Annotated in this window: 50 protein-coding genes and 6 tRNA genes (2 of these 56 cut by a window edge); 42 read left to right on the top strand and 14 right to left on the bottom strand. The window is 70.9% G+C overall.

Translation table 11 applies throughout. The features are described from left to right. The 6 genes from QQX09_RS01585 to QQX09_RS01560 form a co-directional block, all read right to left on the bottom strand. Window positions 1-1,018, bottom strand: the 5' portion of a protein-coding gene (locus QQX09_RS01585; RefSeq protein ID WP_301130943.1) for a DUF2252 domain-containing protein. Its footprint begins 380 nt before the window's first position; the window shows 1,018 of its 1,398 coding nt (coding positions 1-1,018); its start codon is at window positions 1,016-1,018; its stop codon lies beyond the left edge, outside the window. Window positions 1,019-1,103: 85 nt separating this feature from the next. After that, window positions 1,104-1,178 (bottom strand) — tRNA-Val (locus QQX09_RS01580). Between the two features lie 54 nt (window positions 1,179-1,232). Further along, window positions 1,233-1,308, bottom strand: a tRNA-Gly gene (locus tag QQX09_RS01575). Between the two features lie 50 nt (window positions 1,309-1,358). Beyond that, window positions 1,359-1,433, bottom strand: a tRNA-Val gene (locus QQX09_RS01570). Window position 1,434: 1 nt separating this feature from the next. Beyond that, window positions 1,435-1,505, bottom strand: a tRNA-Cys gene (locus QQX09_RS01565). Window positions 1,506-1,537: 32 nt separating this feature from the next. Continuing rightward, window positions 1,538-1,610 (bottom strand) — tRNA-Gly (locus tag QQX09_RS01560). A 139-nt stretch (window positions 1,611-1,749) separates the two neighbouring features. On the opposite strand from QQX09_RS01560, the gene QQX09_RS01555 reads away from it, so the two are divergent. The 3 genes from QQX09_RS01555 (at window position 1,750) to QQX09_RS01545 (ending at window position 3,815) form a co-directional block, all read left to right on the top strand. Further along, window positions 1,750-2,847, top strand: a complete 1,098-nt coding sequence (locus QQX09_RS01555) for a chorismate-binding protein (protein ID WP_301130942.1) — start codon at window positions 1,750-1,752, stop codon at window positions 2,845-2,847. Then, window positions 2,844-3,713, top strand: coding sequence for an aminotransferase class IV (locus tag QQX09_RS01550; RefSeq protein ID WP_301130941.1), 870 nt, complete (start codon window positions 2,844-2,846; stop codon window positions 3,711-3,713). The genes QQX09_RS01555 and QQX09_RS01550 overlap by 4 nt, the downstream gene beginning before the upstream one ends. A gap of 27 nt (window positions 3,714-3,740) precedes the next feature. After that, a tRNA-Val gene (locus QQX09_RS01545) sits at window positions 3,741-3,815 on the top strand. Between the two features lie 81 nt (window positions 3,816-3,896). Here the strand turns inward: QQX09_RS01545 and QQX09_RS01540 are convergent. Beyond that, window positions 3,897-5,135, bottom strand: a complete 1,239-nt coding sequence (locus tag QQX09_RS01540) for a wax ester/triacylglycerol synthase domain-containing protein (RefSeq protein WP_301130940.1) — start codon at window positions 5,133-5,135, stop codon at window positions 3,897-3,899. 119 nt (window positions 5,136-5,254) lie between these two features. On the opposite strand from QQX09_RS01540, the gene QQX09_RS01535 reads away from it, so the two are divergent. From QQX09_RS01535 to QQX09_RS01455, 17 genes are all read left to right on the top strand, one after another. Continuing rightward, window positions 5,255-5,809 (top strand): 2'-5' RNA ligase family protein, encoded by a 555-nt coding sequence (locus QQX09_RS01535; RefSeq protein WP_301130939.1) that lies wholly within the window; start codon window positions 5,255-5,257, stop codon window positions 5,807-5,809. 58 nt (window positions 5,810-5,867) lie between these two features. Continuing rightward, window positions 5,868-7,442, top strand: coding sequence for a deoxyguanosinetriphosphate triphosphohydrolase family protein (locus QQX09_RS01530; RefSeq protein WP_301130938.1), 1,575 nt, complete (start codon window positions 5,868-5,870; stop codon window positions 7,440-7,442). Window positions 7,443-7,540: 98 nt separating this feature from the next. Beyond that, entirely contained in the window at window positions 7,541-9,514 is a 1,974-nt protein-coding gene (gene thrS / locus QQX09_RS01525) for a threonine--tRNA ligase (protein WP_301131153.1), read from the top strand. A 4-nt stretch (window positions 9,515-9,518) separates the two neighbouring features. Continuing rightward, on the top strand, window positions 9,519-10,061 hold the full coding sequence (locus QQX09_RS01520; RefSeq protein WP_436969032.1) for an HIT family protein: 543 nt from the start codon (window positions 9,519-9,521) through the stop codon (window positions 10,059-10,061). Then, window positions 10,062-10,721, top strand: a complete 660-nt coding sequence (gene pgsA, locus QQX09_RS01515) for a phosphatidylinositol phosphate synthase (protein WP_301130937.1) — start codon at window positions 10,062-10,064, stop codon at window positions 10,719-10,721. Between the two features lie 5 nt (window positions 10,722-10,726). Then, on the top strand, window positions 10,727-11,614 hold the full coding sequence (locus tag QQX09_RS01510; RefSeq protein ID WP_301130936.1) for a phosphatidylinositol mannoside acyltransferase: 888 nt from the start codon (window positions 10,727-10,729) through the stop codon (window positions 11,612-11,614). After that, window positions 11,611-12,765 (top strand): glycosyltransferase family 4 protein, encoded by a 1,155-nt coding sequence (locus QQX09_RS01505; RefSeq protein WP_301130935.1) that lies wholly within the window; start codon window positions 11,611-11,613, stop codon window positions 12,763-12,765. The genes QQX09_RS01510 and QQX09_RS01505 overlap by 4 nt, the downstream gene beginning before the upstream one ends. Beyond that, window positions 12,762-13,670: a pyridoxal 5'-phosphate synthase lyase subunit PdxS gene (pdxS, locus tag QQX09_RS01500; protein WP_062295511.1), complete on the top strand. Its 909-nt coding sequence runs from the start codon at window positions 12,762-12,764 to the stop codon at window positions 13,668-13,670. Before QQX09_RS01505 ends, pdxS begins: the two co-directional genes overlap by 4 nt. A 69-nt stretch (window positions 13,671-13,739) precedes the next feature. Further along, a complete protein-coding gene (locus QQX09_RS01495; RefSeq protein ID WP_436969031.1) occupies window positions 13,740-14,216 on the top strand; it encodes an NUDIX hydrolase in 477 nt (158 codons plus the stop codon). Next, on the top strand, window positions 14,213-14,812 hold the full coding sequence (gene pdxT / locus QQX09_RS01490; protein ID WP_301130933.1) for a pyridoxal 5'-phosphate synthase glutaminase subunit PdxT: 600 nt from the start codon (window positions 14,213-14,215) through the stop codon (window positions 14,810-14,812). Before QQX09_RS01495 ends, pdxT begins: the two co-directional genes overlap by 4 nt. A 241-nt stretch (window positions 14,813-15,053) precedes the next feature. Then, the gene (locus tag QQX09_RS01485; protein WP_301130932.1) at window positions 15,054-15,809 is read left to right on the top strand and encodes a YebC/PmpR family DNA-binding transcriptional regulator; all 756 of its coding nucleotides are present in this window, start codon (window positions 15,054-15,056) and stop codon (window positions 15,807-15,809) included. Between the two features lie 20 nt (window positions 15,810-15,829). Continuing rightward, the gene (gene ruvC / locus QQX09_RS01480) at window positions 15,830-16,384 is read left to right on the top strand and encodes a crossover junction endodeoxyribonuclease RuvC (RefSeq protein WP_301130931.1); all 555 of its coding nucleotides are present in this window, start codon (window positions 15,830-15,832) and stop codon (window positions 16,382-16,384) included. A 60-nt stretch (window positions 16,385-16,444) separates the two neighbouring features. Beyond that, the gene (gene ruvA, locus QQX09_RS01475) at window positions 16,445-17,035 is read left to right on the top strand and encodes a Holliday junction branch migration protein RuvA (RefSeq protein WP_301130930.1); all 591 of its coding nucleotides are present in this window, start codon (window positions 16,445-16,447) and stop codon (window positions 17,033-17,035) included. After that, the gene (gene ruvB / locus QQX09_RS01470; RefSeq protein ID WP_301130929.1) at window positions 17,028-18,071 is read left to right on the top strand and encodes a Holliday junction branch migration DNA helicase RuvB; all 1,044 of its coding nucleotides are present in this window, start codon (window positions 17,028-17,030) and stop codon (window positions 18,069-18,071) included. The genes ruvA and ruvB overlap by 8 nt, the downstream gene beginning before the upstream one ends. A gap of 83 nt (window positions 18,072-18,154) precedes the next feature. Continuing rightward, entirely contained in the window at window positions 18,155-19,945 is a 1,791-nt protein-coding gene (gene secD, locus QQX09_RS01465) for a protein translocase subunit SecD (RefSeq protein ID WP_301130928.1), read from the top strand. Continuing rightward, on the top strand, window positions 19,945-21,033 hold the full coding sequence (gene secF, locus QQX09_RS01460) for a protein translocase subunit SecF (RefSeq protein ID WP_301130927.1): 1,089 nt from the start codon (window positions 19,945-19,947) through the stop codon (window positions 21,031-21,033). Before secD ends, secF begins: the two co-directional genes overlap by 1 nt. A gap of 126 nt (window positions 21,034-21,159) precedes the next feature. After that, complete coding sequence (locus QQX09_RS01455; protein WP_301130926.1) at window positions 21,160-23,412, top strand: RelA/SpoT family protein; 2,253 nt, start codon at window positions 21,160-21,162, stop codon at window positions 23,410-23,412. Here QQX09_RS01455 and QQX09_RS01450 read toward each other — a convergent pair. The 3 genes from QQX09_RS01450 to QQX09_RS01440 form a co-directional block, all read right to left on the bottom strand. After that, window positions 23,390-23,932, bottom strand: a complete 543-nt coding sequence (locus QQX09_RS01450) for a hypothetical protein (protein WP_301130925.1) — start codon at window positions 23,930-23,932, stop codon at window positions 23,390-23,392. The two genes, QQX09_RS01455 and QQX09_RS01450, sit on opposite strands and share 23 nt — an antisense overlap. Before the next feature lie 235 nt (window positions 23,933-24,167). Then, window positions 24,168-25,709: a DUF349 domain-containing protein gene (locus QQX09_RS01445; RefSeq protein ID WP_301130924.1), complete on the bottom strand. Its 1,542-nt coding sequence runs from the start codon at window positions 25,707-25,709 to the stop codon at window positions 24,168-24,170. Further along, a complete protein-coding gene (locus tag QQX09_RS01440) occupies window positions 25,706-26,497 on the bottom strand; it encodes a peptidylprolyl isomerase (protein ID WP_301130923.1) in 792 nt (263 codons plus the stop codon). The genes QQX09_RS01445 and QQX09_RS01440 overlap by 4 nt, the downstream gene beginning before the upstream one ends. Window positions 26,498-26,564: 67 nt before the next feature. Here QQX09_RS01440 and hisS point away from each other — a divergent pair, with 67 nt between their 5' ends. Both hisS and aspS read left to right on the top strand, forming a co-directional pair. Next, window positions 26,565-27,926, top strand: a complete 1,362-nt coding sequence (hisS, locus tag QQX09_RS01435; RefSeq protein WP_301130922.1) for a histidine--tRNA ligase — start codon at window positions 26,565-26,567, stop codon at window positions 27,924-27,926. Window positions 27,927-27,982: 56 nt separating this feature from the next. Further along, window positions 27,983-29,761: an aspartate--tRNA ligase gene (gene aspS / locus QQX09_RS01430; protein ID WP_301130921.1), complete on the top strand. Its 1,779-nt coding sequence runs from the start codon at window positions 27,983-27,985 to the stop codon at window positions 29,759-29,761. Between the two features lie 138 nt (window positions 29,762-29,899). Here the strand turns inward: aspS and QQX09_RS01425 are convergent, their stop codons facing one another. Next, complete coding sequence (locus QQX09_RS01425) at window positions 29,900-30,826, bottom strand: EamA family transporter (protein ID WP_301130920.1); 927 nt, start codon at window positions 30,824-30,826, stop codon at window positions 29,900-29,902. A 71-nt stretch (window positions 30,827-30,897) separates the two neighbouring features. Between QQX09_RS01425 and QQX09_RS01420 the strand changes: the two genes are divergently transcribed. Next, complete coding sequence (locus QQX09_RS01420; protein WP_301130919.1) at window positions 30,898-31,791, top strand: LysR family transcriptional regulator; 894 nt, start codon at window positions 30,898-30,900, stop codon at window positions 31,789-31,791. Here the strand turns inward: QQX09_RS01420 and QQX09_RS01415 are convergent. Together QQX09_RS01415 and QQX09_RS01410 are read right to left on the bottom strand one after the other, a co-directional pair. Continuing rightward, window positions 31,784-33,031, bottom strand: coding sequence for an MFS transporter (locus QQX09_RS01415; protein WP_301130918.1), 1,248 nt, complete (start codon window positions 33,029-33,031; stop codon window positions 31,784-31,786). The two genes, QQX09_RS01420 and QQX09_RS01415, sit on opposite strands and share 8 nt — an antisense overlap. 6 nt (window positions 33,032-33,037) lie before the next feature. Then, window positions 33,038-35,329, bottom strand: coding sequence for an MMPL family transporter (locus tag QQX09_RS01410; protein WP_301130917.1), 2,292 nt, complete (start codon window positions 35,327-35,329; stop codon window positions 33,038-33,040). Between the two features lie 202 nt (window positions 35,330-35,531). On the opposite strand from QQX09_RS01410, the gene QQX09_RS01405 reads away from it, so the two are divergent. Beyond that, the gene (locus QQX09_RS01405; protein ID WP_301130916.1) at window positions 35,532-36,581 is read left to right on the top strand and encodes an SH3 domain-containing protein; all 1,050 of its coding nucleotides are present in this window, start codon (window positions 35,532-35,534) and stop codon (window positions 36,579-36,581) included. Between the two features lie 168 nt (window positions 36,582-36,749). Continuing rightward, window positions 36,750-38,072 (top strand): replication-associated recombination protein A, encoded by a 1,323-nt coding sequence (locus QQX09_RS01400; RefSeq protein ID WP_301130915.1) that lies wholly within the window; start codon window positions 36,750-36,752, stop codon window positions 38,070-38,072. A gap of 12 nt (window positions 38,073-38,084) precedes the next feature. Here QQX09_RS01400 and QQX09_RS01395 read toward each other — a convergent pair whose 3' ends face one another. Next, a complete protein-coding gene (locus QQX09_RS01395) occupies window positions 38,085-38,378 on the bottom strand; it encodes a DUF4287 domain-containing protein (protein ID WP_301130914.1) in 294 nt (97 codons plus the stop codon). Window positions 38,379-38,586: 208 nt separating this feature from the next. Between QQX09_RS01395 and rpsD the strand changes: the two genes are divergently transcribed. From rpsD to aroC, 17 genes are all read left to right on the top strand, one after another. Then, window positions 38,587-39,213 (top strand): 30S ribosomal protein S4, encoded by a 627-nt coding sequence (rpsD, locus tag QQX09_RS01390; RefSeq protein WP_062311662.1) that lies wholly within the window; start codon window positions 38,587-38,589, stop codon window positions 39,211-39,213. A 156-nt stretch (window positions 39,214-39,369) separates the two neighbouring features. Beyond that, complete coding sequence (gene alaS, locus QQX09_RS01385) at window positions 39,370-42,042, top strand: alanine--tRNA ligase (RefSeq protein WP_301130913.1); 2,673 nt, start codon at window positions 39,370-39,372, stop codon at window positions 42,040-42,042. A 43-nt stretch (window positions 42,043-42,085) separates the two neighbouring features. After that, window positions 42,086-42,502, top strand: coding sequence for a Holliday junction resolvase RuvX (ruvX, locus tag QQX09_RS01380; RefSeq protein WP_436969030.1), 417 nt, complete (start codon window positions 42,086-42,088; stop codon window positions 42,500-42,502). Continuing rightward, window positions 42,495-43,628, top strand: a complete 1,134-nt coding sequence (gene mltG / locus QQX09_RS01375) for an endolytic transglycosylase MltG (RefSeq protein ID WP_301130911.1) — start codon at window positions 42,495-42,497, stop codon at window positions 43,626-43,628. The genes ruvX and mltG overlap by 8 nt, the downstream gene beginning before the upstream one ends. A gap of 1 nt (window position 43,629) precedes the next feature. Beyond that, window positions 43,630-44,472: a shikimate dehydrogenase gene (locus QQX09_RS01370; protein WP_301130910.1), complete on the top strand. Its 843-nt coding sequence runs from the start codon at window positions 43,630-43,632 to the stop codon at window positions 44,470-44,472. A gap of 76 nt (window positions 44,473-44,548) precedes the next feature. After that, window positions 44,549-46,207, top strand: coding sequence for a GspE/PulE family protein (locus QQX09_RS01365; protein WP_301130909.1), 1,659 nt, complete (start codon window positions 44,549-44,551; stop codon window positions 46,205-46,207). Between the two features lie 290 nt (window positions 46,208-46,497). Then, window positions 46,498-47,982 (top strand): type IV pilus twitching motility protein PilT, encoded by a 1,485-nt coding sequence (locus tag QQX09_RS01360; RefSeq protein WP_301130908.1) that lies wholly within the window; start codon window positions 46,498-46,500, stop codon window positions 47,980-47,982. Continuing rightward, the gene (locus tag QQX09_RS01355; RefSeq protein ID WP_301130907.1) at window positions 47,982-49,217 is read left to right on the top strand and encodes a type II secretion system F family protein; all 1,236 of its coding nucleotides are present in this window, start codon (window positions 47,982-47,984) and stop codon (window positions 49,215-49,217) included. The genes QQX09_RS01360 and QQX09_RS01355 overlap by 1 nt, the downstream gene beginning before the upstream one ends. Window positions 49,218-49,314: 97 nt before the next feature. Next, the gene (locus tag QQX09_RS01350) at window positions 49,315-49,746 is read left to right on the top strand and encodes a type II secretion system protein (protein WP_301130906.1); all 432 of its coding nucleotides are present in this window, start codon (window positions 49,315-49,317) and stop codon (window positions 49,744-49,746) included. Window positions 49,747-49,841: 95 nt separating this feature from the next. Next, window positions 49,842-51,674, top strand: a complete 1,833-nt coding sequence (locus QQX09_RS01345; RefSeq protein ID WP_301130905.1) for a prepilin-type N-terminal cleavage/methylation domain-containing protein — start codon at window positions 49,842-49,844, stop codon at window positions 51,672-51,674. Beyond that, window positions 51,667-52,341 carry a PulJ/GspJ family protein gene (locus QQX09_RS01340; protein ID WP_301130904.1) on the top strand — a complete coding sequence of 225 codons (675 nt, stop codon included), beginning with the start codon at window positions 51,667-51,669 and terminating at the stop codon, window positions 52,339-52,341. Before QQX09_RS01345 ends, QQX09_RS01340 begins: the two co-directional genes overlap by 8 nt. 10 nt (window positions 52,342-52,351) lie before the next feature. After that, on the top strand, window positions 52,352-53,899 hold the full coding sequence (locus tag QQX09_RS01335; RefSeq protein WP_301130903.1) for a hypothetical protein: 1,548 nt from the start codon (window positions 52,352-52,354) through the stop codon (window positions 53,897-53,899). Further along, window positions 53,900-54,682 carry a prepilin peptidase gene (locus QQX09_RS01330; protein ID WP_301130902.1) on the top strand — a complete coding sequence of 261 codons (783 nt, stop codon included), beginning with the start codon at window positions 53,900-53,902 and terminating at the stop codon, window positions 54,680-54,682. Between the two features lie 47 nt (window positions 54,683-54,729). After that, window positions 54,730-55,818 (top strand): type IV pilus assembly protein PilM, encoded by a 1,089-nt coding sequence (gene pilM, locus QQX09_RS01325; RefSeq protein WP_082101588.1) that lies wholly within the window; start codon window positions 54,730-54,732, stop codon window positions 55,816-55,818. Window positions 55,819-55,823: 5 nt separating this feature from the next. Continuing rightward, window positions 55,824-56,603 carry a PilN domain-containing protein gene (locus QQX09_RS01320; protein WP_301130901.1) on the top strand — a complete coding sequence of 260 codons (780 nt, stop codon included), beginning with the start codon at window positions 55,824-55,826 and terminating at the stop codon, window positions 56,601-56,603. Further along, complete coding sequence (locus tag QQX09_RS01315) at window positions 56,603-57,478, top strand: hypothetical protein (protein ID WP_301130900.1); 876 nt, start codon at window positions 56,603-56,605, stop codon at window positions 57,476-57,478. Before QQX09_RS01320 ends, QQX09_RS01315 begins: the two co-directional genes overlap by 1 nt. Window positions 57,479-57,602: 124 nt before the next feature. Continuing rightward, window positions 57,603-57,671: the 5' portion of a chorismate synthase gene (gene aroC, locus QQX09_RS01310; RefSeq protein ID WP_301130899.1), read on the top strand. Its footprint extends 1,116 nt past the window's final position; the window shows 69 of its 1,185 coding nt (coding positions 1-69); the start codon lies at window positions 57,603-57,605; its stop codon lies beyond the right edge, outside the window.

Raw genomic sequence — 57,671 nt, 5'->3', positions numbered from 1 at the left:
GGCCGACCGGGGGCTGGGGCTCGCGCCCCGGGCGCCCGAGGGGCATGCCGCCCTGGCTCACGAGCACCGACGGGCGTGCCTCCTTCGCCTGCAGGAAGAGGGGCTCGCCCGACGGTCCGACGAGCAGGGCGATGTGCGCGCGCAGCCCCACCGAGCCGACGCCGACCGCACGGAACGCGCCGTCGACCACCGTGAACTGCTCGAGCAGCGTGACCACGTCGGGCGCGGCGGTGTCGCGGTACACCTTCAAGAGCCGCAGCGTCGACTCGGGGGTGATGAGCCCGAGGTGCCGCAGGATGGGCGGATCGTCGACGATGCGCAGGTCGCCGCCCGAGCCCTCGGTCGTGATCGACCGCAGCACCCGGGTCGAGGTGCGCTTGCGCGCCTTCCTCTCCGCCGCCCGCATGAGGCGGCGCGCGGCGGAGCCCCGCGTCGACTCCTCGACCCGGTCCGCCTCCACCCGGTAGTAGAAGCGTTCGAGCGCGGTCATCGCGAACAGCTTCTCGAGCCCGACGCGGTACGCGCGCACTGCCTCGGACACCGCCTCGGCGCAGGCCTTCTCGGAGGCGCCGATGTCGCGGCCCGCCAGCACGATGCTCGCGCCGAGCCGCTTGACGTCCCACTCCCACGGGGCGACGTCGACCTCGTCGAAGTCGTTGAGGTCGAACATCAGCCGGCGCTCGGGCGACGCGTACAGCCCGAAGTTCGCGAGGTGCGCGTCGCCGCACGCCACGACGCGGACATCCGTGCGCGGGGCGTCGCGCAGGTCGTGGGCCATCTGCGCGGCGGTGCCCCGATAGAACGCGAAAGGCGACTGCATCATGCGCCCGACCCGGATCGGCACCATCTCGGGCATGCGGGTCGCGTTCTGCTCCTCGAGAAGGCCGATGACATCTCGATCGGGCAGCGAGAGGGCGGCATGGCCGCGGCGCTTCAGCGTGCGGCGCAGCGCGCGGCCGCGCGCGAGCTGCTCCTCGAGCCGTGGGCGGGGCGCGCTCGGATCCAGCGCATCGGTCATGCCTCCATCATCGAGCGGCGTGCCGCAGCGCGCGCGGGCTGGAGACGACAGAAGGCCCCCGGGACGAACCGGTGGCCTTCGTGCGTGGTGGGCGATACTGGGATCGAACCAGTGACCTCTTCCGTGTCAGGGAAGCGCGCTACCGCTGCGCCAATCGCCCGTCTTCTCCAGACGGAGCGACCGCCGGCTTCCCCTGGGGGAGACCGGCGGTCCTTGGAGCGGACGACGGGACTCGAACCCGCGACCCTCACCTTGGCAAGGTGATGCTCTACCAACTGAGCCACGTCCGCGTTGCCGGGGCAGAAGCCTCGGACTTCATGAGGATCCCGAAGGAACCTCGTGGTGGGCGATACTGGGATCGAACCAGTGACCTCTTCCGTGTCAGGGAAGCGCGCTACCGCTGCGCCAATCGCCCGAGGTGGAGATGGGATTCGAACCCACGTATACGGCTTTGCAGGCCGCTGCCTCGCCTCTCGGCCACTCCACCGTAGTGCCGCAACCTAGGGCTGCGACGCTCCGAGCGGACGACGGGACTCGAACCCGCGACCCTCACCTTGGCAAGGTGATGCTCTACCAACTGAGCCACGTCCGCATGTCTGGGCTGTTGCCCTGACGAGAGATAGACCTTAGCGGATATCGGCGCGCGAAACCAAATCGGCGAGGCGCTGAGCGTGTCGCCCCGTTCGGCTCCCGTTCGGCCCCTGTTCACCGCCACCGCTAGCGTGGGCGCCATGCAGTGGGAGGACGATCCGCGCCGGTCCGGCAGCGCCGCGTTCCGGGGAGTTCGCGCGTCCCGCCCGGTCGAGCACATCGACCTCGCGCGTGACGGCGCGCGGATCGCGGAAGGCGGCTTCTGGGTCGTCGTGGCGACCTTCGAGGGTCGCCTCGACGCGTGGCGCATGGCCGACGTCGCGAGGGACGATGCGGCGCCCGAGCCCGCGCCCGGGCGCGGGTGGGACGGGCCGTTGCCCGAGACGTGGCGCACGTCCCTCGACCGCGACGCGTACGTCGCCGGCGTCGACGCCATCCGCGACGACATCCGCGACGGCGAGGTGTACCAGGTCAACCTCTGCCGCATGCTCGAGGCCCCCCTGCCGGCGCCCGAGCCGGGCCCCGACGCGGTGGCCCTCGCGCATCGTCTCGCCACGGGCAACCCCGCCCGCTTCGCCTCCCGCATCGTCATCCCGCGCACGGCGGCGTGGCCGGGCGCCTGGGTGGTGTCCGCCTCGCCCGAGCTGTACCTGCGCGTCGACGGCGCCCGCATCGCCTCGAGCCCGATCAAGGGCACGTGCGCGCCGGGGGAGGCCATGCTCCCCAAGGACGAGGCGGAGAACGTGATGATCACCGACCTCATCCGCAACGACGTCTCGCACGTCGCGCTCCCCGGCTCGGTCACCGTGCCCGAGTTCCTGGGGCTGCACGCGCACCCCGGGCTCGTGCATCTGCAGTCCACGGTCGAGGCCCGGCTCGCGCCCGCGTACCACTGGACGCCCGCCCTGTGGCCCGCGCTGCTGGACGGCACCTTCCCGCCGGGTTCCGTGTCGGGCGCGCCCAAGTCGTCGGCGCTGCGCATCATCGCCCGTGAGGAGACGGCGCCCCGCGGCGCGTACTGCGGCGGCATCGGGTGGATCGACGCCGACTCCCGGACCGCCGAGCTCGCGGTGGGCATCCGCACCTTCACATGGTCGCCTGACCAGGGAGGACGCCTCCGGTTCGGCACCGGCGCGGGCATTACGTGGGGGTCTGACCCCTATGGGGAGTGGGAGGAGACCGAGCTCAAGGCGCGTCGGTTGATCGGCCTGGCCTCGGGCACCACAATGACGCCATGACAACGCTGGTGTGGGCTGGGGGGCTCCTGCGTGCCGAGGACGAGCCGATCGTCCGGGCAGGGGACCACGGGTGGACCGTCGGGGACGGCGTCTTCGAGACGATGGAGGTGGTCGGCGGCCGCGCGTTCGCGCTGCGCCGCCACCTCAAGCGGCTGGCGTACTCGGCCGCGCGCATGGGCATGCCGCCGATCGACGAGGACGCCGTGCGCGAGGCGATCGGCGAGGTGCTCGCCGCCGGGACCGGGCTGACGCGCCTGCGCGTCACGGTCTCCTCGGGCCCGGGGCCCATGTCCTCGGCGCGCGGGGGCGGGCCCCACACGATCGTGGTGACCGCCAACGACGGGCCCGCCCTGACCGAGTGCCGCGCGGTGCGCGTGCCGTGGCGCCGCAACGAGCGCTCTCCCATCGCGGGCGTGAAGAGCACCTCGTACGCCGAGAACGTCGTGATGATGGAGTTCGCGCGCTCGCGGGGCGCCGACGAGGCGCTCATGGCCAACACCCACGGCCACCTGTGCGAGGGCACCGCGAGCAACATCCTCATCGAGCGCGGCGACGAGATCGTCACGCCGCCGCTCGCGTCCGGCTGCCTGCCCGGCATCGTCCGGGGCCTCGCGCTCGAATGGGGCTCCGACGCAGCCATCCCCATCCGCGCCGCCGCGCCCGGCGAGCTCGACATGGCCGTGCTCGACGAGGTGATCGCGGGCGACGCCTTCGCCGCCGTCACGTCCTCGACGCGCCGTGTCCAGCCCCTCACGGCGCTCGACGGGGCCCTCGTCGGCAGGGGCCCGCTGCTGGAGCGGCTCGCGCAGGTCTTCGACGATCGGGCCGCGCTCGACGCCGATCCTGCACCGAGGCACTCCAAATAGCCGCTATAGTTGTCGTCGCACCGCAAGGGGCGATTGGCGCAGGGGTAGCGCGCTTCCTTCACACGGAAGAGGTCACTGGTTCGATCCCAGTATCGCCCACCACGCCGAGAGGCCGTCCGGATCATCCGGACGGCCTCTCGGCCTTTCCAGGGACGATGCGGCGTGCCGACAAGGTTCGCGGCGTCACCCAGGTGCGGCGAACGCTGCCAACGAGTCCTCGAACCGGCGTGCCAGGGCCGCACCCGCATCTGCGATGGCCTCGCTCCACAGGACGCACACCGACAGCCTGCCGGCGTAGGACACGGCGGCGACCCCGACGCGGACCGTGCCCGCGAGCACGGGCAGGGCCCAGACACGTTCGACCGGCGCACCGCACAGGCGGCGCGGCCGGTCCGGCCCGCGCACGTTGGTGGTGAGCACCGCGATCACGCGCTGCCGCGCCACGAAGCGGCGCATGACGCGTGCGCCGGCGGGCGTGCCGACGCACCATGGCAGCGCGCGATCGCGCACCTCGGACGCCCCCGCGCGTGTGGCGGGCGCCAGGGCGCGCGCCCGTGCCGCCACGCCGACGTCCCCGAGCGGGACGCGCGCCGTGAACGCCGCCACCTGGTTCGTCCGGTGCGCCCCGCCGGGAAGCAGGACGGGGACCTGCACGGGAAGCGTGTCCGGGATGCGCTCCTCGAGCACGGTCAGGGCGGCGCGCGCGCCGTCCCCGATCGCCGCGAGGACGGCGTCGTTGACCGTCGCGCCGAGCGCGTGGGAGGCACCCGCGACGCCGGGAAGGTCCACGTCGACGACGTGGAGCCGGCGTCCCGTGCCGCTCGGGCCGATCAGCGCCGTGCGCCGCATCGGCCGCAGGACCGTGCCGAGCTGCCGCCAGGCGGGGCCGTGACGCCGGTGCGCGGTGACAGCGGCCGCGGGGGAGGGCGCCGGTGCTCCAGGCGCGGACGGATCCGGGTCGAAGAGCGCATCGAACAGCCGCACGGCGGCGCCGCCGTCGGCGAGCGCGTGGTGGATGCGGAACACCCATGCGACCCCGTCCGCGTGCGCCCCCGGCACGATGAGCAGCTCCCACAGGGGCCTGTCCGACGGCAGCCTCCTCGTCGACAGCGCGGCGCACCACCGGTGCAGCCCGTCCAACCCGTCGACCGGCTCGACGGCACGCACGTGGTCCTCGATCCGCAGGCCGCGGTCGACCAGACGGCGACGGCCCGCGTCGCCCACGACGGAACGGGTGAGGCGCGGCAGCCCCGCGACACGCCCCGCCAGCGTGGCGCGGAGCGCGTCGATGTCGACGTCGCGCGGTCCGCGCACGAAGCCGCCGGCACCCGCCAGCCCCACGATGGTGAGCACGTAGACGCCGACGCCGTCGAGGGTCAGGTTCGCCTCGTCGGCCGGGGTCAGGCGATCGGGGTCGCGCACGCCGCACCTACCGCCGGCCACGTCGTCGTGCCATGACTCCAGGCTACGAGCGCGGCCGCTCCCGCGTGGCGGCGGCGCCCTCGTCGTGTCGGCGCCCGCGCCCGGTCCTACGCTGAGGTGTGCGGCTCTTCGTGGGGATCATGACGCCCGACGCCGTGGACGACGCTCTCGATGCCGTCCTCGACGCCGCGGTGGTGTTCCGCGCGCGGGAGGCCGGCGTCGACCGCTGGACGCCGCGAGACGAGCGCCATGTCACCCTGCGCTTCGTCGGCGAGACCGATGCCCGCGCCGACGTCGAGGCGGCGGCCGCGCTCGCGGCCGCAGCTTCTGCGCCCCCGCGCCTGCTCATCGGGCCCCTCGCGGTCGCGCTCACCGCGCGCGTGGTCGCGCTTCCGGTCGAGGGCGCCGACCGTGCCGCCGCGAGCCTCGACGCGGCGCTCGCGGAGGCGGGGATCGCGGACCGCGACCGGCCCTTCACCGGGCACCTCACGGTCGGCAGGTCGCGTCATCGGGTCCGGGGGGCCGCCGCGCACGACGCCCTGCGACACGCCCCGCTGGCGATCCCGTGGCAGCCCACCGCGCTCCACGTGGTCGCGAGCGAGCCCGGCCCGGGCGCGCGCTACCGGGTCCTCTCGACCCACCCCTTCGCCGGACCGGGTGCGGCCGCCGCATGACGCTTGCCCGCATCGTCCCGTCTCGCTAGCGTCCCGGTAGGGACGGACGGAGGCACGGATGACAGGCAGCCCGGCGCGGGACCACGCTGCGGACGCCCCCGCGGCCACCGACCCCCGCGTGGCGCGCTCCGTGCCCGAGGGCCTCGACGAGTTCCAGCTGGTCGAGTACCGGCCCGAGTACCGCGTCGACCTCGAGCGGATCCGCTTCTCGCCGTACTTCTCGCGGCTGTCGGCCGTCACCCAGGTGATCTCGCAGTCGGGCGCCGGGCTCGCGGTGCACAACCGCCTCACGCACTCCGTCAAGGTGACCGCGGTCGCGCGCGCCATCGCGGTGTCGCTCGCGGGGGACTGGGGCGAGCGGGGCGCGCTCGTGCGCGACCTCGGCGGCTGCGATGCGGTCGTCGTCCAGGCCGCGGCGAGCGCCCACGACCTGGGCCACCCGCCGTTCGGCCACCTGGGCGAGCAGACCCTGGACCGCCTGGCCCGCGAGCGCTTCGGGCTCGAGGAGGGCTTCGAGGGGAACGCGCAGACCTTCCGCATCCTCACGCGCCTCGACGAGTACGACCGCGCCGGCACGGGCCTCAACCTCACGGCCGCGGTGCGCGCCGCGGTGCTCAAGTACCCGTGGCTGCGCGTGGAGGGCGACGGCTGGTCGCCTGGCCCGTACACCCCGCGCGGCCTCGCGCCGCGCCGCCCGGGGGAGGGCGCGCGGAAGTTCTCCGCCTACACGCTCGACCTCGACGACATGGAGGCCTCCCGCGCCGCGTTCCCCGCGATCGAGCCGCTCCAGCAGACCGTCGAGTGCTCGGTCATGGACATCGCGGACGACATCGCGTACTCGCTGCACGACCTCGACGACTTCTACCGCGCCGACCTGCTCAACCAGGCCGCCGTCTCGGCCGAGTTCCGCACGTGGATCCGCGACCGCGCCGCGCTCGCGAGGATCCCGCGCGAGGACCTCGTGCGCGCGCGCCGCACGCCCGGGCACGGTCTCGAGCTGCTGCGCCGGCGCATGGTGAGCCACGACCCGTGGATCGCGGGGGACGATGCGTTCGGCGAGTCCGTCGCACGGGTCGCCGACGAGGTCGTGGACGGCCTGCTGTCGGTCCCGTACGACGGCTCGCTCGCCGCGGACCGCACGCTGGCGGTGTTCATGGCGGGGTGGATCGCGCGCCTCCAGCACTCGATCCAGGTGACGCGCGACCCGGACGTGCGCTCGGGCCACGTGAGCCTCGACGCCGCGGCCTTCCACGACGTGGCCGTGCTCAAGTTCCTCCAGGAGCGCTTCGTGCTCCACCGTCCCGACCTCGCGGTGTACCAGCGCGGCCAGGCGAGCGTGATCGAGCGCCTCGTCACCAGCTTCGCCGCGTGGCTCGACGACGACGACGAGGTGCGACGCGCCCCGCGCCGCCTCCTCGACCTGGTCGAGCTCGCCGCCGAGGACTACCTCAAGGTGCGCGACACCCGCCCCGAGCTGCTGCCCACCACGGATGCCGCCACGCTCCGGCGCTACGCCACCGGTCGCGGCATCATCGACTACGTCGCGTCCCTCACGGACGCGCAGGCGATGTCGGTCGCCAACCTCGTCTCGGGAGCCTCCGAGCGGCTGTGGGACGGGGGACAGGGGTTGTAGCCGCCACCGGGCCGCGGCGACCGCGACGCCCGCGGCTCGGTAGCATCGTCCCGTACAACCGAACGTCCAAGGAGTGACCTGTGCCCAGCGTGAATGCGATGATCGACGGCGTCGAGCGAGAGCTCGAGGCGGGCACGACGGGCACCGACCTGTTCGGCGACCGCAAGGACGTCGTGGTGATGCGCGTGGACGGCGTCCTGTGGGACCTCGCGCGCGAGGTCCCGGCCGACGCCTCCGTCGAGGCCGTCACCACCTCGGACCCCGACGGGCTCATGGTGCTGCGCCACTCGACCGCGCACGTGCTGGCGCAGGCCGTGCAGCAGGTCAACCCCGACGCGAAGCTCGGCGTGGGCCCGCCCATCGAGAACGGCTTCTACTACGACTTCGATGTCGAGACCCCCTTCACCCCCGAGGACCTCAAGGCGCTCGAGAAGGCGATGCAGCGCATCGTCAAGGAGGGCCAGGCCTTCGTGCGCCGCGAGGTGACCCGCGAGGAGGCGCTCGCCGAGCTCGCCCACGAGCCGTTCAAGTGCGAGCTCCTCACGCACGACACCGAGGGCGCCGAGGGTGCGTCGGTGGAGATCGGCGAGGGCGACATCACCATCTACGACAACGTCCGCCGGGGCGGCGAGCGCGCGTGGGGCGACCTGTGCCGCGGCCCGCACGTGCCCACCACTCGCGTCCTCCAGAACGGCTGGTCGCTCATGCGCTCCGCCGCCGCGTACTGGAAGGGCTCGGAGAAGAACCCCCAGCTCCAGCGTGTCTACGGCACCGCGTGGCCCTCGAAGGAGGAGCTCGTCGCGTACAAGGAGCGCCTGGCCGAGGCCGAGCGCCGCGACCACCGCAAGCTCGGCGCGGAGATGGACCTGTTCTCGTTCCCGGACGAGATCGGCTCCGGCCTCGCGGTCTTCCACCCCAAGGGCGGCGTGATCCGCATGGAGATGGAGGAGTACTCGCGCCGGCGTCACGTCGAGGAAGGCTACGAGTTCGTCTACACGCCCCACGCGACCAAGGGCCAGCTGTTCGAGGTCTCGGGCCACCTGGACTGGTACCGCGACGGCATGTACCCCCCGATGCACCTCGACGAGGAGCGCGACGCGGACGGCAACGTCACCAAGCAGGGCCAGGACTACTACCTCAAGCCCATGAACTGCCCGATGCACAACCTCGTGTTCGACTCGCGCGGCCGCTCGTACCGCGAGCTCCCGCTCCGCCTGTTCGAGTTCGGCACCGTGTACCGCTACGAGAAGTCGGGCGTGGTGCACGGCATGACCCGCGCGCGCGGCTTCACGCAGGACGACGCCCACATCTACTGCACCCGCGAGCAGATGAAGGACGAGCTCACCAAGACGCTCGAGTTCGTGCTCGGCCTCCTCAAGGACTACGGCCTCGAGGACTTCTACCTCGAGCTGTCGACCAAGAACCCCGAGAAGTCCGTCGGCTCCGACGAGGTGTGGGACGAGGCCACCGAGACGCTGCGCGAGGTCGCGGTCGCCTCCGGCCTCGAGCTGGTCCCGGATCCGGGCGGCGCCGCCTTCTACGGCCCGAAGATCTCGGTCCAGACCCGTGACGCGATCGGCCGCACCTGGCAGATGTCGACCATCCAGCTCGACTTCAACCTGCCCGAGCGCTTCGAGCTCGAGTACACGTCGCCCGACGGCTCGCGCCAGCGTCCCGTGATGATCCACCGCGCGCTGTTCGGCTCGATCGAGCGCTTCTTCGCGATCCTCACCGAGCACTACGCGGGCGCCTTCCCCGTGTGGCTCGCCCCCGTCCAGGTGCGCGCGATCCCGGTCGCCGAGCCCTTCAACGACTACCTCGGCGAGGTGGTGGCGCGGCTGCGCGCCGAGGGCATCCGTGCCGAGCTCGACGCCTCCGACGAGCGCTTCCCCAAGAAGATCCGCACCGCGTCGAAGGAGAAGATCCCCTTCACGCTCATCGCGGGCGGCGACGACGCGGACGCGAACGCCGTGTCGTTCCGCTACCGCGACGGCAGCCAGGACAACCAGGTGCCGGTCGACGAGGCCGTCCGCCGCATCGTCGAGGCCGTGCGCACGAAGGCGCAGGTCTGACGACGTGACGGAGGCCTTCGACGCGGAGACGATGGGAGGGGTCCCGGACGGCTTCGAGCGTCTGTGGACCCCGCATCGGCTCGCGTACGTCGAGGGCGAGCGGCCCGACGACGGCCCGAAGGCCTGCCCCCTGTGCCGCAAGGCGGAGGAGGGCGACCGTGAGAGCCTCGTGGTGCATCGGGGCGAGCACTGCTACGTGGTGCTCAACCTGTACCCCTACAACCCCGGCCACCTGATGGTGTGCCCGTACCGTCACATCGCCTGGTACACCGAGTGCACGGACGCCGAGCGCGACGAGATGAGCGCGCTCACGCAGCAGGCCATGCGTGTCCTCACCAGGGTGAGCGGCCCGCAGGGGTACAACATCGGCATGAACCAGGGGAGCGTGGGCGGCGCCGGCATCTCGGGCCACCTGCACCAGCACGTGGTGCCGCGCTGGGAGGGCGACACGAACTTCCTGCCGATCATCGCGCAGACCAAGGCGGTGCCCCAGCTGCTCGACGACACGTGGCGCCGCGTGAGCGACGCCTGGAGAGAGGACGACTGAATGCTCGGCAGGCTCCGGCCCTACATGGCCGCCCTGTGGCAGGCGCCCGCGCGCTTCCTGCTCGCCCGGGGGATCCACCCCAACGTCATGACGGTGATCGGCACGGTCGGCGTCGTGCTGGGCGCGCTGCTGTTCTTCCCGCACGGCGGCATCTGGCTGTTCTGGGGCACGCTGTTCATCACGTTCTTCGTGGTGACGGACATGCTCGACGGCACCATGGCCCGCCTCGGCGGCAAGAGCTCGCGGCTGGGCGCGTTCCTCGACTCGACGCTCGACCGCGTGGCCGACGCGGCGATCTTCGGCACGCTCGCGTGGGTGTTCATCGACATCGACCGTCCCACCGCGCTCGGCGCGCTGCTGTGCCTCGCGATCGGGTCGCTCGTGCCGTATGCGCGCGCCAAGGCCGAGGGCATGGGCGTCGCCGCGAACTTCGGGCTCGCCGAGCGCTCGGACCGCCTCGTGATCTCCCTGGTCGCGGTCGGCTTCTACGGGCTGGGCCTGTTCCCGCTGTGGGTGCTCACGGCGGCCCTGTGGATCCTCACGGTGCTCGCGACGATCACGGTCGGCCAGCGCATCTGGGCGGTGGTGCGCCAGGCGCGCCGGCACCCCGAGTGGAACGCGCGCCTCGACGGCCAGCCCCAGCCGTACCCGCACGAATGAACGGCATGCTCCTCGCGTTCCGCGCCTCGCGGTACGCGCCCCGCTCGCTCACCCGCGCCCTGCTGTGGGCGGGCTTCGATGCGCAGTGGCGCCGTCGTGCCAAGCCCGCGCGCCGGCTGGAGGACAACCTCCACCGGGTGACCGGGCTCGAGGGTGCGGAGCTGCGCGCGCTGTCTCGCCGTGGCATGGCCTCCGCCGCGCGCTACTACGCCGAGACGTTCGAGCTCGGGCGCATGACGCCCGCGGTCGTGGACGCGCGCGTGCGCCTCGACGACCCGCACGACGCCCTGTCGCGGATCAAGGCCGACGGCCGCGCGGTGCTCGCGCTGTCGCACTCGGGCAACTGGGACCTCGTGGGCGCGTTCGCGTGCCGCCACATCCTGCCCGTGGTGTCCGTGGCGGAGGTGCTCAAGCCGCGCGAGGTCTTCGACGAGTTCGTCGCCCTGCGGGAGAAGGTGGGCATGCGCATCCTCGGCCACGAGGGCGGCTCCACCTTCCGCGAGCTCATCCGCATCGCGCGCACCGACAACGTCCTGGTGTGCCTGCTCGCGGACCGCGACCTGTCCGGCTCGGGCATCGAGGTCGACATGTGGGGCCACGGCGTCAAGGTCGCGCCCGGCCCCGCCGCGCTGGCAGCGGCGACCGGCGCTCCGCTGTTCCCCGTGCACGTGCACTACGAGCGCCTGCGCGGCCGCGCCCGCCTGCGCGCCCGCTCGCGGTGGGGGACCGTGCTGCGCTTCGGACCCGTGATCGAGCCCGCCGACGCGCCCGCCGACGACCGGGTCGGGCACCTCACGCGCGCGTGGGTACAGTTCATGAGCGAGGCCATCGGGGAGCACCCCGAGGACTGGCACATGCTGCAGCGATTCGGATGGACGGAGACCAACGGGTGAGGATCGGCATCGTCTGCCCCTACTCGCTCGACCGGCCCGGCGGCGTCCAGCTCCACGTGCTCGACCTCGCCAAGGCGCTCATGGAGCGCGGGCACGAGGTCTCCGTGCTGGCACCCGCGGCGAAGGACACGGCCGTGCCCGCCTACGTCTCGAGCGCGGGACGGTCGGTGCCGATCCGCTACAACGGCTCCACCGCGCGTCTCACCTTCGGGCTGATGGCCGCGAGCCGTGTGCGCGAGTGGCTCAAGCTCGGCCACTTCGACGTGGTGCACCTCCACGAGCCCGGCGCGCCCTCGCTCAGCGTGATCGCGATGTGGGCGCGCGTGGGGCCCACCGTCGCGACGTTCCACTCGTCGCAGTCCGAGTCGCTGGCGATGCGGCTCGGCAAGCCCTGGATCAAGCCGGGCTACGAGGAGCTCGACGCCCGCATCGCGGTCTCGCCGTCCGCGGCGGCCACCATCCGCGACCACCTGCGCGTCCAGGCGACCCACATCATCCCCAACGGCGTCGACACCTCCCGCTACGTGCGGGCCCGTGCCGACACCCGCTGGGAGGGCACCCGCGAGGCGCCGACGATCGGCATCCTCGGGCGCCTCGACGAGCCCCGCAAGGGACTCGAGGACCTGCTCGCCGCCATCCCGGCGGTCCGCGCGCGTCACCCGCACGCGCGGTTCCTCGTCGCCGGGCGGTTCTCCGACCGCATCGCCGCGAAGGCGGCCCGCGCGGGTGCCGAGGTGGTGGGGGAGCTCGACGAGGACCAGAAGGCGCGCTTCATGGCCTCGGTCGACATCTACTGCGCCCCCAACACGGGCGGCGAGAGCTTCGGCATCGTCCTGGTCGAGGCGATGGCGGCGGGCGCCGCCGTCGTCGCCTCCGACCTCACGGCCTTCATGGACGTGTCGACGATCGCCGACGGCGGCCACGCGGCCGCCCATCACGCGGTGGGCGACCCGGCGTCGCTCGCCGCACGCATCAACGAGCTGCTCGACGACCCCGCGGGTCGCGAGGAGCTGGCCGAGCGCGGACGCGAATGCGCGGCCGCCTTCGACTGGTCCAATGTCGCGCCTCGCGTCGAGGAGACGTACCGCGACGCCATTAGGATGGACGCCGAGTTCCATCCCCATCCGACGAAGGACGTCAGCACCCCATGACCACCACCGATGAGACCACGAAGCCCCAGGTAGGAACCGACCTTGTGAAGCGCGGCATGGCCGAGATGCTCAAGGGCGGCGTCATCATGGACGTGGTCACCCCCGAGCAGGCGAAGATCGCGGAGGACGCCGGCGCCGTCGCCGTCATGGCGCTCGAGCGCGTCCCCGCCGACATCCGCGCCCAGGGCGGCGTCTCGCGCATGAGCGACCCGGACATGATCCAGGGCATCATCGACGCCGTCTCGATCCCCGTCATGGCGAAGGCCCGCATCGGCCACTTCGTCGAGGCGCAGGTCCTCGAGAGCCTCGGCGTCGACTACATCGACGAGTCCGAGGTGCTCACCCCCGCGGACTACACGCACCACATCGACAAGTGGAACTACACCGTGCCGTTCGTGTGCGGCGCCACCAACCTGGGCGAGGCGCTGCGCCGCATCTCCGAGGGAGCGGCCATGATCCGCTCTAAGGGCGAGGCCGGCACGGGCGACGTGTCGAACGCCACCACCCACATGCGCAAGATCCGCGCCGAGATCAAGGCCCTCACCGCGCTGCCGGAGGACGAGCTCTACGTGGCCGCCAAGGAGCTCCAGGCGCCGCTGCCGCTGGTCCAGGAGATCGCGAAGACCGGCAAGCTGCCCGTCGTGCTGTTCACCGCGGGCGGCATCGCCACCCCGGCCGACGCCGCGATGATGATGCAGCTGGGCGCCGAGGGCGTGTTCGTCGGCTCCGGCATATTCAAGTCGGGCGACCCGGCGACCCGCGCGAAGGCGATCGTCAAGGCGACCACGTTCTTCGACGACCCGGCGGTCATCGCCGACGTGTCGCGGGGCCTGGGCGAGGCCATGGTCGGCATCAACGTGGACGAGATCCCGGAGCCGCACCGCCTCGCCGAGCGCGGCTGGTAGGCACCGGCCGGTAGACGGAGACGTATGGGCGCCGCGTCGGGGGATCGCATCCACCGTCGCGGCGCCCGCGTGCTCCTCGTCTCCCACTCCGCCGGGGAGCCCCGGCTCCTCATGGTGCGGGGCCACGACCCGCACGACCCCGACCGCTACTTCTGGTTCACCCCCGGAGGCGGGCTCGAGGAGGGGGAGACGATGCGCGCCGCCGCGGTCCGCGAGCTCGCCGAGGAGACGGGGCACGTCCTGCTCGACGAGGAGCTCGTCGGGCCGGTGTGGCGCCGCACCGCGGTGTTCGACTTCGCGTCGCGGCCATACACGCAGTTCGAGGAGATCTACGTCGGGCTGCATTCCCACGCCGTCGCCCGCGCGCAGACCGAGGCGGCGTGGACCGAGATCGAGCTGGAGACCATCGACGAGGTGGCCTGGCTGAGCGAGAGCGAGCTGCGGGAGTCGCCCATCGAGGTGTTCCCCGCGCAGCTGCGCGAGACGTGGGCGTGGTTCCTCGAATGGGACGGCGTCACCCGAGACCTGGGAGAGGTGGACGAATGAGCACCGTGGGCGTGCTGGCCCTGCAGGGCGACGTGCGGGAGCACCTGGCCGCGGCGACGCGCGTGGGCGCGACCGCGATCGGCGTGCGCCGCCTGGCCGAGCTCGAGTCCGTCGACGCGCTCATCATCCCCGGCGGCGAGTCGACGACGATCGACAAGCTGCTGCGTGCCTTCGACCTCTTCGAGCCGTTGAAGGAGCGCATCCACGCCGGGATGCCGGTGATGGGGTCGTGCGCCGGCATGATCATGCTCGCCACCGACCTCGTGGGCGGCATCGAGGGCCAGCAGTCGCTCGCCGCGATCCCCATGACCGTGCGCCGCAACGCCTTCGGCCGCCAGGTCGACTCCGCCGAGACCGAGCTCGTGTGGGAGCCCGACGGCTCCGCCATGCACGCCACCTTCATCCGCGCGCCGTGGGTCGAGGCGTGCTCGCCGGAGGTGGAGATCCTCGCCACCGCGGCCGGTCCCGACGGCACCCGCCACCCGGTGGCCGTGCGCCACGGCTCGGCGATCGCGACGAGCTTCCACCCCGAGATCGCCGCGCCGGGCGCCGTCCACGACGACCGCGTCCACCGGCTGCTGCTCGACCTGATCTGAGCCGCGCCGCCGCCCTCCGCGGCCCGACCGGGGTCGCATCGTCCGTCCGCCCCGCCGGCGGACCGCTCTCCACCCGTCCGCTTTGGTACCAAGCGTGACGACGTCGGCCCGGGTCGTAGCGGTTGGTACCAATCCGACAGGCGGTGCGCCGCGATCCAGCCCCGCCCGGGCGCCGCATCGTCCCTCCGCGCGGGCACTACACTGGACGGGATTCCAGACCGACATTCGACGAGGAGCACACGTGTCCGGGCATTCCAAGTGGGCGACGACCAAGCACAAGAAGGCCGCGATCGACGCCAAGCGCGGCAAGCTGTTCGCCAAGCTCATCAAGAACATCGAGGTCGCGGCGCGTGTGGGCGGCGGCGACCCGGCCGGCAACCCGACGCTGTTCGACGCGATCCAGAAGGCCAAGAAGTCCTCGGTCCCGAACGACAACATCGACCGCGCGGTCAAGCGCGGCTCGGGCGAGGACGCTGACGGCGTCAACTACGAGACGATCATGTACGAGGGCTACGGCCCCGGCGGCGTGGCCGTGCTGATCGAGTGCCTCACCGACAACCGCAACCGCGCGGCCACCGAGGTCCGCGTCGGCCTCACCCGCAACAACGGCACGCTCGCGGACCCGGGCTCGGTGTCCTACCTGTTCTCGCGCAAGGGCCAGGTGATCGTCTCCAAGGAGGGCGACGTCTCCGAGGACGACCTCATGGAGGCCACCCTCGAGGCCGGTGCCGAGGAGATCAACGACCTGGGCGACGTCTTCGAGATCATCTCCGAGGCCACCGACTTCGTGGCCGTGCGCACCGCGCTGCAGGAGGCGGGCATCGACTACGAGAGCGCGGAGGCCACCTTCATGCCCTCGATGAAGGTCGAGCTCGACGTGGACGGCGCCCGCAAGATGCTGCGCCTCATCGACGCCCTCGAGGACTCGGACGACGTGCAGAACGTCTACGCGAACTTCGACACGTCGGACGAGGTGCTCGAGGCCGCGCAGGCCTAGCGGCACGCGGCAGGGGGACGATGCGCATCCTCGGGGTCGACCCCGGCCTCACCCGGTGCGGCCTCGGCGTGGTCGAGTCCGGCGCGGCGCGCCGCGTCACGATGCTCGACGTGCGCGTCGCCACGTCCCCCTCGACGCACGAGACGCCCGCGCGTCTCGCCCAGATCGCGACGGTCCTCGAGGCCATGCTCGATGAGCACCAGCCCGAGGCCGTCGCGATGGAGCGCATCTTCGCGCGCTCCGACGTCTCCACCATCATGGGCACCGCGCAGGTGTCCGGCGTCATCATGCTCGCCGCCGAGCGGCGCGGGCTGCCGCTCACGCTCTACACGCCGTCCGAGGTCAAGGCCGCCGTCACCGGCAACGGCCGCGCCGACAAGGCCCAGGTCACGACCATGGTGACGCGCCTGCTGGGGCTCGCGGAGGCCCCGCGCCCGGCCGATGCGGCGGACGCCCTCGCGATCGCCATCGCCCACGCGTGGCGCGGCGGCGCCGCCCCGGTGGGCTCGGGCGCGACCACGGCGGCGCAGCGGCAGTGGGCCGAGGCCGAGAAGGCGGCGCGCCGCCGGCGATAGTGCGGCGCTGTCCCTCCCATCCGCTAGCCTGTTCGCACAGGTGTTCGAAAGGGGAGCCGGGTGATCGCGCAGCTGTCGGGAACCGTGGCGCATGCGGGGGCCGCCTCGCTCGTGCTGGACGTGCAGGGCGTGGGCTACCGCGTGCTGTCGACGCCGGCCACGCTCGCGGAGCTCCGCTCCGGGCTGGACGCCACGCTCCACACGCAGCTGGTGGTCCGTGAGGACTCGATGACGCTGTTCGGCTTCCTCACGTCGGGGGAGCGGGACATGTTCGAGCAGCTCCAGGGCGTGTCCGGGGTGGGCGCCAAGCTCGCCCTCGCGATGCTCGCGGTGCACTCGCCCGAGGCCCTCGCCGGCGCCGTCGCCGCCGGCGACCAGAAGGCGCTCACCAAGGTGCCGGGCATCGGCCCCAAGGTCGCGGCGCGCCTGCTGCTCGAGCTCGGCGGCAAGCTGGTGCTGCCGGACGATGCGCCGGGCGCCCCGGCCGCGGACGCCCGCGGCGAGGTCGTGGAGGCCCTCGTGGGGCTCGGCTACCCGGCCAAGCAGGCCCAGGCCGCGGTCGACGCGGTCGCCGAGGAGCCCCTCGCGCCGGGGGAGACCGCCGGCGCCCTGAGGGCCGCGCTCAAGCACCTGGGAGGCACGCGTGGATGACGAGACCCGGGTGGTGAGCCCCGACGCGGACGCGATCGAGCGCTCCAACGAGGCCGCGCTGCGGCCCGTCAACCTCGACGAGTTCGTCGGCCAGCGCGTCGTGCGCGAGCAGCTCGGCCTCGTGCTGAGCGCCGCCACCGGCCGCGGCGCCCCGCCGGACCATGTGCTGCTGTCCGGCCCGCCGGGCCTGGGCAAGACCACGCTCGCGATGATCATCGCGGCGGAGCTCGGTTCGACCCTGCGCGTCACCTCGGGCCCCGCGATCCAGCACGCCGGCGACCTCGCCGCGATCCTGTCCTCGCTCGACGAGGGCGACGTGCTGTTCCTCGACGAGATCCACCGCCTGGCGCGCCCCGCCGAGGAGATGCTCTACCTCGCGATGGAGGACTTCCGTGTGGACGTGGTGGTCGGCAAGGGCGCGGGCGCGACGTCGATCCCGCTGAGCCTGCCCCCGTTCACCGTGGTGGGCGCCACCACCCGCGCCGGCCTGCTGCCCGCGCCGCTGCGCGACCGCTTCGGCTTCACCGGCCACCTCGACTTCTACGAGGACGACGAGCTCAAGGCGATCGTGGTGCGCTCGGCGGGCCGGCTCGGCCTGTCGATCACCCACGACGCGGCCCACGAGATCGCGTCCCGCTCGCGCGGCACCCCGCGCATCGCGAACCGGCTGCTGCGCCGCGTGCGCGACTGGGCCGAGGTGCACGGCACCGGCCGCGGCACGCTCGACGCCGCCCGCGAGGCCCTCACGGTGTACGAGGTCGACGAGCGCGGCCTCGACCGGCTGGACCGCGCGGTGCTCAAGGCGCTGTGCACGCGCTTCGCGGGCGGGCCCGTGGGCCTGTCGACGCTCGCCGTCACGGTGGGCGAGGAGACGGAGACCGTCGAGACCGTCGCGGAGCCGTTCCTCGTGCGCGAGGGCCTCATGAGCCGCACCCCGCGCGGCCGCATCGCGACCGCCGACGCGTGGCATCACCTCGGTCTGAAGCCGCCCGCGGACGCGATCGGCGGCGAGTCCGGGGGCCGGCTCTTCGACTGAGCCCGGCCGGGCGGCACCCGGTGCACGCTCAGGCTGGCTAGAATCGCTCGGGGCTCAAGCGAGCCGAGACCGTGAGGATTCCTGTGGCACGAGTGAAGAACGAGGCGCGTCGAGCGCTCACCTGGCTGGGCGCGATCGTCGTCGGCCTCTATGCGGCATTGGCGATCGGCGTCGTGACCGGGGGTGCGTCGTGGACGCCGGCCCTCGCGCTCGACCTGGCCGGCGGACGCGAGATCGTGCTCGCGCCCACGCTGGCCGAGGGCAGCGACCAGCAGATCGACCAGGCCGACCTGGACCAGGCCGTCGACATCATCCGTCGCCGCATCGACGCGTCCGGCGTCGCCGAGGCGGAGATCAGCACGCAGGGCCAGAACATCGTCGTGGCGCTCCCGGGCAACCCGTCCGAGGAGACCGTCGACCTCGTGCGCCAGAGCGCGCAGCTGCAGTTCCGCCCCGTGCTCGTGTCGGGCTCGCCCGCCGCGACCACCACGGACGAGTCCAGCGCGGACGCCTCCGCGTCGGCCGAGCCGAGCGCCTCGGCCTCCGCCGAGGCCGGCACCGACGCCAGCGAGTCCGCGGAGCCCACCGACGAGGCCACGGCCGAGCCCAGCGCCTCCGCCTCCGCGGACGCCGACGCGACCGCCTCCGCGGACGCCTCGACTGAGCCCGCCGAGGGCACCGACGCATCGTCCCTCGACTGGGTGACCGACGAGGTCCAGGCGAAGTACGACGCCCTCGACTGCACCGACCCGGAGAACCTCTCCGGCGTCACGCCCGGCGACCCGACCAAGGCCGACGTCGCGTGCGACCAGGACGGCTTCGCGAAGTACATCCTCGGCCCGGTGGAGATGGACGGCACCGACGTCGACACCGCCACCTCCGGCCCCGAGTACAACTCGACCGGCACGCTCACCGGCCGCTACGAGGTGCGCCTCGAGCTCACCAACGACGGCGGCAAGAAGTTCGCCGACATCACCGGCCGCATCAAGGACCTCGAGTCGCCGCGCAACCAGTTCGCGATGGTGCTCGACGGCGTGGTGATCTCCGCGCCGAGCGTCTCGACCTCCATCACCGGCGGCCAGGCGTCCATCACAGGCTCGTTCACGCAGGAGAGCGCGCAGCAGCTGGCCAACCAGCTGAAGTTCGGTGCCCTGCCCCTCACGCTCGAGGTGCAGTCGGAGCAGCAGATCTCCGCGACGCTCGGCGCCGACCAGCTCCAGAAGGGCCTCATCGCCGGCGCGATCGGCCTCATCCTGGTGGTCGTCTACTCGCTCATCCAGTACCGCGCGCTCGGCCTCGTCACGGTCGGTTCGCTCGCGATCGCCGGTGCGATCACCTACGTGCTCATCGCGCTGCTGTCGTGGACCATCGGGTACCGCCTGTCGCTCGCCGGTGTCGCGGGTCTGATCGTCGCGATCGGTGTGACGGCGGACTCGTTCATCGTCTACTTCGAACGTGTCAGGGACGAGCTGCGCGAGGGCCGCTCGCTGCAGGCCGCGATCGACCACGGCTGGCGTCGCGCCCGCCGCACGATCCTGGCCTCGGACGCGATCAACATCCTCGCCGCGGTGGTGCTGTACATGCTCGCCGTCGGCGGCGTGCGCGGCTTCGCGTTCACGCTGGGTCTCACCACGCTGGTCGACATCCTCGTGGTGTTCCTGTTCACCCACCCGATCCTCATGCTGCTGAGCAAGCGCCCGTTCTTCGCACGCGGCCACCGGTGGTCGGGCCTCGACCCGCGCCAGCTCGGACGCGACACGATGTACAAGGGCCGCGGCCGCATCGTCACCGGCCAGCCCACCCTCGCCGAGCGCAAGGCGGCGGCCGCCGCTGCCGCCGCCGGCGACGCCCGCCCCGAGGGGGAGGAGAACTGATGAAGCTCAACCTGGCCCAGTGGGGCAACAAGCTGCACTCGGGGGAGAAGACCTACCCGATCGTCCAGCAGCGCAAGCGCTGGTTCATCGTGTCCGGCGTGCTCGTCGCGCTGTCGCTGCTGCTGCTCTTCACCAAGGGGCTCAACCCGGGCATCGACTTCGTCGGCGGCACCGAGTTCCGCGTCACCGACACCGCGATCACCGAGCCCGCCGAGGCACAGGACGTGGTGGCCGAGCTCGCGCCCGAGGCGACCGCTCGTGTCACCATCCTCGGCGACAGCGACGTGCGCATCCAGATCGGCGTCGTCGACACCGAGACGGCGCGCGACATCACCACGGCCCTCGCGGACGCGTACGACGTCCCCGAGGAGCAGGTGAGCTTCACGCAGATCGGCCCCACGTGGGGCGCGTCGGTCGGCAAGGCGGCGGTCACCAGCCTCATCGTGTTCCTCGTCCTCGTGACGATCGTGATGTCGCTGTACTTCCGTGCCTGGCGCATGGCCGTCGCGGCGCTCGTCGCGCTGGCGCACGACCTCATCATCACCGCCGGCGTGTACGCGCTCGTGGGCTTCGAGGTCACGCCGGCGTCGGTGATCGGCTTCCTCACGATCCTCGGCTACTCGCTGTACGACACGGTCGTGGTGTTCGACAAGATCCGCGAGAACACCGCAAACCTCACCGCGCAGCATCGCTACACGTACGACGAGCTCGCGAACCTGGGCCTCAACCAGACCCTCGTGCGCTCGATCAACACGTCGGTGGTGGCCCTGCTGCCCGTGAGCGCGATCCTCTTCATCGGCTCGTTCCTCCTGGGCGCGGGCACGCTCAAGGACATCTCTCTCGCGCTTTTCGTCGGCATGGCGGTCGGCACGTACTCGTCGATCTTCGTGGCCACGCCGGTCGAGGTGCAGCTGCGCGACAACGAGCAGCGCATCAAGGACCACACCGCCAAGGTGCTCGAGCTGCGCGCCGCCGGCCAGACCGACGTCGCGATCTCGGAGACCGGCGACGTGCGCGTCGGCGCGGTCGACAAGGGCCGCCATCAGGGCGCCGCAGCCCAGCCCACGCGCAAGAACCGCAAGGCCTGATCCCGGGCCTCCGGCGAGGGGGACGATGCGGTGGCCGCCGCATCGTCCCCTTCGTCGCGTTTGGGGGCGTGTCGGTGGGAGGGGCCGCCCGGATAGACTGTCCCCCTACCAGCCTCGGAGGTGCGCGTGACTGAGACCCGTCCCTCGACCGGGACGCTCGGGCTCGGGTTCCTCCGCCGGGGGAGCCGTGAGGCGAGCGCGATCGACGGCGTGCTCGACACGTACCGGCGCATGTACCCGCGCGGACGGACCGGCCTCATCGAGCGCGCCTACCGCGTGGCGGAGGAGGCCCACCGCGGCCAGCTGCGCAAGAGCGGCGAGCCGTACATCACGCACCCCATCGCCGTCGCGCAGATCATCGCGGACCTGGGCATGCCGGACTCGGTCATCGCGGCGGCGCTGCTGCACGACGTGGTCGAGGACACCGAGTACCCGCTCGAGCGGATGCAGCAGGAGTTCGGCGACGAGGTCGCGATGATCGTCGACGGCGTCACCAAGCTCGACAAGGTCCAGTACGGCGACGCCGCGCAGGCGGAGACGGTCCGCAAGATGGTCGTCGCGATGGCCAAGGACATCCGCGTCCTGCTGCTCAAGCTGTGCGACCGCCTCCACAACGCGCGCACGTGGAAGTACGTGGCTCCCGAGTCCGCGCGCAAGAAGGCGCAGGAGACGCTCGAGATCTACGCGCCGCTCGCGCACCGCATGGGCCTCAACGCGATCAAGTGGGAGCTGGAGGACCTCAGCTTCCAGACGCTGTACCCGAAGATCTACCAGGAGATCGTCGACGTCGTCACGGAGCGGGCGCCCGAGCGGGAGAAGTACCTCGCGCAGGTCCGCGCGGAGATCGAGAAGGACCTCCGCCAGATGAAGATCAAGGCGGAGATCACCGGCCGCCCCAAGCACTACTACTCCGTGTACCAGAAGATGATCGTCCGGGGCCGCGACCTCAACGACATCTACGACCTCGTCGGCATCCGCATCCTCGTCGAGACGGTGCGCGACTGCTACGCGGTCCTCGGCGCGATGCACGCCCGCTACCAGCCCGTCCCGGGCCGGTTCAAGGACTACATCGCGATGCCCAAGTTCAACCTCTACCAGTCGCTGCACACGACGGTGATCGGGCCCACGGGCAAGCCCGTCGAGCTGCAGATCCGCACGTACGACATGCACCGCCGCGCCGAGTACGGGCTCGCGGCGCACTGGCGCTACAAGGAGACCGCGAAGACCGGCCAGCCGTCGAAGGGCGGCGGCGAGATGGGCTGGCTGCGCCAGATCGCCGACTGGCAGCAGGAGACCGCGGACCCCACCGAGTTCCTCGACAGCCTCCGCGGCGAGATCTCCAAGGCCGAGGTCTACGTCTTCACTCCGCGCGGCAAGCTGCTGTCGCTGCCGCAGGGCGCGACCCCCGTGGACTTCGCGTACGCCGTCCACACCGAGGTGGGCCACAAGACCATCGGCGCCAAGGTCAACGGGCGCCTCGTGCCCCTCGACTCGACGCTCGAGAACGGCGACACCGTCGAGGTGCTCACCACCTCCGACGAGAACGCGCATCCCAAGCGCGACTGGCTCGAGTTCGTGCAGTCCACGCGTGCCCGCAACAAGATCCGGCAGTGGTTCACGCGCGAGCGCCGCGAGGAGTCGATCGAGACCGGGCGCGACATGCTGGCCCGCGCGATCCGCCGCCAGCAGCTGCCCATGCAGCGCCTCATGAGCCGTCCCACGCTCCTCGCCCTCGCGAAGGAGATGCACTACGAGGACGTCGACGCGCTCTACGCGGCGATCGGCGAGCACAAGGAGCAGCCGGCAGACGTCGTCGCCCGCATGACCGAGGCCGTCGGCGGCCAGGAGGGCGCCGACGAGGACCTCACCGAGATCACCCGTCCCGGCCTGCCGCCGCAGCGGATCTCCGCGCGACGGGGCGACCCCGGCGTCTCGGTGCACGGGCTCACCGACGTGGTCGTCAAGCTCGCGCGCTGCTGCACGCCGGTGCCTGGCGACCCGATCCAGGGCTTCATCACCCGTGGTTCCGGTGTCTCCGTCCACCGCGCCGACTGCGACAACCTCGCGCAGCTGCACAACCAGAGCGAGCGGCTCATCGACGTCGAGTGGACCGGCCACAGCGCGGGCACGTTCCTCGTGCAGATCGAGGTCGAGGCCCTCGACCGCAACCGCCTGCTCTCGGACGTGACCCAGGTGCTGTCCGACCACCACGTCAACATCCTGTCCGCGAACGTGTCGACCACGCGCGAGCGGGTCGCGATGTCGAGCTTCCAGTTCGAGATGGCGGACCCGTCGCACCTCGGCGCGATCCTGTCCGCCGTGCGCCGCATCGACGGCGTCTACGACGCGCGCCGCGTCACGGGCGCGAAGCGGCCCTAGACACCTCGTCCACGAGCGACGCCAGCCGCGCGTAGCCGCCGCCGGTGATCGCGTCGTGGGCGAGCGCCGCCTCGAGGTCCGGCGGTCCGATGCGTCCGGCAGCGAGCGCGCCGCACACCGCCGCGAGGGCCACCGCCGGCTCCTCCCAGCGCAGCGCGTCGACGCAGGCCCGCGCCGGGGGAGCGAGCATCAGCCCGCCCTCGACCCGGACGCCCATCCGCGCGGTGACGCCCGAGTGCAGCGCCACCTCCGCGTGCGGCGGCCGGTACAGGCCCCGGTGACCCACCGCGTGCCAGGCGACCGGAGCATCGTCCACCCAGCCGTGGACCCAGAGCGCCGCCGTGCCCGTGAGGACCACGTGAGCCGGCACGCGCGGCGAGGCGGCGAGCGCGCGCAGGCCGGGGGAGTCGGGCACGTCCAGCGGCCGCGCGACGCCGGGACCGTGCGGGGCGACGATGCGCTGGCGGGCGAGGCGCGCGAAGGCGGGCCGGCCCACGTCCGCGGCGCGCAGCAGGATCACGGCTCCAGGGTCGCGCGTGGGGGCGTGCCGGGCCAGCCCCTGTGGACGGGCCCGCCATCCCCGTTCACCTCTCCACGCCAGCCGGCGCCGCCGGACCCGGATCCGGCGGTGGTGACGGTCACATCGGGCGTCATGTGTGGAGCAGTGACTCGCGCGCGTGGAGAGGGCCCCGGGAGGGGAAGCGAAGAGCCCCGCCACCTCGACGGTGACGGGGCCCCTCGGGACGATGCGGCGGTTAGGCCAGCCCCTCGATCTGCTTGAGCCACGCCTGGCGGGCGGCCAGCGACTCCTCGAGCTTCTTCGTGCTCTTGCCGGCGGCCTTCGCCTCGGCGATCTCGTCCTCGAGCGCCTGGATCGCGGAGTTGAGCTGCGCGGCCGCACCCGAGGCGCGGGCCTCGAGCTCGGGGTTGCGCGAGTTCCACTCGGCGTCCTCGGCGTCGCGGACGGCCTTCTCGACGGCTGCCATGCGCTTGGACAGGCGGGCGATGTCGGCGCGCGGGACGCGGCCGGCGGCCTCGAAGCGGTCCTGGATGGGACGCAGCGCCTGCTTGGCGGCCGCGAGGTCCTTGACCGGCAGGAGCGCCTCGGCCTCGACCACCGCGGCCTCCTTCGCCTCGACGTTGCCCGACAGGGCCTCGTCCTCGGCGTCGGCGGCGCCGCGGCGCGCCTCGAAGAACGAGTCCTGCGCGGCCTGGAAGCGCTTCCACAGCGCGTCGTCGACGGAGCGGCGGCCACGGCCGGCGTTGCGCCACTCGTTCATGAGGTCGCGGAAGCCGCGGGCGCCGTGGTCCCAGTCGGTGGTCTGGGCGAGCGCCTCGGCGCGCGCGACGAGGTCCTCCTTGCGGGTGGCGACGTCCGCGTTGGAGCGGTCGAGCTCCGCGAAGTGGTGCTTGCGCGCCTTCTCGAACGACGACCGGGCGTGCGTGAAGCGGGTCCACATGGCGCGCTCGACGTCCTTGGGGATGCGGGCGCCGGAGCGCTGCGCCTCCTTCCACTGGTCGAGCAAGCCACGCAGCGTCGCGGTGTCGTTCTTCCAGTGGACCTTGTCCTCGGGCTTCGCGGCGAGGGCCTCGGCGGTCGCGACGATCTCCTCGCGGGAGGCGATCGCGGCCTCGCGGGCCACGCGGCGCTCCTCGTGGATGCGGGTGCGGGTCTCCTCGGCCTCGACCTTGACGGCCGCGTAGCGCTCGCCGAGCGTGTCGAGGTCGCCCACGACGCTCGGCGGCGTCAGCACGGCCTCGATGGTCGCGATCGACTCGTCGATGTCCTTGGGGGAGAGCTCGGCGGACGCGAGGCGCGCGTGGAAGCGCTCGACCGCGGCCTCGAGCTCGAAGAACGCGTGGGCGTAGGCCTTGAGCGCCTCGTCGTCGTCGGCCGGGCCGACCTCGACGCGCTCCTCCGCCACGATGACGAACGCCTTCCCGTCCTCGACGAGCCCGTGCGCGAGCGCCTCCTCGAAGCGCTCGTCGGGCACCTCGGCCGCGACCGGCACGGCGACCACGGTGTGCGTGGTCTGCTTCGCGACGGCGACGGGCGAGGGGGCCTTGAACGACCCCGGCTTCGGCGCCTTCGGCTTGGGGGCCCGGGGCGCCTTCGCGGCCGGCTCCTCGACCGGGGCGTCCTCGGCGGGGGTCTCCGCGGCGGGGGTCTCCGCGGCGGGCGCGGCCTCCTCGGCGACGGCCTCGGTCACGGCCTCGGCCGCGGGCTCGGGGGTGGACTGGGACGGGGCCTCGGCGGCCTCGGTCTTCGACGCCTGAGCGTCGGGCGACTCGGTCATGAGACGGATACCTCGTTCACGATGACGGACATGGCCGGCGGACCGTCGGTGTCCCCGGTGATGGTGCCTGCTTCGGCAACACGGCTCACACTACCGTTTCCGTCGACCACCTGGCCCAGCACGGTGTAGCCGCCCGCGCTGTCCGACGGGATGGTCGAGTCCTGGTAGACGATGAAGAACTGGCTGCCCATGGACTCCGCGTCGCCGCCCACGCGGGCCATCGCGACGGTGCCGGCGGGGTAGAGGTCGTCCTCGGGCGCGTTCTCGATCGGCCCGAAGCTGTAGCCCGGTCCGCCCAGGCCGGTGCCGTCGGGGTCGCCGCACTGGAGCACGTAGATCCCCGCGGTGGTGAGGCGGTGGCATCCCGTGCCGTCGAAGAAGCCCTCCTTCGCGAGCTCGACGAAGCTCGCGACCGCCTGGGGCGCGGCCGCGCCGTCGAGCTCGACCACGATGTCGCCCTGGTTGGTCGCGAGCGTCGCCGTCCACGTGCGGTCCTCGGCGTACGACGGGTCCGGCGGCTCGGGGGAGACGGCCCACCCCGACTCGAGCGTCACCTCCTCGTCCGCGGTGGACGATGCGGCGGCCTCGGCGGACGCCTTGGCCTGGCTGTTCTCGTGCATCGCGATGAGCAGCACCGCGAGCCCGCCGCCGAGCAGCAGCGCCCCGGCGGTGATGAGCGCGGTGATCCGGATGATCCGCTCGCGGTGCCGCCGCTTCGCCGCCATGCGCGCCTCGTACGCCTGCTGCTTCTTGCGGGCCTGCGCCCGCGCCTGCTTGCTTGTACTCATCGAGCCTTCCCGTGCCGCGGATGTGCCAGGTCAGTCTAGGTGGGGACGATGCGGAACAATGGCGGGCATGGCACGCGTGCAACCCCTCTCCGGATTCCCCGAATGGTCCCCGCAGGAGCGCCTCGTCGAGGCGCACGTCCTCGGCACCCTGCGCGAGGTCTTCGCCCTCCATGGATTCGGCGAGATCGAGACGCGCGCGGTCGAGCCCGTCGAGCGCCTCGCGGGCGACTCGGACGCCGCGAAGGAGATCTACGCGATCGGCCGCTTCAACGCCGACGAGCAGGCCGGCCGCGAGGCCAAGCTGGGCCTCCACTTCGACCTCACCGTGCCGTTCGCGCGCTACGTCGAGGAGAACCAGGGCCGCCTGCAGTTCCCGTTCCGCCGCTTCCAGATCCAGAAGGTGTGGCGTGGCGAGCGTCCGCAGGAGGGCCGCTTCCGCGAGTTCTACCAGGCGGACATCGACGTGGTCGGCCGGGACACCCTGCCCGAGCACCTCGAGGCCGAGGTCGCGATCGTGATGGCCCGTGCCCTGCGTGCGCTGCCGCTGCCCGCGGCCCGCATGCACCTCAACAACCGCGGCCTGGTCGAGGGCTTCTACCGGGGCGTCGGCATCGTCGACATCGCGGGCGCGCTGCGCAGCGTCGACAAGCTCGACAAGATCGGCCGCGACGGCGTCGCCGAGGAGCTGCACGCCAAGGGCGTGAGCCCCGAGGCCGTGCACGCGATCCTCGAGCTCGCCGCGATCCAGACGCCCGACGGCTCGTTCGTCGACCTCGTGGAGGCGCTGTGGGACCACTCGCCGATCGTCGCGGACGCCGACGACGCGCGCGAGCAGTTCGACCGCGGCGCCCGCTCGCTCGCGACCCTCGTGGACGCCGTCAACGCGGCCGTCCCCGACACCGCGATCGCGGACCTGCGCATCGCTCGCGGCCTCGACTACTACACGGGCGCCGTCTACGAGACCGTGCTCGACGGGCACGAGGACCTCGGCTCGATCTGCTCCGGCGGGCGCTACGACTCCCTTGTCGCGGGCGGCGGCTTCCCCGGCGTGGGCATGTCGATCGGCGTGAGCCGCCTCGTCAGCCGCATGCTCGGCGCGAGCCTCGCGACCGCGAGCCGCTCCGTGCCCCAGGCCGTGCTCGTCGCGGTCACCGACGAGGAGCACCGCGGCGCATCGTCCTCCATCGCGGACCGCCTGCGCGCCCGCGGGATCGCGTGCGAGGTGTCGCCCAACGCGGCGAAGTTCGGCAAGCAGATCCAGTACGCCGACCGTCGCGGCATCCCGTTCGTATGGTTCCCGGCTGCGGGCGACGACACGTCGCCCGACGGCGAGGTCAAGGACATCCGCTCGGGAGAGCAGGTGCCCGCCGACGCCGACGCCTGGGCACCCCCGACCGAGGACCTGAAGCCGCGCATCGTCCGCGGCTAGACTGATACCCGCTCTTCACAACCCCGCGCGCCTCCGCGCGATAGAAAGGCAACACCTTGCTCCGCACGCATCTCGCTGGAAACCTGCGCGCCGCCGACGCCGGCGCCACCGTCACCCTCGCCGGCTGGGTGGGCCGCCGCCGCGATCACGGCGGCGTCGCGTTCATCGACCTGCGGGACGCCTCGGGCCTCGCGCAGATCGTCATCCGCGAGGAGGTCGCGCACGCGCTGCGCACCGAGTACGTCATCCAGGTGACCGGCGAGGTGCGCCTGCGCCCCGAGGGCTCGGCGAACCCCAACATGCCGTCCGGCGAGATCGAGGTCGCCGTCCACGACGTGACGATCCTCAACGAGTCCGCGCCCACGCCCTTCCCGATCGACGAGCACGTCACCGTCGGCGAGGAGGCGCGCCTCAAGCACCGCTACCTGGACCTGCGCCGCCCGCAGCCGCGCGCGAACATCGTGCTGCGCTCCGAGGTGAACAAGGCCGCCCGCCGCGTGCTCGAGCGTCACGACTTCCTCGAGATCGAGACCCCGACCCTGACGCGCTCGACCCCGGAGGGTGCGCGCGACTTCCTGGTGCCCGCGCGCCTGTCGCCCGGCTCCTGGTACGCCCTGCCGCAGTCGCCGCAGCTGTTCAAGCAGCTGCTCATGGTGTCGGGCATGGAGCGCTACTACCAGATCGCCCGCTGCTACCGCGACGAGGACTTCCGCGCGGACCGTCAGCCGGAGTTCACGCAGCTCGACATCGAGATGAGCTTCGTGGACCAGGACGACGTCATCGCGCTGGGCGAGGAGCTCGTCCGCGAGCTGTGGTCGCTCATCGGCTACGAGGTCCCGCTGCCCATCCCGCGCATCACGTACCACGACGCCATGGCGCGCTTCGGCACCGACAAGCCCGACCTGCGCTTCGGCCTCGAGCTCACCGAGCTCACCTCCTACTTCAGCGACACGCCGTTCCGCGTGTTCCAGGCCGAGTACGTGGGCGCGGTAGTCATGCCCGGCGGCGCCTCGCAGCCCCGCAAGGTGCTCGACGCGTGGCAGGAGTGGGCCAAGCAGCGCGGCGCGCGCGGGCTGGCCTATGTCCTGGTGCAGGAGGACGGCACCCTCACCGGCCCCGTCGCCAAGAACCTCTCCGAGGCCGAGCTCGCGGGCCTCGCCGAGGCCACCGGCGCGAACCCGGGCGACTGCGTGTTCTTCGCGGCCGGCAAGGCGGGCGCCTCGCGCGCGCTGCTCGGCGCCGCCCGCAACGAGATCGCGCGCCGCGTCGGCCTCATCGACGAGGACCGCTTCGAGTTCTGCTGGGTGGTCGACGCGCCGCTGTTCAAGCCGGTCGACGTGGACGACGACGACGTGGCCCTCGGCTCCTCCGCCTGGACCGCCGTGCACCACGCGTTCACGAGCCCCAAGCCGGAGTTCATGGACACGTTCGACACGGACCCGGGCCCGGCCCTGGCCTACGCGTACGACATCGTCTGCAACGGCAACGAGATCGGCGGCGGCTCGATCCGTATCCACCGCCAGGACGTGCAGGAGCGCGTGTTCCGCGTCATGGGGATCGGCCACGAGGAGGCGCAGGAGAAGTTCGGCTTCCTCCTCGACGCCTTCCAGTACGGCGCCCCGCCGCACGGCGGCATCGCGCTCGGCTGGGACCGCGTCACCGCGCTCCTCGCGAAGGCCGACTCGATCCGCGACGTCATCGCGTTCCCGAAGTCGGGCGGCGGCTACGACCCGCTGACCGCGGCGCCCGCGCCCATCACGCCGGAGCAGCGCGCCGAGGCCGGCGTGGACTTCGAGCCGGAGGCCGAGGAGGCCGAGGTCGGCGCGAAGGCGTAGCGCTCCGCTCGTCCAGACGCCGCGAGGGCGGGATCCCCACCGAGGGGTCCCGCCCTTGCTGCGTCCATGCGCACGCCGCCGCGGCCGCCGCCGGTCCGCCGCCGGTCCGCCGCGCTGCGAGGTGCTCAGTGCCCGGAATCAGCCGCTTCGGGCACCGAACACCTCACGGGGCGCCGCCGCGGTCGGGGGACGATGCGCGGCGCGCGTCGGTCGCGACGCCCACAGCACGCCGCCGATGACGAGCCCGCCGCCCGCCAGCTCGCCCCAGCCGGGCACCTCGCCCAGCGCGAGCCACGCCGTGACGATCCCGACCACGGGCACCAGCATCGAGAACGGCGCGACCGTGCCCGCCGGGTGCCGGGCCATGAGCCACACCCAGATCCCCGACCCCGCGAGCGTGCCCAGCAGCACCGTGTACGCGAGCCCGATCCAGGCCGGGACCGCGGCGGCGCTCCACGACGTCGCGAGGGCGTCGCCGATCGTGGCGGGCCCCTCGACCACGAGCGACACCGCGAGCATGGGCAGCGGCGGCACCACCGACATCCACAACACCAGGTGGAGCGGCCGGTCCGCGCGCGCCTGACGGCTCGCGAGGTTGCCGAACGCCCAGGCCAGCGCGCCGAGCACGACGAGGAGGAACGGCCATACGGGGGCGTCGGCGCCGTACGAGAGGCCGACGAGGACGAGCCCCGCGGCCGCCACCGCGACGCCCAAGGCGGCGCGCAGGCCGATCCGCTCGCGCAGATGCAGAGCGCCGAGCACCACGGTGAAGGGCGCCGAGGCCTGCAGCACGAGCGAGGACAGCCCGGTGGGGAAGCCGGCCGCCATGCCCAGGTAGAGGAACAGGAACTGGAAGGTCCCGAAGCCCAGCCCGTAGCCGATGAGCCATCGCCACCGCACCTGCGGGCGCGGCACGAGCAGCACCGTGGGGACGGCGATGAGCGCGAACCGCAACGCCACCAGGAACAGCGGCGGGAAGTGCTCGAGCGACGCGTGGATCGCGAGGAAGTTGAGGCCCCACAGGACCGCGACGAGCACGGCGAGGGCGGAGTGGCGGAGGGGCATGCGGCCAGTCTCGATCCGGGATACGTGAAGGACAAGCGCATTGATGTGACGGTCATGTCTAGGATGCCTTCATGGAGGTTCGTCATCTCGAGCTCCTGCGGGACCTGCGCGAGCGCGGCACGCTCGGCGCGGTCGCCGCGGCGACGTACCGCACGCCCTCGGCGTTGTCCCAGCAGCTGCGGACCGCCGAGCGCGAGCTGGGCGTCGCGCTCGTCGAGCCCGCCGCCCGCGGGCTGAGGCTCACGTGGGCGGGGGAGATCCTCGCCGACGGCGCGGGGGACGTGCTCGCGGCCCTCGCGCGGGTCGAGTCCGCCTTGGACGAGGGCCGGGGGGAGCCCAGCGGCACCGTGCGCATCGGCACCCTGCCGAGCGCGGGCGCCGCGCTCCTGCCCGGGCTCATGGGCGGCCTGGCGGGCACTCGTCTGCGCCTGGAGCTCGAGGACTTCGACCTCGCCGAGGCCGACTACGCCGCGCGCACGCTCGACCACGACCTCGTCATCGCGCACAGCCTCAGCGCCGACGTGCCCGCCGGTGCGGAGGGCCTGTTCTCGCGCGTGGTCGCGCGCGAGCCCATCGATGTCGCGGTGCCCGCGTCCCACCCGCTCGCGGCGCGCGCGAGCCTCGTCCCCGAGGACGTGGTGGGCCAGCCGTGGATCGCTGTCCCGCGCGGCTTCCCGTTCGCGACGGTGCTCGAGGGCGTCGAGGCCGCGACCGGGGCGACGCTCGAGCGGATCGTCGAGATCCGCGACAACCGACTCGTGGAGTCGCTGGTGGGACGCGGGCTCGGGCTCGCGCTGCTGCCGCGCTTCTCCACGCCGCCGTCCGAGGACTACCGCCTCGTGCCGCTCACCGGGGTCAGGGCGACGCGCGCGATCGTCGCGATCGGCCGGCACGACCGCGTCGCGCGGCGGGCGGTGAGCGCCGTGCTCGACGCGCTGGCCGAGGTGGGTGCGGGGCTCAACTGAGGCGCGGCCACCGCGCGCGCGCCAGCGCGCCGACCGCGAGCACCGCTGCTGGCAGCCACAGCGCGGCCGCGCTCGACGTGGCTCCCGCGAGCACGCCCAGGCCCGCGGTCGTGACGATCGCGGTGCCCTGCATCGCCATCGAGTTGAGCGACAGCACGGTGGCGCGCTGCCCGGACGTTGCGGCGGCATGCGTGAGCTCCTCGACCAGCGGCACCGCGATGCCCAGCAGGACGTAGAAGGCGACGAACGCGACCGCGGCGGCGAGAGGCGCCGGCAGCGCCACCGCCGCGAGGGCGACGGCCGCGCCGAGGACCCCCACGAGCGCCGCACGCGATGGCCCGCGCGTGAGGCGGGCCACCACGGGCGCGAGGGCCGAGCCGGACGCCGAGCCCAGGAAGCCCGCGGTCACCAGCACCGCGTACGCGCCCGCCGCGGCGGACTCGCCGCCGAGCAGCGCGGCGAACCGCGGCGGCGCGAGCAGCTCGAGGCCGGACAGGGCCGCGCCCACCGCTGCCGTCAGCAGCAGGATCCGCCGGAGCGCCGGGTGGGTCCGCGCGAGGCGCAGGCCGGAGGCGATGGTCGTGCCCACCCCCCGCATCGTCCCCGGGGACGGGGTCTCCGTGGTCCGGGCCGGGTCGCGGACCCACACCAGCACGAGCGCCGCGTGCACCACGGACAGCGCGGCCGCGACGAGGAACGGCGTCGACAGCGCCACCAGCCTGTCGCCGCTCGTGGGCAGGGGGGAGATCGCGACGAGCCCGCCGCCGGCGAGGGCGCCGGCCGCGAGCGCGACCGACTCGGCGACGCCCGCGCGGGACAGCCCGGTGCGCAGCGGGGCGTCGGGGTCCACCTCGTGGGTGCGGTCGACGAACCATGCCTGCAGCGGTCCCGAGTCGAGCGCCCGGGCGACGCCGCCCAGGAGGTAGCCGAGCGCCAGCACGAGCGCGCCGCTCCCGAAGGCGAGCGTGAGGCTGGACACCGCGGCGACGAGCGCCGCGGTCGCGAGCACGGGGCGGCGTCCCACGACGTCGGCGAGGCCGCCCGTGGGCAGCTCGAGCACCAGCGTCGCGGCGCTGTAGAGCGCGACGATGAGGCCGATGGTCGGCAGGTCGAGCCCCCGCTCGCGCAGCAGCAGGACCGTCACCGGGACCACGAAGCCCGTGGGCAGCCACCGCAGCGCAGTGAGCGCGACGAAGCGCCGGCGGATCGAGGCGATCGTGGCAGGGGCGGTGGCGGACATCGCCGCCTAGTGTTGCAGGCTGAGGCGCCGGTGCAGGCGACGGAGGGGGCCGGGCGCCCACCAGTTCCAGTCGCCGAGCAGCGTCATGGTGGCGGGCACGAGAAAGAGACGGACCACGGACGCGTCGAGCACCACGGCGACGGCGAGGCCGACGCCCACCTCCTTGATCATGAGCAGGTCGCCCAGCGCGAAGCCGAGGAAGACGAGCACGATCACGGTCGCCGCGGACGTGATGATGCGGCCCGACCGCTGCAGGCCCTTGCGCACCGCCGCATCGTTGTCCTCGCCGGCGTCGACGTACTCCTTGATGCGGGACAGCAGGAACACCTCGTAGTCCATCGCGAGCCCGAAGCCGAACGCCACGATGATGACCGCTACGTAGGTCTCGACGCCGCCGGTCGAGGTGAAGCCGAGCGTGCCCTCGAGGTGGCCCTCGCCGAAGATCCACGTGACCACGCCGAGCGAGGCGAGCAGCGACAGCGAGTTGATCACGAGCGTCTTCGCGGGGACGAGCAGCGACCCGGTCATGAGGAACAGCAGCACGAAGGCCACGATGACGACGAGCCCCGCGGCGAGCAGCGCGCCCTCGCGGATCGCGTCGACGAAGTCGATCTGGGTGGCGGCGACGCCGCCGACGTGGAACTCGAAGGGCGCGTCGAGCGCGCGCAGGGCGAGCACCGTGTCGCGTGCCTCGGGGCCCTGGGGGTCGTCGGCGTCGATGGTCACATCGACGAACTGCTCGTCGCCGATCGTGTAGGCGTGGCTGACGTCCGCGACGCCGTCGACGCTGTCCAGTCCCGGGTCGAGCCAGGCCCACACCTCGACGGAGGCGTCGGGGTCGGGGACGTGGACGATGATCGCCGGGTCCGCGAGGTCGGGAAAGCCCTCGGCGAACGCGTCCGCGTAGTCGCGCCGCTCGTTGCCGACCGGAAGCGCCTCGATGTCGGAGTTACGCAGCGCGAGACCCATGACGGGCGAGGCGAGCACGAGCAGGAGCGCCGTCGCCGCGATCACCACGAGCCACGGCCGGCGCTGACCCCATCCCGCGAGGCGGGCGAAGGCGCCGTCCTCGCGGTCGACGTTGGAGGTGGCGGCGAGGACCCGCCGGAGGCAGGGCACCCGGCTGAGCAGGCTCGGCCCCGCGATGCGCGGCGCGAGCAGGTACGCGACTGCCGGCACGATCGTGAGCGACGCGATCATCGCCGTGGTGACGACGCCGAGCGCGGCACCGCCGAAGCCCTTCATCATCTCGACGGGGAAGAGCAGCATCCCGCCGACCGACGCGGCCACGACCACCGCGGAGAAGAACACCGTGCGGCCGGCCGTGGCGAGCGTGTGCTCGATGGCCTCGGCCCGCGCCTCGCGTGGATCCCCGCCGATGCGGTGGAGCTCCTCGCGGAACCGCGACACGATGAGCAGCCCGTAGTCGATCGACAGGCCGATGCCGAGGACCGTCACCACGTTCACGGCGGACTGGTCGAGATCCAGCAGGTACGAGAACCCGTAGAGCACCGCGAGCCCGCCCGCGATCGACGCGATCGCGCCGGTCAGCGGCGTCGCGGCGGCGAGGAAGCCTCCGAACACGAAGACCATGACGATGAGCGCGGCCGGCAGGGCGATCATCTCGCCCGTGATGAGGTCCTCCTCGAGCTGCACGGTGAAGTCGTCGAAGACCAGCGGGTTCGAGGAGCTGAGGACGTTGGCATCCGGATACTCCGAGCGCAGGCCGTCGACGGCGTCCTCGACGAGCCCGACCACCTCCTCGTGGATCGGGAGCGGGTCCGCGCCCTCGAGATCCCCGAAGATCGTCTGGACCAGGAGGCCCGTGCCGTCCTGGTCGACCAGGGTGTCGAGGTACTCGCCGAGCGGATCCCATGCGGGGTCGGCACCCGAGCCCAGCTCGCCGGTGGAGGGCAACGCGTGCTGGTCGAACTCGGGACCCTCGACCAGGCCCCACGGCGACAGCACGGCGTTGACGCCGTCCAGCGCGGCGATCTCCGCCGCGGCCTCGCCGATCGCGACCGCCACGTCCGGGTCCTCGGGGTCGACACCGCGGACGTAGGAGGCGACGGGCGGGCCGATCGACTCGTCGGCCGTGCGCTCGAAGGCCTCGTAGACCTCCCACGAGTCCGAGCCCTCGACTAGCGGCGGGCCCGTCGAGACGCGCTGGAAGAGACCCTCGCCGTTCACCCCGACGGTGGCGAGCGCATAGAGCCCGAGCGTGCCGATCACCGCGAGCACCACGACCAGGCGGGGCGCACGGGCGATGAGCCGCCCGATTCGGGCGAATCCCCCCATGGCGTCCAGCGTAAGCGGAGGGGCCGACAGCGGGAAGGACGTGACATACCGCACGGCGGCTGGACTTGCCCCATTTGTCTGGCTACTGTCTCGGGCGCAAGGGCTGGTTGAGGACAGCCGTACGCGAGGCCGTGGGGGAGGGACCCCGGTCATGACCACGGACGGGCTGCCAACGGTCCCGTCCGGGACGAGGAGACCGACCTTGACCATCACGAGGAACCGGACGGCAGTACGCGCGACCGGCATCGTCGCCGCGATCGTCGCGGCCGCCGTCGTGAGCGCGACGCCGGCGACCGCCGCATCGTCCGCCGCGACCGCATCGTCCATCGACACGAGCGTGTCCGCGGTCACGCCGATCCGAACCGAGATCAGCGTCGGCCAGAACCTGTGGGTCACCGGCACGGCGCTCAAGCTCCGCAACGGCCCGTCCAACTCGAACCGCGTGAAGATGGTCGCGTACAAGGGCGCGAAGGTGAAGGCCACCGGCAAGACCGAGGGTCGCTGGGTCCAGATCAAGGCCGGCGGCACCACGGCATGGGCGCCGAGCAAGTTCTTCACGTCCGACAAGCCCAAGTGGGACGCGGTGCCCGTCGGCACCCTCGGCGCGAACCTCCAGCTGCGCTCGGGCCCGAGCAACTCCTACGCGGTCAAGACCACCGCGGCCTTCGGCACCATGGGCCGCTTCACGCGCATCGAGCGCAACGGCTGGTGGCAGGTCCGGATCAACGGCACCTACGCGTGGACGCCCGAGCGCTTCCTGAGCGTCGGCGGCGTGTTCGACACCGCCCGCATCCTCGACATCGCCCACAGCCAGGTGGGCTACCGCGAGCCGTCGTGGCGCAACAACCGCTACAACGACTGGATCGACGGGAACTACGCCTGGTGCCACGTCTTCGTGGAGTGGGTCTTCGATCGCGCCGACTACGCCAACGGCGTGCCCTACAAGAAGCACTTCGACGCGTACGTGACGGCGCTGCGCAAGTCCGGCGTCCTCGACACGACCCCGACCGCGGGCGAGATCAAGAAGGGCGACGTCGTCCTCGTGGACTGGTACCCGTACCGCGGGCCGACGCACACCGGCATCGTCGATCACGTCTCCGGCGACTCGATCTACCTGGTCGAGGGCAACACCACCTCCGGCACCGGCGAGACCGGGCGCGGCGTCTTCTACCGCAAGCGCGCGATGGTCGACATCCACGCGTCGTACCGCCCGTCCGACTTCGCGAAGTGGCGCGAGCTCAAGGTGAGCTGAGCCTTCTCTCCCGGGCACTGCCCGGGCCGACCCCGAGCGCCGGGGCGGGGTGCGCGATGCCCCGCCCCGGCGCTCGTGTCGTGTCGGGACGATGCGACGGCGTCCCGGTCTCGCGCGTGGGCGGGCGGGGCGGCCCTGGCTGTCGGAGCGACCGCCTACGCTGGCCCCATGGATCTGTTCGACGCGGCGCGCACCGACGCGTCGGGCGTGCCCGAGACCCTCGGCAACGCCCCGCTCGCGGTGCGCATGCGTCCCCGCGGCCTCGACGAGGTCGTGGGTCAGACGCACCTGCTGACCGAGGGGTCGCCGCTGCGCCGGCTCATCGGGGAGGACGCTCCCGCGACGTCCGTGGTGCTGTGGGGGCCGCCCGGCACGGGCAAGACCACGCTCGCGTACCTCGTCGCGGGCAACCGGCGCTTCGTCGAGCTGTCCGCCGTCACGGCGGGCGTCAAGGACGTGCGCGCGGTGGTCGACGACTCGAAGCGCCGCATCGCCACCGGCGAGCGCGAGACGGTCCTCTTCATCGACGAGATCCACCGCTTCACCCGCTCGCAGCAGGACGCGCTGCTGCCCGCGGTCGAGAACAGGTGGGTGACGCTCATCGGCGCGACCACCGAGAACCCGTCGTTCTCGGTCGTCGGGCCGCTGCTGTCACGCTCGCTGCTGCTGGTGCTGCAGCCGCTCGCCTCGACCGACATCTCGGCGCTGCTCGAGCGGGCCGTCGCCGACACCCGCGGCCTCGGCGGCTCCGTGACGCTGGACGATGCGGCGCGCGACCACATCCTGCGCGTCGCCGGGGCGGACGCGCGCAAGGCGCTCACGCTGCTCGAGTCGATCGCGGGTGCCGCGGGGCCGTCCGGGGTCATCACCGCGGAGATCGCCGAGGCGACGATGGACGCCGCCCTGGTCGCGTACGACAAGTCGGGCGACCAGCACTACGACGTCATCAGCGCCTTCATCAAGTCCGTGCGCGGCTCCGACGTCGATGCCGCGCTGCACTACCTCGCGCGGATGGTGGTGGCGGGGGAGGACCCGCGCTTCATCGCCCGCCGCCTCGTCATCCTCGCGGCCGAGGACATCGGCATGGCGGACCCGCAGGGGCTGGTGATCGCGCAGGCCGCCGCGGACGCGGTGAGCTTCATCGGCATGCCCGAGGGGCGGATCGTCCTCGCCGAGGCGACCACGTACCTCGCGAGCGCGCCGAAGTCGAACCGCTCGTACCGCGCGATCGACGCCGCGATCGCGGACGTGCGGGCCGGCAAGGCGGGCGTGGTGCCCGAGCACCTGCGGGACGCGCACTATGCGGGCGCCGAGCGGATCGGGCACGGCAAGGACTACCAGTACGCGCACGACGCGCCCCACGGCGTGGCCGCGCAGGAGTACCTGCCCGAGACGCTGCGCGGGGCGCGCTACTACCAGCCCACCGAGCACGGCTACGAGCGTGCGCTGGGAGAGCGGCTCGGCACCATCCGGCGGCTGCTGGGAAGGTGAGGCGCGGGCCGGTCACCAGTCCGCGGGGCGCGAGTCCTTGCCGTCGAGCCAGAGGTGGTCCTTCGGGTCGGCGTGCGTGCCGCCCGAGCCGACGTGCTTGTCCGAGATCCGGTCGCCCTTGGTGATGACGTGGACCATCGCCATGGCGTGCCCGCGGCCCAGGCCGTAGTCGTCCTTGAGCCACTCGATGATGGGCGTGGCCTTGGTGCCGGGGCCGAAGCCGCGCTCGGCGGCAAGATCCACCAGCTCGCGCGGCGTGAGCCCGGTCTTCGTCTCGACCGCGTCGAGGTACGCCTGGAAGGACATGGCTACGATCGTAGGACCGTCGCTGGCTTCCCCGCAGGAGGCGCAGACCTCCTGAAACCGTCGGTGTGTTCCCCATAGCCGGACCGGGGCCGCCCTGGTATAGTTGTGGAGCCCTCGCGGACGGTTGGCTGCTGTCGCCGCGAACTCAGCAAAGCAACGATCATTTCTCCGGACGCATCCGCGCGCCCGGAGAGCTGTGAAGGAAATCATGACCTCTGTTCAGAAGGCACGTCGCCAGGTCCGCCTGTCGCGCAGCCTCGGGATCGCCCTGACCCCGAAGGCCGTCAAGCACTTCGAGAAGCGCCCGTACCCCCCGGGCGAGCACGGCCGCACCGCCCGCCGCAAGGAGAGCGACTACGCCGTCCGCCTGCGCGAGAAGCAGCGTCTTCGCGCGCAGTACGGCCTTCGCGAGAAGCAGATGACCTCGACCTACGCCGAGGCCAAGAAGGAGTCCGGTCTGACCGGTGAGGCCTTCGTCGAGCTTCTCGAGATGCGCCTTGACGCCCTCGTGCTTCGTGCGGGCTTCGCTCGCACGATCCTTCAGGCGCGTCAGTCGGTCCTGCACCGCCACATCCTCGTGGACGGCAAGATCGTCGACCGCCCGTCGTTCCGCGTGAAGCCCGGCCAGACCATCCAGGTCAAGCCCAAGGCCGTCACGCTGGAGCCGTACATGGCCGCCGCCGCCGGCGCGCACCGTGACGTGCTCCCGCAGGTGCCCGAGTACCTCAACGTCACGCTTGAGAAGCTCTCGGCGACGCTGGTCCGCCGCCCGAAGCGCGCCGAGGTCCCCGTGACCTGCGACGTGCAGCTGGTCGTCGAGTACTACGCTCGCTAAGGCGCACCCGTGAGGCTCTGACGGGCCCCACACGCAGTGGCCGCGGTGCGCCGCCCCTCGGGGTGGTGCACCGCGGCTTTTCTGCACCATGGCAGGGTGGGCGGTGCGTGCACGATGCGCGCGGCCCCCGAACACGAGGAAGACCTAGAACCAAGCATGCAGACCTCTGAGATCGCCAACCGGTGGGTGGACTACTTCGCGAAGAACGACCACCACATCGCACCGAGCGCCTCGCTCGTCTCACCCGACCCGTCGCTGCTGTTCACGGTCGCCGGCATGGTGCCGTTCATCCCGTACATCATCGGGACGGACACCTCGCCGCACCCGCGCATCGCCTCGGTCCAGAAGTGCATCCGCACCAAGGACATCGAGGAGGTCGGCAAGACCACCCGCCACGGCACGTTCTTCCAGATGCTCGGCAACTTCTCGTTCGGCGACTACTTCAAGGAAGGCGCGATCGACCTCGCCTTCCGGTTCCTCACCGGCCCCGAGTCCGAGGGCAACCTCGGCTTCGACCCCGAGCGCTTCTGGGTGACCATCTGGAACGAGGACGAGGCCGCGTTCAGCCACCTCAAGAGCGTCGGCGTCGACCCGTCGCGCATCGTCAAGCTGACGCGCGAGGAGAACTTCTGGGACACCGGGCAGCCCGGCCCCGCCGGCCCGTGCGCCGAGTGGCACTACGACCGCGGCCCCGAGTTCGGCCCCGAGGCCGTGGGCGGCACCGTCGACCCGGGCGGCGACCGCTACCTCGAGGTGTGGAACCTCGTGTTCGACCAGTTCCTGCGCGGCGAGGGCGCCGGCAAGGACTACCCGCTCATCCGCGAGCTCGACCAGAAGGCGATCGACACCGGCGCGGGCCTGGAGCGCCTGGCGTACCTCAAGCAGGGGGTCGCCAACATGTACGAGATCGACGAGGTCTTCCCCGTCATCGCGAAGGCGCAGGAGCTCTCGGGCCGCACGTACGGCGCGGACGCGACCGACGACGTCCGCATGCGCGTCATCGCGGACCACGTCCGCTCGTCCCTCATGCTCATCGGCGACGGCGTCACCCCCGGCAACGAGGGCCGCGGCTACGTGCTGCGCCGCCTCATCCGGCGCTCGGTGCGCGCGATGAAGCTGCTCGGCGTCGACGAGCGCACCATGCCCGAGCTGCTGCCCGTGTCGCTCGAGGCGATGAAGGCCAGCTACCCCGAGCTCGAGACCAACCGCGCGAAGATCGAGGCCGTCGCGTACACCGAGGAGGACGCGTTCCGCCGCACCCTCGCGCAGGGCACCACGATCTTCGACGTCGCGGTCGGCAAGGCCAAGGAGGCCGGCACGCCCGCGCTGTCCGGTGCCGACGCCTTCACGCTCCACGACACGTACGGCTTCCCGATCGACATCACGCTCGAGATGGCGGCCGAGCAGGGCGTCCAGGTCGACGAGGCGAAGTTCCGCGAGCTCATGAAGGAGCAGAAGGAGCGCGCCCGGGCCGATGCGAAGGCCAAGAAGGGCGGCCACGCGGACGTCGGCGTCTACCAGGGCATCAAGGAGGACGAGGGCGCCACCGAGTTCCGTGCGTACGAGGAGCTCACCACCGCCACCGAGATCACGGCGCTCATCAAGGACGGCGTGACCGTGCCGGTCGCCTCCGAGGGCGAGACCGTCGAGGTGATCCTCCCGCAGACCCCGTTCTACGCGGAATCCGGCGGCCAGGAGGCGGACTCGGGCACCATCCGCTCGGCGCACGGCACGCTCGAGGTCATCGACGTGCAGCGCCCCATCAAGGGGCTCATCGTGCACACCGCGCGCGTGGTCGAGGGCCAGGTCGCCCAGGGCGACGCCGTGTCGGCCGAGGTCGACCCCGAGTGGCGCATCGGCGCCCGCCAGGCGCACTCGGGCACGCACATCCTCCACGCTGCGCTGCGCGAGGTGCTCGGCCCCGACGCGCTGCAGTCCGGCTCGTACAACAAGCCCGGCTACCTGCGCCTCGACTTCTCGTGGCCCTCGGCGCTGTCCGCCGAGACCCGCTCCGAGATCGAGGAGGTCACCAACCGCGCGATCCGCAAGGACCTGGGCGTGTCCGCGCAGTACATGACGCTGCCCGAGGCGAAGGAGTGGGGCGCCGTCGCGCTGTTCGGCGAGACCTACGACGAGACGGTGCGCGTCATCCAGATCGGCGGCCCGTGGTCGCGCGAGCTGTGCGGCGGCACGCACGTCGAGCACTCGAGCCAGGTCGGCATGGTCGCCCTCACGGGCGAGTCGTCCGTCGGCTCGGGCTCGCGCCGCATCGAGGCCACCGTGGGCATCGAGGCGTTCCAGAAGCTCGCCGCCGAGCGCGCGCTCGTGTCCGAGCTCACCACCACGCTCAAGGTGCAGCCGGGCGAGCTCAAGGGCCGCGTCGAGAAGCTCCTCGAGCGCCTCGCCGAGACGGAGAAGCTGCTGTCGGGCTACCGCCAGCAGGCGATGCAGCAGGTTGCCGGCGAGCTCGTGGGCAGGTCCGTCGACGTCGCGGGCGTCCGCGTCGTCACGCACGAGTCCACCAACGCCGCCGACGGCGACGACCTGCGCACGCTCGTCACGGACGTGCGCGGCCGCCTCGGCGACGCCGCGCCCGCCGTGGTCGCGATCGCCGGTGCCTTCAACGGCCGCCCGCAGATCGTGATCGCCACGAACCAGGGCGCGCGCGACGCGGGCCTGCGCGCCGGCGACCTCGTCAAGGCCGCATCGTCCGTCCTGGGCGGTGGCGGCGGCGGCAAGCCGGACCTCGCGCAGGGCGGCGGCCAGGACCCGGCGCAGATCGGCGCGGCCCTCGAGGCCGTGCGCGCCACCGTGGCGGCGCGTGCCTAGGGGCGCGCGCCTGGGGGTCGACGTCGGCACGGTCCGCATCGGCGTGGCCGCGTCCGACCCCGACGGCCTCATGGCGTTCCCCGTCGACACCGTGCAGCGGGGCGACGGGGACGCCGCGGCCATCGCGGCCATCGCCGAGGAGCGCGGTGCCATCACCGTGTTCGTCGGGCTGCCGCGCAAGCTCTCGGGCCAGGAGGGGACGAGCGCCGAGGACGCGCGTGCGTTCGCCTCCCGGCTCGCGGAACTGTGCTCCGGCACGGTTCGTTTGATCGACGAGCGTTTCTCGACCGCCACCGCATCCCAGGCGATGCGCAGCGCGGGCCGCAATGCCAAGAAGCAGCGGCAGGTGATCGACCAGGCCGCGGCCGTGGTGATCCTCGAGAACGCTCTGGACGTTGACAGGAACGGTAATCTCGACTCGGTGACGATCGAGGTTCCGCGCAAGGGGAATGATGACTGACCTTTTCGAGGCCGAGGCGACGACGACCACGTCGCTTGACCTGCGACGGCTGCAGCGCCAGAAGCGCCGCGCCGCGCGCCGCCGGCTCACGCTCGTCGTGACCGCGGTGGCGCTCGTCGTGTTCGCGCTCGGCGCGTCCGTGACCTGGAACTTCCTCCAGGGCTTCGAGACGTCGACCAACGAGGTCGCGGACTACGAGGGCCCGGGCCAGGGCAACGTCCAGGTGGTCATCGAGAGCGGCGCCACCGGCGCCGACATCGCCGCGACCCTGTACGACGCGGGCGTCGTCGCGTCGACGCAGTCGTTCATCATCGCCGCGAACGACAACCCCGACTCGGCGTCGATCACGCCCGGCTACTACTTCATGCACAAGGAGATGAAGGCGGAGTACGCGCTGGCCGCGCTGCTCGACCCGTCGAACCGCGACGTGCGCTCCATCACCATCCCCGAGGGCAAGTCGCTCGACTACTACTACCAGTCGATCGCGAACCTCACCGGCACCACCAAGGACGAGGTCGTCGCCGCCGCGGAGAATACCGAGGCGCTCGGCCTGCCCGACGAGGCGAACGGCAACCTCGAGGGCTGGCTGTTCCCGTCGACCTACGAGTTCAACCCCGGCGTCACCCCGCAGGAGGTGATGTCGAAGATGATCCAGCAGACCATCACCGTGCTCGACAAGTACGACGTCGCCGTCGAGGATCGCGAGGAGGTCCTCACCGTGGCCTCGCTGATCGAGCGCGAGGCGAAGCTCGACGAGGATCGCGCGCAGATCGCGTCGGTGATCTACAACCGTCTCGACATCGACATGAAGCTCGAGCTCGACTCGACGGTCAAGTACCTCACGCAGACCGAGGGCGTGTGGACGTCGGACGACGAGCGCTCCACCGACTCGCCGTACAACACGTACATGTACCAGGGCCTCCCGCCCGGCCCGATCGCGGGTCCCGGCGAGGCGTCGATCAAGGCGGCCGTCAAGCCCGCGGACACGGACTACCTGTTCTTCGTGACCGTCAACCTCGACACCGGTGAGACCAAGTACGCGTCGGAGTACGCGGACCACCTCGCCAACGTCCAGGAGCTGCAGGACTGGGTCGCCGCCAACCAGAGCGACGACTCCGACTCCTGACGTGACGGCGACCTCCGGCCCGCGTCGCGCGGGCGTGCTCGGGCACCCGATCGCGCACTCGCTGTCGCCCGTGCTGCACCGGGCGGCGTACCGCGCGCTCGGGCTCGACTGGGAGTACGACACGTACGACGTCGAGTCCGGGGGCCTCGCGTCCTTCCTCGAGGGGATGGACGATGCGTGGGCCGGGCTGTCGCTGACGATGCCTCTCAAGGTGGAGGCCGTCCCGCTCATGGACTTCGTCGAGTCGATGGCGAAGCTGGTCGGGGCGGTCAACACCGTGCTGGTCCAGGACATCGGCGGCTCGCGCCAGCTGGTGGGCGCCAACACCGACGTCTGGGGCGTGCAGGCCGCGTTCGGCGAGGCCGGGGTGACCCGCGCATCGTCCGGCCTCATCATCGGCGGGGGAGCGACGGCCACCTCAGCGATGGCGGCGCTCGGTGCGCTCGGCGTGACGGCGCCGTATGTGGCCGTGCGGTCGCGTGGGCGCGCCGGCGGGCTGCTGCGCGCCGCCACCAAGATGGGCGTGACGCCGCGCTTCGTCACCCTCGAGGAGATCCCCTCCGTGATGCCCCTCGCGGACGTCGTCGTGTCCACCGTGCCGGCCGATGCGGGGGAGCGGATCGCATCGTCCCTTTCCGGAATTCGGGAGGGCGCGGCACTTCTCGACGTCGTTTATCAGCCTATTGTCACCCCGTTAAGTATCCGATTTGTTAGTTTTGGGGGAATTGCGATCGGAGGTGAGCGGATGCTGCTCCATCAGGCCGCTGAGCAGGTACGACTCATGACGGGACGCACCGCCCCTATTGCGGAAATGGGAAATTCTCTGCGTGATGTGTTGAATTAGTCTCACTTCAGCCCCGCGCCATCAATGCCGATGGTAGGTTCACGATCGTTCATCGAGCGCGTGAGGGGGCGCCTACATGAAGCAGCTGGGGACCATCCTGTTGGAGGATGGTGCGCTCACCGAGGAGATGCTCGCCGAGGGCATCGACGAGCAGCAGGCACGGGGTCAGTCCCTGGGCCGCACGCTCGTCGAGATGGGTTTCATCTCCGAGGGTCAGCTGGTGCGCGCGCTCGCCTCGCAGGTCGGCATGGAGTTCGTCGAGCTCGCCGAGTTCCCGGTCGACCGCGCCGCCGTCTCGCTCGTGCCCGACACGGTGTGCCGCCGTCACGCGGCGCTGCCGATCGCGCTCGACGGCGACTTCCTCAAGGTCGCGATGTCGAACCCGGGCAACGTGGTCGCGGTCGACGACATCCGGACGATGACGCGCAAGAGCGTCATCCCCGTGGTCGCGGCGCACGACGACGTCATGCAGGCGATCGACCGCTACTGCCGCTCGGACGCCGAGCTCAAGGACCTCCAGGGTGCTCTCGACGAGCAGGAGGAGGTCGACCTCTCGCAGATCGGCGACGTGATCGAGGACGACGCGCCCATCGTGCGCTTCGTCAACCTGCTCATCACGCAGGCGATCCAGGACCGTGCGTCGGACATCCACCTCGAGCCGGGCGAGAAGGACATGCGCGTCCGGTACCGCATCGACGGCGTGCTCCACGAGATGAACGCGGCGCCCAAGTCGATCCAGAACGGTGTGATCTCGCGCATCAAGATCATGTCTGACATCGACATCGCCGAGCGCCGCAAGCCGCAGGACGGCCGCCTCTCCGTCAACCACCAGGGCAGGAAGATCGACCTCCGCGTCGCGACGCTGCCCACGGTGTGGGGCGAGAAGGTCGTCATGCGTATCCTCGACAACTCCACGGCGACGATGGACCTCGAGGACCTGGGCATCCGCGAGCGGAACCTCGAGCTGTACGAGACCTCGTACGTGAAGCCGTACGGCATGATCCTCGTGACCGGCCCGACGGGTTCCGGAAAGTCGACGACGCTCTACGCGACGCTCAACCAGGTGTCGCGGCCCGAGATCAACGTCATCACCGTCGAGGACCCGGTCGAGTACCGGATCCCGGGCATCAACCAGGTCCAGGTGAACGTCAAGGCGGGCCTCACGTTCGCCGGCGCGCTGCGCTCGATCCTGCGTTCCGACCCCGACGTGGTGCTCCTCGGTGAGATCCGTGACGGCGAGACCGCGCAGATCGCGATCGAGGCGGCGCTCACCGGTCACCTCGTGCTCTCGACGCTGCACACCAACGACGCGCCGTCCGCCATCACGCGACTCATCGAGATGGGCATCGAGCCCTTCCTCGTGGGATCCGCGGTGGACTGCGTGATCGCCCAGCGACTCGCCCGACGCCTGTGCTCGCACTGCAAGGAGGCGTACACGCCGACGGGCTACGAGCTCGAGCGGTTCGGGTGGGAGGACGGCCAGCACCTGCCGGAGCTGTTCCGTCCCGCGGGCTGCTCGCGCTGCTCGCAGACGGGGTACCGGGGGCGTCTCGCGCTCCACGAGATCATGCCGGTCAACGAGGATCTCGAGCGTCTCGCGGTGGCGCGGGCGTCGTCCGCGGAGATCGGCAGGACGGCTCGAGACGCGGGCATGGAGACGCTGATCGAGGACGGCTGGGCGAAGGTCTGCGACGGTCTGACTTCCGTCGAAGAACTTCTGCGAGTCGTGAAATAGGAAAAGTCTTAAGAATGGTAGATTCACGCCGATAGTTGGAGGGAATGCGCAGAAAATTGCGCATTTTCGAGGGAGGACGCATGACTTCGGAGTTTCAGCCCGATGGTGGCGCATGGTTCGCGCCCCAGGATGGCGTTATGCCCGAGCGGCCCGCCGCGGCCCAGCCGCAGGCGCCTGCTCAGGCGTCCGCCCCTGTGCAGCCTCAGGCGCCCGTGACTCCTCCCGCGGCTCCCGGTGCGGGTGCTCCCGCCGCCGGTGCGCCGGTGGCTCCGCAGACTCCGGCTCCGGGTGTGCCCGCCGCCGCGTCGCCGGTGTCGCCCTCGCTCCACCAGACCCCGTCGCAGGCCATGCGCCGCGCGCCGTTCCTCGAGGAGCGACGTCCGTACACGGGCCAGCCCGCGACGCCGGCCGCCGGCGCGCCGCAGGTACCCGCCGCATCGTCCCCGGTGGCGCCTCCCGCGGGCGCCCCGACCGCCATGCAGGCGCCGGTGCCGCCGAGCGACGCCGCCGCGGCCTTCGCCGCGGTCGCGCAGACGCAGGGCGCGTTCATGCCGGCTCCTGACCCCGCCCCGGTGAAGGAGGAGCCGAAGCAGGCGCCCGCGCCGGCCGCGACGCAGGCGGCTCCTGGTCCGAAGGCGCAGCCGGTGGGGAAGCGCGTCGGCATGACGACCTCGCGCGACGAGGCCGACCTCGACATCAACGTGGCGCTGCGCGAGATGATGAAGCTCGGCGCGTCCGACCTTCACGTCACGACGGGCGCGCCGCCGATGGTGCGTCTCGACGGCGAGCTCACGCCGCTCGAGGGCTTCGGCAAGCTCAACCCCGAGGGCCTCCAGCGCACGCTGTACTCGATCCTCACGCAGAAGCAGCGCGAGACGTTCGAGGAGCACCTCGAGCTCGACTTCTCGTACGCGGTGGTGGGGGAGGCGCGCTTCCGCGTCAACCTCTACATGCAGCGCTCGTCGCTGGGTGCCGCGTTCCGTGTGATCCCCTACGAGATCAAGCCGCTCGAGGCGCTGGGCATCCCGCCGGCCGTCGCGGGCTTCGCGTCGAAGCCGCGTGGCCTGGTGCTGGTCACCGGTCCGACGGGCTCGGGCAAGTCGACGACGCTCGCGTCGCTCATCGACCTGGTGAACCGCCAGCGCTCCGACCACATCATGACGGTCGAGGACCCGATCGAGTTCCTGCACAAGCACAAGAAGTCGCTGGTCAACCAGCGCGAGGTGGGCGCGGACACGCTGTCCTTCAAGAACGCGCTCAAGCACGTGCTGCGTCAGGACCCGGACGTCATCCTGGTCGGTGAGATGCGCGACCTGGAGACCATCCAGGTCGCGCTGACCGCCGCGGAGACCGGCCACCTCGTGTTCGCGACGCTGCACACGCAGGACACGGCGCAGACGATCGACCGCATCATCGACGTGTTCCCGGCGGAGCAGCAGGCGCAGGTGCGCACGCAGCTCGGCACGGCGATCCAGGGCGTGATGTGCCAGGCGCTGTGCAAGAGGTCCGACGGCCCGGGCCGTGCGGTCGCGGTCGAGGTCATGGTCGCCACGCCGGCCATCCGCAACCTCATTCGTGAGGGCAAGACCCACCAGATCTACTCGATGCTGCAGGCCGGCTCCAAGCAGGGCATGCAGACGATGGACCAGCACCTCGCGGCGCTGGTGAAGCAGGGGCGCATCTCGTACGACACGGGTGCGGAGATGTGCCACCACCTCGAGGACTTCAACCGCCTGTGCGGTCGTGGTCAGCTGGCCGGGGCGGAGGCGCACTGATGGCTACCGCGACCGCTCAGGTCAAGAAGTACAACTACGAGGTCCGCGACTCCCAGGGCAAGATCCAGAAGGGGTCCATCGAGGCGCCCTCCGAGGCCGCTGTTGCCGGTCGTCTGAAGGAGATGGGGCTTGCCGCCGTCTCCATCAACGAGGTCAACACCGGTGGGCTGAACGCCGAGATCAACATCCCGGGTATCACCGACCGGATCTCGCTCAAGGACATCGCGATCCTGTCGCGGCAGCTCGCGACGATGATTTCCGCTGGCCTGTCGCTGTTGCGCGCGTTGTCAATCCTCGCGGAGCAGACCGAGAACAAGGCGCTGGCCAAGATCGTGCACGAGGTGCGGACCGACGTCGAGGCGGGTTCCTCGTTCTCGCAGGCGCTCGGCAAGCACGACACCTTCCCTCCGCTCATGGTCAACATGGTGCGTGCCGGTGAGGTTGGCGGCTTCCTCGACCAGGTGCTGCTCTCCATCGCGGAGAACTTCGAGTCCGAAGTGGCGCTGCGCGGCAAGGTGAAGTCGGCGATGACCTACCCGATCGTGGTCTTCGTCATCGCGATCCTCGCGGTCACCGGAATGCTGCTGTTCATCGTGCCGGTATTCGCGACGATGTTCTCGGATCTCGGTGGTGAGCTGCCCTTCCTCACGCAGATCCTGGTGTACATGTCAGATGCGCTTCGCATCGGCATTATTCCGCTCGTCGTGGCGATCGCGGTCGGAGCGTGGCTGTACAAGAAGAACCGCTACAAGGAGGGATTCCGGGAGAGGGTGGAGCCTTTCTACCTCAAGGTTCCGGTATTCGGCGGCTTGACGCAGAAGATTGCCGTCGCGCGTTTCACCCGCAACCTTGCGTCCATGCTCCGATCGGGCGTGCCCATCCTGCAGGCACTCGACATCGTGGGTGAGGCCAGTGGCAACATCGTGATCGAACGGGCAGCGAAAGCCGTGCGCGAGTCGGTGCGAACCGGCAACTCGCTTGCGAAGCCGCTGTCGGAACACCCGGTCTTCCCGCCGATGGTCGTCCAGATGATGGCGGTCGGTGAGGACACCGGCGCGCTCGACGACATGCTCGACAAGATCGCCGACTTCTACGACCAGGAGGTCGAGGCGACTACTGAGGCTCTCACCTCCCTGATTGAGCCGATCATGATCGCCGTGCTCGGAGGCATCGTCGGGTTCATGGTGATCGGTCTCTACATGCCCATCTTCGGGGTCTTCGACCTCATCGAATAGAGCTTCACCACGGCGCCCTCTGAGGGGGTGCTGAGGCGGAGGGGCCCGCGAGGGTCCTCATCAACCCATAGAGATAGCAACTGATCAGGAGAAAACAATGATCTCGCGCATTCAGAAGGCGAAGGAGTCCGAGGGCTTCACCCTCATCGAGCTGCTCGTCGTCATGATCATCATCGGCATCCTCGCCGCGATCGCCATCCCGCTGTTCCTCAACCAGCGCCTCAAGGCGGAGGACTCGGCGACCAAGTCGGACGTGTCCAAGGTCGGCAAGGAGATCGCCACCTACTTCGTCGACGGTACCGGCGCGCTTAGCACCATCACCGGGCCGCAGGGTGGCAGCTACACGATCGGCTTCACCGTCGGCGACGACGTCGACGCCGGCGTTGTGTCGAACCACGTGACCGTCGACGTGGAGACCGCGGGTTCGGACTCGACGGACTGGGTCATCTGCGGCACCAACTCGGTTGACGACACCAAGTCGTACACCTACTCCGCTGCGGGCGGTCTGCAGGAGACTACCTCCTGCTAAAACCCTCGTGAGGCCCCGGGCGGGTGGGGCGGCAGCCTTGTCCCATCCGCCCGGGAACCTTCGCACCAAACTCGAGTTTTGGGGAGTGAACAAGCATGGAGAGCACGCGTTGGTCGCGGCCAGCCCGATCGGAGGGATTCACCCTGGTCGAGGTAGTTGTCGCGATGTTCGTGCTCGCCGTGGTGATGCTCGCAATTCTCTTTCTGCAGGCCCGCGCGATGACTATCAATGCGGACTCCCAGGGTCGGCAGTCTGCAACCGCGGCAGCAAACGAGGCAATGGAGCAGCTTCGTGCCATGCCCTGGAACTATCTTCGCAAGGGGCTTTCCTCCCAGTGGAACGCCGGCGGTACAGACCCCTTCGTCTCGGGCGCCGACGCCATCACGGTGAACGGGAAGACCTACGCGCTTCGTGTTGGCACGACGGGGTCCGACCAGGATCTATCCAATCCCTGGCCACCGCTGTTCGACTCGACAGGCTCGAATGAGCAGATGCTGACGTCGGGCTCCGGAAACGGCGATGTCTTCGAGCTCCGCGCCTACACCTTCGAGGACGATGTGGCATCGTCCTCTACCGTGGGCCTTCTCGTTGTAGCAACGTGGGGCAAGCGGACCGATGGATCCCTCGAGAACACGGTCATCACCTCCACGGCCTACGCGCCTTCCGCCGGCTGTGGCGACCTGAACAACGCACCCTTCCTCGCGTCCTGCCAGGCGCAGTTCGACGCGACAGCTGCGAGCGCGAACCTCGACATCTCGGTGACTGCCAGCACGCTCAACGGCGCAAACCCCAAGCCGCTGCTGAACACTGACGTGGGCCTCGACTACTACTCGTTCCAGGTGAACTCGAGCACCGCCTCCGTGCAGGTGACCAGCCAGCAGGTATCGAACGCGAGCGCGTTCGCCTCGCTCGGCGGCACCGCGTGGGACGACGACTTGGTCACGACCGCGCCAAGCGCCCTCGGTTGGACGCGCGGCTACACGAGCCAATCCGTGCGCGCGTCGGATGACACGACTGCAGGAGCGGAGCCTCCGAACCCGCCGTTCGTGACCGGCTCTGGCGCAAACTCCTACTACGACTTCACCCTCGGCGACTACATGCTCTCTGGCCGTTCCGACGATGGTCGCTCGGCGACGGTGACGACCAAGACCGGAGTGGCGTGTGCGACAGGCCTTGGATCCTCAGTGCCTGGCAATGCACCATGCGCGTCGTCGCTCATCGGTGGCACTAGCGACGCGACGCCGTACATGTCGTTCGAGATCGACGGCAAGGTGTTGGATCTCGCGAAGGTGAACTCGTCGATGTCCACCGTGTACGACGAGGCGTGGGCCGGCCGGTTCGCAGCCGTCGCTGGCAACTCCGACGTTGGTTGCGCGTCGGTCTCGGGCACTGGATCGGGCTGTACCTCGGCGGGGGCGCAGCAGGGATTCGGTAGGGTCACCGTCGGCGATGTGAAGCAGACGAACACGTGGGACGACGATGCGCCCAGCGGCCTCGTCGTGATTTCGGGGTATGAGGACTCGGTGCGGGTGCAGCGAGGCGAGAGTGACGAGGCGACCGCGGCCGATTTCTACCGCTCCGCGACGATCGAGTACTGGAACGGCACCGACTACAGCACCGAGTACATCAACGATCTCACCGCAGACACCTACCTGATTCCCGACACGGTGTGGACGACCGGCGATGCCGTCGTCACCGCCAGCGGCAACATCCTGGTGACAGGATCGGCGACGTCGACGGAATCGACCACCAACTGCGTGGGCGGTGACGGCTGCATCGTCGATGCCACGAACGGCACCATCACCGTCACGATCACGTACGACATCGAGCCGACTGACGCGAGCCTCGACTCCTGGAGCCTCACGGTGAAGACCACGCTCAACGGCTCGCGGGCCGGCGCGCGCTTCGAGGAGTCACCCAATGCCTAGGCTCATGGAACGGCGCCGCGCCTCGGATGAGGGCTTCACGCTCATCGAGCTCCTCGTCTCGATGATCATCTTCTCGATCATCATGGCGCTGCTGGTAAGTGTGATGATCCAGATGACTTATCAGGCCAACGATGCGCTCGGCCGTCAGCGCGCGGTCGAGCAGGCGCGCCTGGGCCTCTCGCAGATCGACCGCCAGATCCGTTCCGGCAACCTGATCCTTGACCCGGCTCTCGACGACGCGTCGGTGGCGGGCGTGCCCGCGAACTACTCGCTCCGGATCTACACCCAGGAGGGCGACGGCCCAGCGAAGTGCGTGCAGTGGCGCGTGATCTACCCTTCGGACACCGATCGCTTCGGCCAACTCGAGTACCGCGAGTGGGATCCCGCGGACACGAACACTGCCACCGCCTGGTCTCGGGTGGCCTCGAACGTGGAGCGCCCCTCGTCGACCTTCGCCGCGACCGATTCGACCTCGTGGCCGCCTTTCTGGGTCGATACGACGCTGCCGACCGGGACCGAGGCTCAGAACATCCGCGTGACCCTGCGGATGGGTGACCCGAGTGCGCGATCGGATGCGAAGTCTCAGGTGCTGACGTCGGTGGTCACGGGACGCAACACAGTCTTCGGATACTCGCCGGACACGTGCAACGTGGTGCCGGCGCCGTGATGGGGGAATCATGATCAAGCTGAGGAATGCAATGCGAGGCGACTCCGGTGTCGCGCTCGTCATGGCGATGGGCATCGCCCTGATCGGCATGACAGTGGCGATTATCGTCGTCACCGCCGTCGTGATGGCGTCCAACGACTCCGGACGCGATCGCGTCAGGACGGTCGAGGTGCACTCGGCCGAGGCCGCGATTGATGCGACCATGGCGGAGCTCCAGACCGGCGTGCCGTGCGCACCGAGCTTCTCGCCGGCGTCGTACGGCACGGGTGTCACCAAGACCACCGTGACCGTCGACATCGACTACTACGACGATTCGGGTGCCATCACATGCACGGGAGCTGTCGCACCGTCGACGCCCACGCGTGCCGTCATCACTGCCACATCCACTGCGAACAAGACTCAAGTTGGCGCGCAGCCCGTCCGAAAGGTCCAGAGCGAGGTCTTGCTGACCCCCATCACGAACCCGGGTGCCAACGCCGCGATCTTCTCCGCCGCGGGATTCGACCCGAAGTCGAACTTCGAGGTGGAGCCTGCAATCACCGGTGAGTCCGCGGACGTATGGATCGACACCGGTTCGTGGGAGTGCAAGGGCAACAGCGGCTCGGGCGGCGGCAAGCGCACGGTGGGCTCCGTCTTCGTCCCCGCAGGCAACCTGACGATCGATGCCGCGTGCGAGATTCAGGGCGACGTGTGGGTGCAGAACAATTTGGTCGTGACGGGCAACGCGTACGACGCGCCGATCACCGGAACGTCCGGCAACGTGACGGTACGGAGCGGGACCTTCACGTTGGGGAAGGCGATCGAGATCCCCGGCGCTGCGAAGCTCGGCGGCGCGGCACCTTCAGGGCTCACCGCCGTTGGCGGCATCACGGCGAACCTGGGAGCGGCCGCGATTCCCACGCTCTCGAGCGTGGGCCTGCCGCAGCTCGAGTGGAACGCTGCGACCAGGAACGTCTGGGTTAGCGAGGGCTTCACCATCAAGGATGCAGCCGCACTGGGCAACCTCCAGAAGGATTCGTGGGGTGGGAGCGGCGGCTCGGCGCAGGCGTGCGGCTCGTGGAGCATGAAGAACGGCGACACCGCCGTCCAACTTCCGACTGGTGAGAATGTCTTCGACCTCACGTCGTGTGGCGCGATCGACATCAAGAAGGCGGAGTTTGAGCTGCACGGCGACACCGCGTTCATCGTCAACGGCATCAGCGCCATCACGACGACGCTGAAGTTCTACACGACGGATGTGGATGCGGTGACCGGCGAGCTCGTGCCTCACAAGGTGTGGATCATCGTGCCGTACTCGACGGGCGGAGGCATCAGTTCGCAGTCGACGTCGTTCGAGGTCGTGTCGCCGGTCTCGGCGTTCGTGTACGCACCGGGCACGATCGACCTCAACCCCCACGGCGATTTCCGCGGCCAGATCTACGGTGGTGTGGTCGCGCCGAAGAACAAGTTCACGATGGACTACACGTTCGTGGGCGTTCCCGGCGTTGACCTCGCCGAAGGCACGAGCGCGATCATCGGCTACGACGTCGAGCTCGTCAACAAGCACGAGGTGTCCTAGGTGCTGATCGTCGCCGCCACGATGCTGGGCCTGCTCTGCGGGTCCTTCGCCAACGTGCTCATCGCCCGCATCCCGGCGGGCGAGGGCTGGGCGAAGGGCTCGAGCAGGTGCCCGCAGTGCCGCCACGACATCGCCTGGTACGACAACATCCCGGTGTTCTCGTGGCTGTGGCTGCGGCGCCGCTGCCGCCACTGCCAGGAGCCGATCCCGGGTCGCTACCCGCTCGTCGAGATCTCGGTGGGCGTGCTCTTCGGCCTGGTGGCCTGGCAGTTCGGCTCGAGCGCGGTGGCCTGGCTGCTCGCCTTCAGTGCCCTGCTGACCGTAGCGCTCGCCGCGATCGACTTCGAGCACCACCGCCTCCCGGACCCGCTGGTCTTCGCCATGGCTGGAGCCGTGCTGGTGCTCCTGGTGACCGATGCGGCGCTCACCGGCGACTGGGCCGCGCTGGCTCGAGCCGGCATCGGCGCGTTGGCGTTGGGCGGCTTCTACTTCGTGCTCTGGTTCGCGTACCCCAAGGGCCTGGGCTTCGGCGACGTCAAGCTCGCGGTCCCGGTGGGCGCCGTGCTGGGCTACCTCGGCTGGGGTGCCCTCGCCGTGGGTGCCATCGGCGGTCCTCTCGTCGGCGGGCTGCTCGCCCTGGTGGCGTCGATCCGCGCCGGCGGCGTCAAGGGTGTGCGCTTCGCGTACGGGCCCGCCATCATCGGCGCCTTCTGGATCGCCGTGCTCTGGGGCCCGGCCATCGCCACCTGGTACGTCGACTTGGCAGCGGGGTGGGCCGTGTGAGATATCACCACTCCGTTTGAGTTCAAGGCGCCCGGCGCCGATAGCAAGTGCATTCCCGGAGCAAAGGGGGAGAAGTGGCAATCAGGAGAGTCGGAGTCGACATCGGTGACACCCACGTGCGTGTCGCCGAGGTCGAGTTCTCCGGGAAGGGTGCCGCCGCGCGAGGCCGCGGCACGCTGACCGGATACGGAGAGGTGCCGCTTCCGCGCGGCGCCGTGCAGGCGGGAGAGGTCGTCGACGTCTCCGGCGTCGGCAGCGCGATCAAGCAGGCGGTGCATGCCGCGGGCGTCTCCGTCAAGGAGGCGCACGTCGGGGTGGGATCTGCCAATGTCGTCGTCCGCGAGATCGAGTTGCCGTCGCTGCCGATGGCTCAGCTGCGCTCCTCCCTTCCGTTCCACGTGCAGGAGACGCTGCCGATGTCGGTCGACGAGGTGCTGCTCGACTTCTACCCGACCGGGGAGAAGGAGCTCGAGAACGCCAAGGTGCTCCGCGGCATCATGGTCGCCGCGCCGAAGGCGACGGTCACGCAGAACCTGCTCGCAGTCGAAGCCGCTGGTCTCCGACCGAAGATGGTCGACCTCGGCGGATTCGCCTTGCTGCGAAGCCAGCTTGCGGAAGACGCCATGACGGGGGTGATGGCGTTCGTCGACATCGGCGCACGGCTCACCACGGTGGTGATCACGAGCAACGGCCTGCCGCGTCTCATCCGCACGCTTCCGCAGGGCGGCCAGGACCTCACCGACGCGGTGGCCAGCTCCCTGCAGATCGGTGCGGTCGAGGCCGAGGAGGTCAAGATCCAGATGGGTCTCGGCGGCCGATCGGCGCCGGGCCAGGAGGCGGCGGTCGAGCCGCTCTCGCAGAGCGCGCGCGCGCTGGTCGAGGGCATCCGCAACACCTTCGTCTACTTCGCCTCGTCGAATCCCGGCGAGGCTCCGGCTCACGTCATCATCACCGGTGGTGGTTCGTTGCTCGCCGGACTGGGTCAGTACCTGGCCTCGTCCACGAGGCTTCCGGTGCGATACGGCAACTCCTTCGCCCGGGTCTCTCTGGGCAAGAAGGTTCGGCCAGAGGCGGTCCAGGGGCTCGAGGTCCGCGCCGCCACGCCCATCGGTCTCGCATTCGGGGAGGCATCGTGAATCCCGTGTCCGCACCGGCCTCCGCGCCGGTCATCAACCCGGTCCCGGGCACGATCGGCGCGCCTGCGGCTCCGCAGGTCAACCTGCTCCCGCCCGAGATCGCGGCGCGCCGGAGCCAGGGTCGTATCAAGGCCCTGATCGTCATCGTCTTCGGTCTCTTCCTTGTTGCGGTCGCCGCCGTGTACTTCCTGGTGCTCGGCATGCGCACGGCGGCCGAGAACGAGCTTCAGGCTGAGCAGGATCGTCGCCTCGAGCTCCAGACCGAGCTCGCGAGCTACGGCTACATCAACGAGCTCTCGGCAAAGTTCGAGAACTCCATCAAGGCGCGCGAGTGGGCGGGGTCGACGGATATCGACTGGGCGACGCATCTCACCGCGCTGCTCACCGCCGTGCCGGAGGGCCTGACGTTCACCGACATGACCATGGCACAGGGCACCCCCGCCGGCGCGATCGCCGGCGACGGCACCGCCTTCGCCAACGCGGACATGGGTTCGATTGCCTTCACTGGACGTGCGGAGAGCCCCGAGCTGACCGCCGACCTGATCGAGGCGTTCGACGCTCTGCCGGGCTTCAGCGACACCTGGGTCGAGGCGAAGCAGATCAACTCCAACGAGGAGACGGACACCGTCTACTGGGAGTACTCGGGAGCCACCCGGATCACCTACACCGCGCTGTCCGGCCGCACGGAGACCGAGCAGACCAAGGTGCCGCAGGCGCTTCTCGACGAGCTCGAGGCTGCCGACACCGCCACGGACACCGAGACGTCCGATGAGGAGGCGAACTGATGAAGGCCAAGCAGCAGACCGGGATCTGGGTTTTCGCCGCGATCGTCCTCGCGATCATCGTGGCGGCTGCAGCGTACTTCACGCTGATTGGACCCGAGCTCGACAACGCCTCTGCCGCGAAGGAGGAGGCGCAGATCGCGCGCGATGCGAACGACCTGACCGAGCTCGAGATTCAGAAGATGAAGGCACTCGAGCAGGAGGTGCCGGACTGGCGCGAGCAGATCGCGAAGGTCTCGCTCGACCTGCCCCCCCGCACGGAGCAGCCCGCACTCGAGCGGCTCATTGCGTCGAGCCTGGAGAAGGCCGACCTCCCGCTGATCGACTTCAGCACCGGTAGGCCGGAGCCGATCGATCCTCTCAGCCAGGCCGGTGCCGAGCCGCCGACGGTAGCGACGGAGTCAGAGGAGCCTGATGCGGCCTCGACGCCGGAACCGACGGAGTCGGCGGCGACGGACGACGACCTCGACACAGACGGCACCACCGGAGGCGTCGCGGGCGACACGACGCAGCCGGCCGCCGAGCCGGCTGCTCCCTTCGAGGGGCTCCTGGCGATGCCGATCACGATTACGACTGAGGGTGACCCCGGCGACGTGCTCGACTTCGTCAAGTCGCTCGAGACGCAGCTCACGCGGTTCTACACGGTGACTGGGTTCACCATCGCCAAGGCCTCGCCGGCCGAGGAGACCCCCGGTCGCCCCGAGCTGACCGAGGAGCAGTGGACGGTGCAGATCACCGGCATGGTCTTCTCCCTGCTCGACGACACCCGCTCGTTCGTCGACGACGAGACCAAGGAGCTCAAGGAGTACAAGTCCGGTTCGAAGGTGGAGAACGTCTTCGAGCCGCTCGAGGGCACCGAGCAGGCCGACGCGGCCTGATCCGCTTCGCAGCGCACCACGGAGGGCCGTCCCGGCAGGGGCGGCCCTCCTTCGCGTGGGCGGCCTACCGATGGTCTTGTCTCACGATCCGGACCGACCGTCCACTCGTGGAAGAATGACGCCCATGCTTCGATGGCTCACCGCAGGAGAATCGCACGGCCCCGCGCTGGTCGGCACGCTCGAGGGCCTCCCG

This window comes from Demequina litoralis, assembly GCF_030418455.1.
GTDB lineage: Bacteria > Actinomycetota > Actinomycetes > Actinomycetales > Demequinaceae > Demequina > Demequina litoralis.
This window is presented reverse-complemented; position numbering and strand designations above follow the sequence as displayed.

What these genes read in the sequence shown, in the direction of transcription:
- pdxT (WP_301130933.1), top strand. Translation starts at nt 14,213, where the DNA reads ATGAGCACCGTGGGCGTGCTGGCCCTGCAGGGCGACGTGCGGGAGCAC.
- secF (WP_301130927.1), top strand. Translation starts at nt 19,945, where the DNA reads ATGAAGCTCAACCTGGCCCAGTGGGGCAACAAGCTGCACTCGGGGGAG.
- pdxS (WP_062295511.1), top strand. Translation starts at nt 12,762, where the DNA reads ATGACCACCACCGATGAGACCACGAAGCCCCAGGTAGGAACCGACCTT.
- hisS (WP_301130922.1), top strand. Translation starts at nt 26,565, where the DNA reads ATGGCACGCGTGCAACCCCTCTCCGGATTCCCCGAATGGTCCCCGCAG.
- QQX09_RS01555 (WP_301130942.1), top strand. Translation starts at nt 1,750, where the DNA reads ATGCAGTGGGAGGACGATCCGCGCCGGTCCGGCAGCGCCGCGTTCCGG.
- QQX09_RS01345 (WP_301130905.1), top strand. Translation starts at nt 49,842, where the DNA reads ATGGAGAGCACGCGTTGGTCGCGGCCAGCCCGATCGGAGGGATTCACC.
- QQX09_RS01420 (WP_301130919.1), top strand. Translation starts at nt 30,898, where the DNA reads ATGGAGGTTCGTCATCTCGAGCTCCTGCGGGACCTGCGCGAGCGCGGC.
- QQX09_RS01440 (WP_301130923.1), bottom strand. Translation starts at nt 26,497, where the DNA reads ATGAGTACAAGCAAGCAGGCGCGGGCGCAGGCCCGCAAGAAGCAGCAG.
- mltG (WP_301130911.1), top strand. Translation starts at nt 42,495, where the DNA reads ATGACTGACCTTTTCGAGGCCGAGGCGACGACGACCACGTCGCTTGAC.
- QQX09_RS01335 (WP_301130903.1), top strand. Translation starts at nt 52,352, where the DNA reads ATGATCAAGCTGAGGAATGCAATGCGAGGCGACTCCGGTGTCGCGCTC.
- QQX09_RS01530 (WP_301130938.1), top strand. Translation starts at nt 5,868, where the DNA reads ATGACAGGCAGCCCGGCGCGGGACCACGCTGCGGACGCCCCCGCGGCC.
- QQX09_RS01425 (WP_301130920.1), bottom strand. Translation starts at nt 30,826, where the DNA reads ATGCCCCTCCGCCACTCCGCCCTCGCCGTGCTCGTCGCGGTCCTGTGG.
- QQX09_RS01315 (WP_301130900.1), top strand. Translation starts at nt 56,603, where the DNA reads ATGAAGGCCAAGCAGCAGACCGGGATCTGGGTTTTCGCCGCGATCGTC.
- QQX09_RS01550 (WP_301130941.1), top strand. Translation starts at nt 2,844, where the DNA reads ATGACAACGCTGGTGTGGGCTGGGGGGCTCCTGCGTGCCGAGGACGAG.
- ruvC (WP_301130931.1), top strand. Translation starts at nt 15,830, where the DNA reads ATGCGCATCCTCGGGGTCGACCCCGGCCTCACCCGGTGCGGCCTCGGC.
- thrS (WP_301131153.1), top strand. Translation starts at nt 7,541, where the DNA reads ATGATCGACGGCGTCGAGCGAGAGCTCGAGGCGGGCACGACGGGCACC.
- pgsA (WP_301130937.1), top strand. Translation starts at nt 10,062, where the DNA reads ATGCTCGGCAGGCTCCGGCCCTACATGGCCGCCCTGTGGCAGGCGCCC.
- QQX09_RS01415 (WP_301130918.1), bottom strand. Translation starts at nt 33,031, where the DNA reads ATGTCCGCCACCGCCCCTGCCACGATCGCCTCGATCCGCCGGCGCTTC.
- QQX09_RS01445 (WP_301130924.1), bottom strand. Translation starts at nt 25,709, where the DNA reads ATGACCGAGTCGCCCGACGCTCAGGCGTCGAAGACCGAGGCCGCCGAG.
- QQX09_RS01355 (WP_301130907.1), top strand. Translation starts at nt 47,982, where the DNA reads ATGGCTACCGCGACCGCTCAGGTCAAGAAGTACAACTACGAGGTCCGC.
- QQX09_RS01395 (WP_301130914.1), bottom strand. Translation starts at nt 38,378, where the DNA reads ATGTCCTTCCAGGCGTACCTCGACGCGGTCGAGACGAAGACCGGGCTC.
- QQX09_RS01400 (WP_301130915.1), top strand. Translation starts at nt 36,750, where the DNA reads ATGGATCTGTTCGACGCGGCGCGCACCGACGCGTCGGGCGTGCCCGAG.
- QQX09_RS01365 (WP_301130909.1), top strand. Translation starts at nt 44,549, where the DNA reads ATGAAGCAGCTGGGGACCATCCTGTTGGAGGATGGTGCGCTCACCGAG.
- alaS (WP_301130913.1), top strand. Translation starts at nt 39,370, where the DNA reads ATGCAGACCTCTGAGATCGCCAACCGGTGGGTGGACTACTTCGCGAAG.
- QQX09_RS01410 (WP_301130917.1), bottom strand. Translation starts at nt 35,329, where the DNA reads ATGGGGGGATTCGCCCGAATCGGGCGGCTCATCGCCCGTGCGCCCCGC.
- QQX09_RS01340 (WP_301130904.1), top strand. Translation starts at nt 51,667, where the DNA reads ATGCCTAGGCTCATGGAACGGCGCCGCGCCTCGGATGAGGGCTTCACG.
- QQX09_RS01350 (WP_301130906.1), top strand. Translation starts at nt 49,315, where the DNA reads ATGATCTCGCGCATTCAGAAGGCGAAGGAGTCCGAGGGCTTCACCCTC.
- QQX09_RS01510 (WP_301130936.1), top strand. Translation starts at nt 10,727, where the DNA reads ATGCTCCTCGCGTTCCGCGCCTCGCGGTACGCGCCCCGCTCGCTCACC.
- rpsD (WP_062311662.1), top strand. Translation starts at nt 38,587, where the DNA reads ATGACCTCTGTTCAGAAGGCACGTCGCCAGGTCCGCCTGTCGCGCAGC.